At 42.3% G+C, this 41,739-nt stretch carries 37 protein-coding genes, 2 tRNA genes and 2 rRNA genes (1 of these 41 only partly in view); 6 read left to right on the top strand and 35 right to left on the bottom strand.

Annotation, left to right across the window (positions count from 1 at the left end; genetic code table 11):
• The 15 genes from OCV61_RS03865 to OCV61_RS03935 form a co-directional block, all read right to left on the bottom strand.
• Window positions 1–281: the beginning of an energy-coupling factor ABC transporter ATP-binding protein gene (locus OCV61_RS03865; protein WP_158420737.1), read on the bottom strand. It extends 388 nt beyond the left edge of the window; only the first 281 of its 669 coding nucleotides appear in the window; its start codon is at window positions 279–281; its stop codon lies beyond the left edge, outside the window.
• A gap of 106 nt (window positions 282–387) precedes the next feature.
• The gene (locus OCV61_RS03870; RefSeq protein WP_158420738.1) at window positions 388–1,203 is read right to left on the bottom strand and encodes an energy-coupling factor transporter transmembrane component T family protein; all 816 of its coding nucleotides are present in this window, start codon (window positions 1,201–1,203) and stop codon (window positions 388–390) included.
• 2 nt (window positions 1,204–1,205) lie between these two features.
• The gene (cbiM, locus tag OCV61_RS03875; protein WP_158420739.1) at window positions 1,206–2,210 is read right to left on the bottom strand and encodes a cobalt transporter CbiM; all 1,005 of its coding nucleotides are present in this window, start codon (window positions 2,208–2,210) and stop codon (window positions 1,206–1,208) included.
• 313 nt (window positions 2,211–2,523) lie between these two features.
• Window positions 2,524–3,474: an AEC family transporter gene (locus tag OCV61_RS03880; protein ID WP_262582668.1), complete on the bottom strand. Its 951-nt coding sequence runs from the start codon at window positions 3,472–3,474 to the stop codon at window positions 2,524–2,526.
• Window positions 3,475–3,502: 28 nt separating this feature from the next.
• Entirely contained in the window at window positions 3,503–4,072 is a 570-nt protein-coding gene (locus OCV61_RS03885; protein ID WP_158420740.1) for a chromate transporter, read from the bottom strand.
• Window positions 4,069–4,644 carry a chromate transporter gene (locus OCV61_RS03890; protein WP_158420741.1) on the bottom strand — a complete coding sequence of 192 codons (576 nt, stop codon included), beginning with the start codon at window positions 4,642–4,644 and terminating at the stop codon, window positions 4,069–4,071. Before OCV61_RS03890 ends, OCV61_RS03885 begins: the two co-directional genes overlap by 4 nt.
• A gap of 262 nt (window positions 4,645–4,906) precedes the next feature.
• On the bottom strand, window positions 4,907–6,013 hold the full coding sequence (locus tag OCV61_RS03895; RefSeq protein WP_158420742.1) for an anaerobic sulfatase maturase: 1,107 nt from the start codon (window positions 6,011–6,013) through the stop codon (window positions 4,907–4,909).
• Between the two features lie 19 nt (window positions 6,014–6,032).
• Entirely contained in the window at window positions 6,033–7,517 is a 1,485-nt protein-coding gene (locus OCV61_RS03900) for a sulfatase family protein (protein ID WP_158420743.1), read from the bottom strand.
• Between the two features lie 51 nt (window positions 7,518–7,568).
• Window positions 7,569–9,038, bottom strand: a complete 1,470-nt coding sequence (locus OCV61_RS03905) for a sulfatase (protein WP_158420744.1) — start codon at window positions 9,036–9,038, stop codon at window positions 7,569–7,571.
• Between the two features lie 12 nt (window positions 9,039–9,050).
• Window positions 9,051–9,797: an ABC transporter ATP-binding protein gene (locus OCV61_RS03910; RefSeq protein ID WP_158420745.1), complete on the bottom strand. Its 747-nt coding sequence runs from the start codon at window positions 9,795–9,797 to the stop codon at window positions 9,051–9,053.
• Between the two features lie 14 nt (window positions 9,798–9,811).
• Complete coding sequence (locus OCV61_RS03915; protein WP_158420777.1) at window positions 9,812–10,588, bottom strand: ABC transporter ATP-binding protein; 777 nt, start codon at window positions 10,586–10,588, stop codon at window positions 9,812–9,814.
• Window positions 10,567–11,358 (bottom strand): ABC transporter permease, encoded by a 792-nt coding sequence (locus OCV61_RS03920; protein ID WP_158420746.1) that lies wholly within the window; start codon window positions 11,356–11,358, stop codon window positions 10,567–10,569. The genes OCV61_RS03915 and OCV61_RS03920 overlap by 22 nt, the downstream gene beginning before the upstream one ends.
• Window positions 11,355–12,140 carry an ABC transporter permease gene (locus tag OCV61_RS03925; RefSeq protein ID WP_158420747.1) on the bottom strand — a complete coding sequence of 262 codons (786 nt, stop codon included), beginning with the start codon at window positions 12,138–12,140 and terminating at the stop codon, window positions 11,355–11,357. Before OCV61_RS03925 ends, OCV61_RS03920 begins: the two co-directional genes overlap by 4 nt.
• Before the next feature lie 94 nt (window positions 12,141–12,234).
• Window positions 12,235–13,281 carry an ABC transporter substrate-binding protein gene (locus OCV61_RS03930; RefSeq protein WP_158420748.1) on the bottom strand — a complete coding sequence of 349 codons (1,047 nt, stop codon included), beginning with the start codon at window positions 13,279–13,281 and terminating at the stop codon, window positions 12,235–12,237.
• 290 nt (window positions 13,282–13,571) lie between these two features.
• The gene (locus OCV61_RS03935) at window positions 13,572–14,597 is read right to left on the bottom strand and encodes a LacI family DNA-binding transcriptional regulator (protein ID WP_158420749.1); all 1,026 of its coding nucleotides are present in this window, start codon (window positions 14,595–14,597) and stop codon (window positions 13,572–13,574) included.
• A gap of 241 nt (window positions 14,598–14,838) precedes the next feature.
• Between OCV61_RS03935 and OCV61_RS03940 the strand changes: the two genes are divergently transcribed.
• Entirely contained in the window at window positions 14,839–15,780 is a 942-nt protein-coding gene (locus tag OCV61_RS03940; protein ID WP_158420750.1) for a ribokinase, read from the top strand.
• A 253-nt stretch (window positions 15,781–16,033) separates the two neighbouring features.
• Here the strand turns inward: OCV61_RS03940 and OCV61_RS03945 are convergent, their stop codons facing one another.
• The 5 genes from OCV61_RS03945 to OCV61_RS03965 form a co-directional block, all read right to left on the bottom strand.
• Window positions 16,034–16,600, bottom strand: a complete 567-nt coding sequence (locus OCV61_RS03945) for a hypothetical protein (protein WP_158420751.1) — start codon at window positions 16,598–16,600, stop codon at window positions 16,034–16,036.
• A 103-nt stretch (window positions 16,601–16,703) separates the two neighbouring features.
• Entirely contained in the window at window positions 16,704–18,044 is a 1,341-nt protein-coding gene (locus OCV61_RS03950) for a glycoside hydrolase family 32 protein (RefSeq protein ID WP_158420752.1), read from the bottom strand.
• An 18-nt stretch (window positions 18,045–18,062) separates the two neighbouring features.
• A complete protein-coding gene (locus OCV61_RS03955) occupies window positions 18,063–18,917 on the bottom strand; it encodes a carbohydrate ABC transporter permease (protein ID WP_158420753.1) in 855 nt (284 codons plus the stop codon).
• Entirely contained in the window at window positions 18,917–19,789 is an 873-nt protein-coding gene (locus OCV61_RS03960) for a carbohydrate ABC transporter permease (RefSeq protein ID WP_158420754.1), read from the bottom strand. The genes OCV61_RS03955 and OCV61_RS03960 overlap by 1 nt, the downstream gene beginning before the upstream one ends.
• A gap of 13 nt (window positions 19,790–19,802) precedes the next feature.
• Window positions 19,803–21,176: an ABC transporter substrate-binding protein gene (locus OCV61_RS03965; RefSeq protein ID WP_158420778.1), complete on the bottom strand. Its 1,374-nt coding sequence runs from the start codon at window positions 21,174–21,176 to the stop codon at window positions 19,803–19,805.
• 285 nt (window positions 21,177–21,461) lie between these two features.
• Here OCV61_RS03965 and OCV61_RS03970 point away from each other — a divergent pair, with 285 nt between their 5' ends.
• Entirely contained in the window at window positions 21,462–22,502 is a 1,041-nt protein-coding gene (locus OCV61_RS03970) for a LacI family DNA-binding transcriptional regulator (protein WP_158420755.1), read from the top strand.
• A 245-nt stretch (window positions 22,503–22,747) separates the two neighbouring features.
• On the opposite strand, the gene OCV61_RS03980 is transcribed toward OCV61_RS03970, so the two are convergent.
• From OCV61_RS03980 to OCV61_RS03995, 4 genes are all read right to left on the bottom strand, one after another.
• Complete coding sequence (locus OCV61_RS03980) at window positions 22,748–24,457, bottom strand: S8 family peptidase (RefSeq protein ID WP_262582670.1); 1,710 nt, start codon at window positions 24,455–24,457, stop codon at window positions 22,748–22,750.
• Window positions 24,458–24,554: 97 nt separating this feature from the next.
• Complete coding sequence (locus OCV61_RS03985) at window positions 24,555–25,328, bottom strand: prolipoprotein diacylglyceryl transferase (protein ID WP_158420756.1); 774 nt, start codon at window positions 25,326–25,328, stop codon at window positions 24,555–24,557.
• Window positions 25,318–26,142: an arginase family protein gene (locus OCV61_RS03990; protein WP_158420757.1), complete on the bottom strand. Its 825-nt coding sequence runs from the start codon at window positions 26,140–26,142 to the stop codon at window positions 25,318–25,320. Before OCV61_RS03990 ends, OCV61_RS03985 begins: the two co-directional genes overlap by 11 nt.
• Before the next feature lie 3 nt (window positions 26,143–26,145).
• Window positions 26,146–26,940: an HdeD family acid-resistance protein gene (locus OCV61_RS03995; protein ID WP_262582671.1), complete on the bottom strand. Its 795-nt coding sequence runs from the start codon at window positions 26,938–26,940 to the stop codon at window positions 26,146–26,148.
• Window positions 26,941–27,206: 266 nt separating this feature from the next.
• Between OCV61_RS03995 and OCV61_RS04000 the strand changes: the two genes are divergently transcribed.
• From OCV61_RS04000 to OCV61_RS04015, 4 genes are all read left to right on the top strand, one after another.
• Window positions 27,207–28,004, top strand: a complete 798-nt coding sequence (locus OCV61_RS04000) for a GDSL-type esterase/lipase family protein (protein ID WP_158420759.1) — start codon at window positions 27,207–27,209, stop codon at window positions 28,002–28,004.
• Complete coding sequence (locus OCV61_RS04005; RefSeq protein ID WP_158420760.1) at window positions 28,001–28,477, top strand: DUF4358 domain-containing protein; 477 nt, start codon at window positions 28,001–28,003, stop codon at window positions 28,475–28,477. The genes OCV61_RS04000 and OCV61_RS04005 overlap by 4 nt, the downstream gene beginning before the upstream one ends.
• 63 nt (window positions 28,478–28,540) lie before the next feature.
• A complete protein-coding gene (locus OCV61_RS04010) occupies window positions 28,541–29,929 on the top strand; it encodes an MBOAT family O-acyltransferase (protein ID WP_158420761.1) in 1,389 nt (462 codons plus the stop codon).
• Between the two features lie 23 nt (window positions 29,930–29,952).
• Window positions 29,953–31,128 carry a DHHW family protein gene (locus OCV61_RS04015; RefSeq protein ID WP_262582672.1) on the top strand — a complete coding sequence of 392 codons (1,176 nt, stop codon included), beginning with the start codon at window positions 29,953–29,955 and terminating at the stop codon, window positions 31,126–31,128.
• A gap of 14 nt (window positions 31,129–31,142) precedes the next feature.
• Here OCV61_RS04015 and OCV61_RS04020 read toward each other — a convergent pair whose 3' ends face one another.
• From OCV61_RS04020 to rrf, 11 genes are all read right to left on the bottom strand, one after another.
• The gene (locus OCV61_RS04020) at window positions 31,143–31,880 is read right to left on the bottom strand and encodes an HAD family hydrolase (RefSeq protein ID WP_158420762.1); all 738 of its coding nucleotides are present in this window, start codon (window positions 31,878–31,880) and stop codon (window positions 31,143–31,145) included.
• Between the two features lie 19 nt (window positions 31,881–31,899).
• Window positions 31,900–33,204 (bottom strand): O-acetylhomoserine aminocarboxypropyltransferase/cysteine synthase family protein, encoded by a 1,305-nt coding sequence (locus OCV61_RS04025; protein ID WP_158420763.1) that lies wholly within the window; start codon window positions 33,202–33,204, stop codon window positions 31,900–31,902.
• 186 nt (window positions 33,205–33,390) lie between these two features.
• Window positions 33,391–34,212 (bottom strand): ATP-dependent sacrificial sulfur transferase LarE, encoded by an 822-nt coding sequence (larE, locus tag OCV61_RS04030; RefSeq protein WP_158420764.1) that lies wholly within the window; start codon window positions 34,210–34,212, stop codon window positions 33,391–33,393.
• Complete coding sequence (locus tag OCV61_RS04035; RefSeq protein ID WP_158420765.1) at window positions 34,205–35,374, bottom strand: PP-loop family protein; 1,170 nt, start codon at window positions 35,372–35,374, stop codon at window positions 34,205–34,207. Before OCV61_RS04035 ends, larE begins: the two co-directional genes overlap by 8 nt.
• Before the next feature lie 64 nt (window positions 35,375–35,438).
• Entirely contained in the window at window positions 35,439–35,624 is a 186-nt protein-coding gene (locus OCV61_RS04040; RefSeq protein ID WP_158420766.1) for a hypothetical protein, read from the bottom strand.
• Window positions 35,625–35,641: 17 nt separating this feature from the next.
• Window positions 35,642–36,829, bottom strand: coding sequence for a sodium/glutamate symporter (gene gltS / locus OCV61_RS04045; protein WP_158420767.1), 1,188 nt, complete (start codon window positions 36,827–36,829; stop codon window positions 35,642–35,644).
• A gap of 33 nt (window positions 36,830–36,862) precedes the next feature.
• The gene (locus OCV61_RS04050) at window positions 36,863–37,810 is read right to left on the bottom strand and encodes a TAXI family TRAP transporter solute-binding subunit (RefSeq protein WP_262582673.1); all 948 of its coding nucleotides are present in this window, start codon (window positions 37,808–37,810) and stop codon (window positions 36,863–36,865) included.
• Between the two features lie 316 nt (window positions 37,811–38,126).
• Window positions 38,127–38,198 (bottom strand) — tRNA-Cys (locus tag OCV61_RS04055).
• Between the two features lie 7 nt (window positions 38,199–38,205).
• Window positions 38,206–38,278 (bottom strand) — tRNA-Asn (locus OCV61_RS04060).
• Window positions 38,279–38,349: 71 nt separating this feature from the next.
• Window positions 38,350–41,235: ribosomal RNA gene (locus OCV61_RS04065) — 23S ribosomal RNA — on the bottom strand.
• 414 nt (window positions 41,236–41,649) lie between these two features.
• Window positions 41,650–41,739: ribosomal RNA gene (gene rrf, locus OCV61_RS18970) — 5S ribosomal RNA — on the bottom strand; the annotation flags it as partial.

The following is a 41,739-nucleotide window of genomic DNA, read 5'->3' on the forward strand; positions in this document are numbered from 1 at the left end:
AATTGGGTATCCGCATTTTGAAACACATATCCCATCTGCTGATGAAACCATTTTGCAAACTTTCTGTCCTTCAGTGCTTTCTCTGTAATTGCATGTCCCTTATAAAGATACTCTCCCTCCGAAGGAAAAATGATCCCATTCAACAGCTTGATAAGAGTAGATTTTCCACATCCGTTTGGTCCCTGAACAATTACAGAATCTCCTTTTTCAATATGAAGGTCAATATATCTAAGGGCTATTTCATTCTCATATGCAAAACACACTTTTTCCAGATCAATCATGTCTATCTCCTCTCAATTTAACTCCAAAATACTCTCGCAGATATTTTGTACTATTCTATCCGCTCACAGTAAATGCCGATCTGCCAGATTCACTTTAAAGTTCTTCTCAGCTAAGGTATATATACAAAGCTGCACATCCCACCATTACCAAAATATACATCAGATCGATCAGACTGTATTTCTGCTTATGTCTTATTTCATACTCGCCCGTAAATCCCCGACAGCACATAGCTGCATACATTTCTTCTTCCATTTCACTTGCTTTAAGAAATGTAATTCCAAGCACACCCGAAAAAGCTCTTGCCTTATCCGGATTTTTACCTACAGATCTCAAGCAGACTGACCGCAGAACATCCATACATATCTCTCCCAGAACAGAAATATATTTCAATGTTATATCCAGGGTAAAAATGAATATCGTCGGTATTCTAAAGCTTCTCATGCTGCCTGTCAGTTTATTCCACGATGTGCCTGATGACAATATCCCCACCAATGTTACCGATACATATACTCTCGCTGTTATATTTGCCAGAGCTTGTGGATTTCCCATAAATACAGCAGGCAAAAGAAGAAGTATCGAAATCAGAACTGCTCCTGCTGTTCCATTTAAGATCTGTCTGATGGCTGCAGCTGAAAAAAAAGCCAGACGAACAGTCACTGCAGCACACATGATCAATACAAACAGATAATTTCGTGCTGAAGCTGTCAGAATTATAAAGAATATCGTATAAAACAATTTAAGAGAAGGAGCAGCAGAAAATCTGCTGTCCTTCCCTTCATTAAATCTAAATTTTGCAAGTACAGACAATACAGATTTCGTGCTTTTGATCAGAAAGGATTCTCTGTCATTTGCAGGGATGTACTCTTCCTGCCCACACATCCACGCCGGAATCTCTGTTATCTCTGTTCTGTCATTATCCATTCTTATGCCGCTTTCTTTTTGAAATCAACCTTGTCCTTCATAAGAGAAGAAACGATCTTAAAAAAGATCACCAGTATTGCCACGCCTACAACAGCAGAAAGTATATATCCTGTCCATTCCGGCATACCGGCCATCGAATAATCCGGGAACAAGGTCGAAAGCTCAAATCCACTTTTCATTCCTGATGGTGTATACCCAAGCTTTACACCTCCACTGACAAGCGTTGCCATTTCATCAACACCCCATTCGCCCCAGGCTGTACCTGTGGCAAGAAGACCAATCGGTGTCAGTACGATAAGCACTGCGGTCAATGCGTACAACGGTTTAAAAGAAGTCTTATCCGGAACTGCATCCAATGCGGAAGGAGATACTTTTTCTACAAATGCCAACACTACTACTGTCAGCACAATCTCTGCCAGACCAAATAAAGTGATATGTCCGATCATCATCGCCGGTATAGACACACTTAGAGGATATGGACAATAAAGCGCCTGTCCCGCCGCATCTTTAAATAACAAAGGCTGTATTCCAAATTCAACAGCTGCGCAAAAAGCAGCTGCGTTGATCCCCACATAGGAGCCGATTGCAGCACTAAGTTTACGCTTTCCTGTCTTTTTCAGAAGCAATTTATACAGGAAATATCCCAGATAAGGCAGTACAAAAGCCATATTAAAGCAATTCGCTCCAAATGCGAGAATCCCTCCATCACCAAAAAGCAATGCCTGTATCAGCAACGCAATAGATACTGATATACATCCTGCTGACGGACTTCCTGTGAGAATTGCAATAAGCGTTCCTCCTACTGCATGCCCTGTAGTACCTCCCGGAAGTGGTACATTAAACATCATTCCAAGGAATGAAAAAGCAGCGCCAATACCAAGAAGCGGCATTTTTTCCTTTGGTATTTCCTTTCTTACTTTGTTGATTGAATACCCCCATGCAGGAACCATGGCTGCTGCCATAACTGCACAGGTTGATGGGCTTAAATAGTTCTCAGGTATATGCATAATATACTTCCTTTCCCTGTGAAAACTTTATTTTATTTGGTGCGCGCCTCTTAATCGGCTATATTGTAGCACCACATTAAAGTGCCAACAACCCACCCCAGGGGATAAGAAAGCATTCCAATCTGTTATATATGCCTGTTATTTTTTCATAGGTGGCAGCTGCTGTCCCATGAATATCCTATTTCTTTCGCTATTTTTCGGCTATATCAATATCTAATATATCACCCACAAGTCCCGTCCTTGCAAGCATTGCTGACGCATTTTGAACCATCCCACTGCTGTGATCTTTTTCTTCCCTGATACAGCGGTAATCCTAATAAATAATCAACGCCAGCACCATATATACCAGAATTGACACAATACAGTACAAGGAATTTGTAGTAGATACATATGCACTGCTTTCTTTTTTATTCAGGAATGTCTGCATACTGAAAGTAGCTGGTGCAGACATATACAGAATGATGGCCAGATCCATAAGCTGTGAACTTCCTATAAGAAAATGGACAGCAAGAAGAACCCCTGCCATCATCACCGCCTGGACGCAAACGCGAAGTACAATTGTCTTTATACATGGTCTGATCAGTTCTCGGGTCAGCTCCATACTGTACCCTACCACAAGAAGGATCATGGAAGTTACAGAAGTGGTAAGAATATTTTCAACGCTAAGATAAACACCTCCAAAAAAGCTTTCAACAAGCCTTGAAATGATCCCGGTTAATCCGGCTGCAATTCCCAAAACGCTGGCTACAAATGCAGGAGTTTTTACTGCACTGAAAAACAGTGCCTTTGCACTAATCTTTCCTCCATTTTCAGTCTGTCCCAGCATTCCCATATATACACTGAAGCCAAACAGCAGTCCTGCAATATCCAATACAGCAATCTGGGAAAGATGTTCACTGCCGCACAAACTGGTATATAGTGGATAGGCCATCATTCCCCCTTCGTATACACAGACCATGTAGGGCAGATATTTTTTATATGGCTCTTCCAATAATGGTTTCAGTAAAAATCCAACCGAAAAAGAAATCAGCAGCATCACAAACATGATCCCTACCAGCATACCGATTTTTCCTGTATACTCTGCTGTTGCCAGCGCATGGAAAATAGCCACAGGCAGCATAATATTTGTAACCAGACTTTTTATGTTGTCAATACCGCTTTGTGTTAATACATTCTTCTTTCTGCACCAGATGCCAAGCAGGATCATAACCAGCACAGGCATAATAATTTCCAGAACCTTCATCTCATACACTTCCTTCCTCATATCCTTCCTTTTGTTTATGGCAGCTTGTTCACACACCTGCAATCATAGAAAAAACCACATTTGCTACTCCGCACAACACCATGACTAATATAGGATTTACCTTAAACTTCCGTAACAGCACCAATGCGATCCCAAAAAACACCATCATCCGTACACATATATTTTGTCTTATAAGCTGTATCGTTCCGTTGACAAAAAAAGAAGAAATCAGGATGGTCACTCCCGCTTTCGCAATCATAGCTACAACTGCCGGGCGAAGAGAAGCCAAGGTTCCCTGAAACACAGATACATTTTGATATTTTGTATAAAGATGTGCCAATAAAGTCACCATCACACAGGATGGAAGAATACAGCCAAGTGTTGCAACCACAGCTCCTAGTGGTCCGATAATCTGCATACCTACAAAGGTAGCTGCGTTTACTGCAATCGGGCCAGGTGTCATTTCTGCAATTGTTACCAGATCGGTAAAGGCATTCATAGATAACCATCCATGCAAATTCACCACCTGTTCCTGTATCAGCGGCATTGCTGCGTATCCACCGCCGAAGCTTAACGCTCCAACCTGAAGAAAACTAAAAAAAAGCTGAAGATAGATCATTTTTCTTTTCTCTCCTTTATTACCGTGCGGACAATTCCAAATACGATCGTTGCTAATATAATGAAAATAATATTAATGTTAAGGAAGTAACTGCAGCAAAAGCTGACAGCCATGATCAGGATATTTATCCAGTCCTTTGATTTTACAACATTCTTCCCCATGTCATACACAACTGACATGATCACTGCACCAACACCTGCAGTCATTCCTTTTAATAATGCAGCAATATAATAATTAGAGCAAAACGCATTATAAAATACCGAAATTAAGGATAAAATCACCATAGGCGGTATAATGGCCCCCAGAGTTGAGACTAGCACTCCTGGTATGCCTGCAAGCTTGTACCCAACTACGATCGCTCCATTCACCGCAATGGCTCCTGGCGAAGACTGTGCGATGGCTACCAGATCCAGCATTTCTTCTTCATCGATCCAATGGTAATGATCCACAAATTTCTCTTTTAGTAAAGTCACAATCACATAACCGCCGCCAAATGTAAATGTGCTTAAATATAAACAGGCAAAAAACAATTTTCGCAATATATAACCTTTATCTTTTGATTTTTCTTCCATAGTCCACTCCTTTGGCCTGATAAAAAACGTTAATTCATGAATGCTTTCAGCATTTTTCCTGCAAATCATATTGTGCCACATATAAGCATTTTAGTAAATATAGGTTCTGTTTATTTTATAAAAATTGCGCATCCCACTCCTCTCACCCCTCACCAAAGTAATCAGAATGTGATGCGCAGCTGTTTAAACTGTGTAGCAGTTGTTCCTGCAAGCAGGAGATTTATTAAGCACAGAAAAGCTTCTGTTGGTAATCAGGCATCCGTCAAAAATCCTGTGCAATTTCAACCATTTTATCATAACAAGTATCAAAAAATAAACGATATCCTTCACAGAAATAATTTTCCCAGGTACCATCTGGCAGTTTGTTTCTGTTTCTCTGGCAACCGCCCCTGCATAGCTTCAGGTATCTGCAATTTTTACATGTCTGGGAAATTTTCAGAGATTCTTCCTGAAAACGGATTTTTTTCCTGTTTTCATCCATCTCTCCAAAAGTATCCGTATTGGCATTTCCAAGACAGTACTCATCCATCATATAGAAATCACATGGGTATACGCTTCCATCTGCTTCGATCACGTACTGAATCCCACAGCAGCCTCTCTGATCACAGGCCTCCGGTTCATATCCTTTAAGAATACCTATATAATTGTCAAACTGTCTGATATAAATCGATCTGCCTGTATGAATATCTTCACTCCATTTTTCAAATAAACGGATCAAAAACTTTCCATATTCTGCTGGATCCAGCGAATAATGCATTTTTCCTTTTTCCTGCTGCAATGGATCAATGCATGGTATATACTGTTGATAATCAAATCCTTTTTTGCTATAAAAGCTATATATTTCATTCAAATATTGTGCTGTCTGATCATGTACAACTGTAAGAATATTGAAAGGCACATCATACTGTTTCAACATTTTGCATGTTTCAAGGATTCTGTCAAAAGTTTCTTTTCCATTTTTGGCATGGCGGTAACAATTATGGGTCTTCCATATCCCATCCAGTGAAATTCCAACAAGAAATCCGCAGTTTTTAAAGAGTCTACACCATTCTTCGTTAATATTTGTCCCATTTGTTTGAAATGCATAAGTAACAGGAATCTTCTTTTTATTATATTTTTCCACATACTCTGCTACTTTATAATAGAAATCAATTCCTCTTAGTGTTGGCTCTCCGCCCTGAAATGCAATCGCACAGCCTCCTTCTGCATATGCAAGTGCTTTGCGAATAATATTTCGAGCCGTCTTTTCTTCCATCATCCCATAGGATTTCTGCGTTCTGTTTTTTTGTTCATCACAGTAAAAACAGTATTCACATAACATATTGCAGCTTCCAGATGCTGGTTTCATCAAAATGCTGACTGGTGGCATTTGTCTATTCCTTTTCCTTTTAATATTCGTTTATCAAATGCATGGAAAAATCCATATTTTTCATAATTGCACTGTCAAAATTCTTTTTGATCAGCTCATGCTTCAATACCTGATAGGATTCTTTATTCCAGAGATTATCAAATTCACATGGATCATTCTCCAGATCGTACAATTCCCCGAATTCCTTCCCATGGTAATTCACTATCTTGTACCTTCCATCAAAATACATTGTAGCATAAATATCTTCATGTGTTCCCTTCAGACAGTGATAGAATTCAGAATAAACAGAATCCTTATGATGATCTTTGTCCGCAGTTCCAGTTAAAATAGGTACCAGACTCTTTCCTTGCATAAAATACGGCACCTCATAACCTGCAAGTTCCATCAGTGTGGGGGCCAGATCTACCAGTTCCACAAGCGCATTTGATTTTACATTCTGAAGGATCCGTGACGGACAGGATATAATCAGGGGCACATGTGTAAGTGCTTCATAAAAATATGCACCCTTCCAATATAAACCATGATCACCATTCATCTCGCCATGATCACTCATATAGATCACTACTGTATTTTCTCTTTCTCCGATCTTGTCCAGATAATCCATTAATCGGCCAAATTGATCGTCTACAAGCTCTATTTCTGCATAGTAATCGCGGAAATGTTCTCTCTTTTCATAATCTGTCAGCTCCGGAAACGGCTCTGCCTGTCCCTCCTGACCACCAATGTAAAAATCCCTTTGCTGATGGGGCGGCTTATTTTCCAATTCACCCTCTTTCCAAAGTGGCAGCGGCATGTCTTCTACTTTCAATTTATCTTTGTATTCCTGTGGTGGGTCCAGCGGTGGATGTGGATCATATGGATTCAGGCTTATCAGCCAGGGTCTGTCCTTGCCTCTGTTCTCTTCAATAAATTCGATTGCTTTTTCCACACACCAGGTTGTTTGATGATATTCGGCTGGAACTCCTACTGTCTTCCCGGTAAAATTGGGGTTCGGAGTTGGCGGCCATGTTGCCATGCTTGTATATTTACCACCATAGATATCTGCCCATTTCAGGCCTTTCTCCTTCAGCCAGTTCTGGTAACAGTTTTCCCCATGCAGCCAGTCATCATTTGGATGCTCACTCCACTGCACATATGTATATCCATCGTCAGTTCTGTTCTCCATTCTGCCTTGTGCGGATGTGAGATGTAATTTGCCTGACAAACCACAAACATACCCTTCATCTGCAAGAAGCTTTGTAACCAGCTTTTCATCCTTTGAATAATTATCATTTCCATTGTAAAAAGCTTTTGTTGTTCTCGGATAACGTCCTGTCAGAAAGCATGAACGACTTGGTGTACACACCGGTGCCTGTGTATATGCCCTTGTGAATGTAACACCTTCACTGACAAATTTATCAATATTCGGTGTCTTAATATATGGATTACCCAGACACCCAATCGTATCCCATCTTTGCTGATCTGTACAAAACCAGACAATATTCAATGGCTTCTCCTGCGCCATAGTATCATCCTCCCAGTTCATAAAATAGTAAATTATTAAAAAGTCCTTGTTCTAATTCATATTCAGCCCTATACGATCATACAATTCCTGTGGTGCTTCATTTTCTTCCAAAAGCCCTTTCATAGCCTGTATCATTTTATCTTCTACTACTGTATCCATAATAGATGTATCCTGATCTGGATCATCCTTCAGATCAAACAACAGGTCACCGTATTTCATGTGCTCTTCATACTGATAACACGAATTATTGGGAGACGTTGCACCTGATGCCGGAATCTTCATAACCGGTATTCCCTTTGTAAACCCAAAATCTTTCACCATTTCAACATCCGTATTCTGCAGTTCCTCTACAGAAAATGGTTCAAACATATGCAATGGCACAATTGTATAATTATTTAGACTGTTATTCTCTTTGCGTCCTGCACGCATATATACATATCTTCCATCTGTAATATTGACATGCTTTCCAAAATAGCCAAACAAAATGTAATCATGAATTGACTTTTCATCTTTTAAAACGGGGAAAAGTGACTTACCTTTCATATCAGGTGTTGGCTTAATTCCAAAATAATCCAGGATCGTTGGTGCAATATCAATTGTCTGACAAAGCTGTGAACGTCTTTCTCCAGCACAACCAATGGCAGGATTCCAGATAAAGAATGGTGTATGGACAATCTGGTCATAATTAGGCATATAATTTTTTCCAAAAAAGCCATGTTCCCCAAGCATATATCCATGATCCGTATTTACGATCAACATGGTATCTTTCCACATATCATGCTCATCCATAAAATCCAGAATTTTACCAAAATGCTCATCTATCATAGAAAGGACTGCCCGATAGTTGGTTCTTGCTTCGCTTACTTCTTCTGAACCTTCATTTACCTCTCCATAGAAAGGCCAGTCAAAGGGCTGTTCTTTATCTGTATACATCTTTTTGTACTTATCCGGCACGAAATACGGTTCGTGGGGATCAAAATATTCAATATGTAAATACCAGTTATCTTCCTGATAATTGCTTTCGAGAAATTCAAGTCCTGCCTGACACGTTTTCACATGCGGATGGTTTTCTCCTTGCATATATTTTCTGTTTATTTCATCCTGGCGATGAAGATCTATATTTTCTTTAAACCCTTTTACTTCTCCCTTCCAGAAATCACCTTCCTGGCCTCTTATCATCTCACATGATGCAAACTTGGTATGATAAGTGCTTCCGCCTTCCTGCCAATAATGTGCATGATCCGTCACGCAATGAGTATATATTCCGTTTTTTCCCAGTATGGACGCAATAGAATCGTCAAAAGGTTCCAACGGTCCCCAACATCTATGTAAAAAATTGTATCTTCCTGTGTGAAGTTCTCTCCGTGCAGGAATGCAGGGAAGACTTCCAACATAAAAATTATCAAATGTAACTGTTTTTTTCGCCAGTCGGCGAAAATTCGGCATGATCGACAGATTATCTCCATAATTCGGAAGGTATTTTCTGTTCAGAGAATCATACATAACAGTAATTGCCCTCATAGGTTCACCTCTCTACCACCATTTAATTAATTCAGTAACTTCATTTCTAAGTTTAACAAACTCCGGTGCTGCAATATCTCTGGGCCTTGGAAGTTCATTTATCAGTGTTTTCTTTACTGTAGTCGGTTTGTTAGTAAGAACCATGATCTTATTTCCTAAATAAACCGCCTCTTCAATATTATGGGTAATAAACAAAACCGTCGTCCCTGTCATCTGCCACAGTTTTACCAGTTCATCTTCCAGTTTAAACCGAAGCTCAATATCCAGCTGTCCATATGGTTCATCCATCAAAAGAAGTTCCGGTTCTGTTGCAAATGCCCTTGCAATACTTACTCTTTGAAGCATACTTGCAGAAAGCTGTTTCGGATAATATTTTCTGTATTTTGAAAGGCCTACGATTTCCAGATATTTGTCTACCTGTTCCTTTTTTCTTGCTTCAGGGATTTTCTTTATATCAAGACCAAAGCGCACATTTTCTTCTACAGTAAGCCATGGCATAGTGGAATCTCCCTGAAAGATATATGCAATATTCTGCTTTTTTGGATCTACCTGTTCTCCATTTAGAAGAATTTCTCCATCAGTGATATCATAGATCTTTGTAAGACTGTTCAGGAATGTTGTTTTTCCACAGCCGGTAGGACCAACTACACACAAAAGATCTCCGTCCTCAACATCAAACGACATATCATTTAATACAAGCAGGTCTCCAAATTTCTTTGTCAGATGATTTACTTTTACTTTCGTCTTTTTTTCACTCATTGGATACCATCTCCCTATAATGTGCTGTCCAGAATGCTGGTAATCTCTTTGCGGAGAGCCAGGAATTCCGGGGAAACCAGATTTCTCGGTCTTGGCAGATCAATCTTATATTCTCTTTTAACAGTCGCTGGGCAATTTGTAAGCACCAGGATTCTATCTGCCAGGTAAAGAGCTTCCTCAATATTGTTTGTAACAAAAATAACGGTTCGTTTTTCAGCTTCCCAAATTCTCTGCAGTTCCTCCTGCATAAGATATCTTGTCTGCGCATCCAGTGCTCCGAATGGCTCATCCATAAGCATTAGCTTTGGTTCATTACAATAAGCACGGGCAATACCTACTCGCTGCCGCATACCTCCTGACAACTGTACCGGGAAAGACTTTTCAAATCCGCTCAGCCCCACAAGATCAATATATTTCTGTGCACGTTTCTGTCTCTCTGCTTTTGGAACTCCTGCCATTTTCAATCCATATTCTACATTTCCCATTGTGGTCATCCAGGGAAATAATGCAGTTGACTGAAACACAACTCCCCTGGAGGAATCTGGCTTGGTAATTTCTTTTCCCATAAATTTCATACTGCCAGCTGTTGCTTTTTCAAATCCTGCAATCATATTAATGATTGTCGTCTTGCCACACTGTCCAGGTCCAAAAAGAACCAGAAACTCGTTTTCTCTTGCTTCTAAATCTAAATTTTGAACTACCGGATGTTCGCCCTCCGGAGTAATAAAAGTTTTGCTCACATTTTTACATTCTACAATATTATTGTGATTTATTTTCCGCTCTTGTTCCATCGGCATAATACATCCTCCGCCCTTCGCATTATAATCGCCAGAATATAACCAACAACACCGATCATCACGATTCCAGAAAGAATCTGTATCATATCATTGTTATTCATTCCGGCTACGATCATCCATCCAAGTCCTTCTGAAGACCTTACCATCTCGGCAGCTAGTACAGTTGCCCAGCTGCTTGAAATAGCAACTTGTAATCCTGCAAAAATATTTGGCACTGAAGCAGGAAGCACGATGGTAGTAAAGATTTTACGTTCACTTGCGCCAAGCATTCTTGCTGCATTGACAATTTCCGGATCAACACTTCTGGCTCCAGCCATAGAGTTCAACGTTGTATTAGAAAATGATGCCAGAAAAATCAAAAAGATTTTTGCATCTTCGCCAAGTCCAAACCAAATAATAGAAATCGGGATCCATGCAATCGGAGGGATCGGACGGATAATTCTGAATAATGGATTAAAAATCGCTTCTGCAATCCGATACCATCCCATTAAAAGACCAAGCACCACACCAACTAACGAACCAATTATAAATCCAATCATTACTCGTAACAGACTATATCCTGCATGTGCCAGAATACTATGGCGTCCAACTTTTCCCACAATACCTGTGCCTACAGCCTTCAATACATCAAAAGGTCCAGGAATGAGTAATCCAAGCTGTGTAGCCTGTGTCCCCCAGTACCATAAAATGATAAATGCTCCTATGGATACCACTGCACAGACAGCACCTATTGATTTTTCAGATAGTTTTTTTCCATTTGTCATTTTGCATTCATTCCTTTCGCAACATGAATTTCCACCAGATGAAGCAACGCATCAAATATTGCTCCTACTGCGCCAATAGCCAGCATTCCAACAATGATGATATCCGGTCTGGAAATTGCCCTTGCCTGCTGGATCATATAACCAAGTCCTTTTGTGGATGCAAGGAGTTCAGCTGCAACCAACGCTGTCCAGGATGTTCCCAGAGCTACTCGAAGTCCTGTAAAAATCATTGGAAGTGCGGTCGGTATTGCGATTTTAAAAAGCTTCTGACTGTCTGATGCTCCAAAAACATCCCCCACCCACAAGTGTGTTTCTTTTGTCTGACGTATTCCTGTGTAGCTGTTTACAATACAGGCAATCAACGCACCCAGAAAGATAACTAATGCTTTTGATGTAATTCCAATACCAAACAGCAAAATAAACATTGGAATCCATGCAAGTCCGGGAATCGGACGAACCAGGTCAAACAATGGTCTTACAAATCTGTCTACCCATTTATTCCATGCCATTGCTATACCAAGCGGTACCCCTACGAGTGCGCCCAATGCATATCCTAACAAGGCAACTTTAATACTGGACCACAGATGTGCCTGCAAGGTTGCTCCATCAGGAGCTTTCGTATGCAGCTTATCTAAGAACGTATTGAAAACTTTTACCGGTCCCGGAAATACTGTTTCTGATTTCATATGAAATACATTGATACACAGAAACCAGATTAGAATTACTGTACAAACTGAGACAACGGAAATGCAAAAATATTTCATTTTATTCTTTTGTTTCATTTTTACCCTCCATATTTTCTCTTAAATCACTTGTGGGACTGATTTTCAATTCTATTGAATTAAAATCGTCCCACAAGTGATTTTTCATTTCCTATCAGGATTCTGCATTTCTGCTTTTCACTGTTTCAATAAAAGATTTATCAATGCTATTTTCTACATTTTTAATATCGTCATCTGTGAGCATTTCCTGATCTACATAGAATTTTCCGATATTCAGCATAAATGCGCCTAACGGATTCTCATCTGTATCTACAGTTTCACGTGTAAAGTAATCTTTTACTGCAACTTCCGTACTCATATCTGAATCACTATATGTAATTCCTTCGTCAGCATACCACTGCACAGCAACTTCTTTTCTCTCATCTTCATTTGCCATAATATCTTCACAGGCTTTATAGTAGCATTCCAGGAACAGTGCCAGATCATCTTTTCTTTCTTCTGCCACATCATTTTGTGTGAAAATGGTATCAATAATCGGACTGTCAGAAACCATATTCATATCACATACTTTAACATAACCTTCTTCTTCAAGCTGATTGGTATATGGCATTTTATTGGCAACAAGATCTCCCTCGCCTGTAACAAATGCCTGATATGCCTGCGGATAATCCATAGAAACCATGCTGAAATCATCTGCTGTCAATCCAAAATGTTCCATATACTTAATAGCCTGATAGTGGGCTGTTGTTGCCAGAGGCCCTAAAATGGAAGCTCCTTTTAATGTTTCCGCACTTCCAATAATTCCATCCTCATCAGCGCCTGCTTTAGCTATGTCACTATCTTCCCTTACATAAATGGATTCGCCGCCAGTTGTGATAACACCGTCGCCAATATACGTGTACATTCCTGTTCCAAGGGCATAAATAGAAGCCATTCCACTGACAGCCACATCCAGTTCTCCTGCTGCCATTGCTTCGTTGATCGGTGCACCAGTTGCAAAAATCTCAAGATCTACATCTAAGCCCGCATCCTCAAAATATCCCTTTTCCTGAGCCCAATGTACCGGAAGGCCAAGTGCATTTGCCATTGTTCCAACAATCAATTTCTCTCCAGAACCTTTCAGTTCATCTGCGCTTACCGGAACAGCCATTGTTCCTGCAAGCATGCAAGTTGCTACTACTAATGCCACTCTTCGCTTCATGTAAAAACCTCCTGTTATTCTTTTTTACTGTCTTCTTTTGCTTTTGAATACGTATTCATTTGATGTTTTATTTATACCATAAATAATAATTATTGTCAATAAGTTTCCTTTTATGTTCTGTTTTTTTGGTTATATATAACATTTTGATTTTTTATTTTTGTAGAATCTGCATATTTCTTTATTATTTTTGTTTGCATTATATTCTTTTTTATGCATCTTGTACATTTTGATTCAGGCAGCCAAAATCTATAATCCATAAAAAAAGCAGGTTCCAAAGAACCCGCTTCTAATCAAATTGTTGTATCCCGGATTTCCAAATGTGGCTTGATCCATTCATGGGCACTTATAGTTTCTCCACTGATCAGTTTCAACAGAAGTCTGCATGCCTTACTCACCATAGTGTCAACTTCAACATGTACTGTACTCATCTTAGGTATCAACACAGATGACAACGGTACATCATCCATCCCCAATACCTGAACCTGCTCTGGAATTTTTATATTTAGATTCCTCAGAGCCTGTACAACACCAAGCCCTACAATATCACTATAAGTAAAAATAGCTGTTTTTTCTTTTGTAAACTCCTCTATATTCTTAGCGATACACTCATATGCACTGCCGATTCCGATTTTACAATTAAAGATATCCTTTTCTTCCAAAACGTATCCACATTCTTCTAAACCATCACGATATCCGTCCATACGCCTCTTGGCATCCGATTTTTCATCACTTACTGTTATATGGATTTTTCTGTATTCGGGAAATCCACCATAATATTTTCCTGCGATATAGCCTCCATAATAACTGTCTGAAAAAAAATAATTCAGGTTTTCACGTATCTTACTACCTGCATTCATCATAAACACACATGGAACCTTGAACTCCTCAATAAGCTTGATTTCATTATCAGACAGTTCCATTCTCAATACAAGAAATCCATCTACTTTTTTCTTACGGACAATTCTCTCAAAGCTGGAAAAATCATCAGCATCACGATCATAATAAATAACCATAATATCATAATCAAAATGGCTTAATTCCTTCTGGATCTGATCATAAACATAGGCAAGCATACAATTTTCAGTCATACCCACAAAATGCTTTGGAAACATTATTCCTATTGTCCCTGTTTTACTTGTCCGCAAGCTTTGTGCCTGACTGTTAAGCTGAAAATTGTACTCCCTTGCCTTACGCAAAATATATTCCTTTTTCTCTGGAGTCACCAGATCACTATTATTTAATGCCCTTGAAACCGTTGACTGCGACACGCCAATCAACTTGGCAAAATCTCTTGACGTCATTCCTTTTTTATTCATTCCATTCCCCCAAATAACACATTACAATAAAAATCGCCCTTTTATTTGTAATTATAACCAAATTTTCAGCTATTAGCAATATTATTTTTGACAAAATATGCAATCAAACAAAGCATTGCCAGACCGGCTGGTTTTGGTGTAGAGTATATATTAAATGGAGAGCTGACAAATTTCGCCCTCTATTGACGAAATGCAGTCTCCAGATTACTAATACATCTGAAATAATAAAAGGGAGAAACATATGGAACAGCCAAAAATTCTTGTAGTGGGAAGTATCAATATGGATCTTTTTGTAAAAGGTGCCCATCGCATTCCCTCCTATGGTGAAACCATCCGATGCGGCGAATACGGTTTTGCTTCCGGTGGAAAAGGATCCAATCAGGCCTTTGCAGTTGCCCGTCTAGGCGGTTCTGCTACCTTTGTGGGCCGTATTGGAGATGATGATTATGGAAAAAAAGTAACCGCATCCCTAAGAAATGCTGGCGTTAATACTGACTATCTGGTAGTTGATCCAGACACCCAGACCGGACTTGCCTTGATGCCCATTGAGCCTGGTACCGGACGATACGTCTGTTATGTTGCCATGGGTGGAAATGACCGCCTTTGTCCGGAAGACGTAAAAAAAGCCATGGACGCCCAGGCTTTTGATATGGTTCTTATGCAGCTTGAAATGCCTTTGGAAACCATCTATGGCACCATAGAACTGGCAAAAGAACGTCACATTCCGGTATTTCTGGATGCAGGTCCTGCCATAGATATTTCCCTGGAACGGCTGAAAGGTCTTTTTATCATTTCTCCTAACGAAGCCGAAACCTTTGGCCTTACCGGGATCTGTCCGGACACAGATGCAAACGCTTTCAAGGCTGCCCGGCTGCTTTATGAAAAGACTGCTCCCACATATGTGATCCTGAAGTTAGGTGACCGGGGGATTCTCCTTTATAATGGAAAAGAATCCCTCCGAATTCCCTGTTTTAAAGTTGATGCTGTTGACTCCACCGCAGCAGGAGACACATTCGGTGCTGCACTTGCCATCTCCCTTTGTAAAGGGCTTTCTATGATGGATGCAATTCGCTATGCTCAGGCAGCAGCAGGAATTTGCGTATCCAGGACAGGCGCCCAGAGTTCTATCCCCACTCCGGAAGAAATCTGCCGATTTTTGGATTCCCATCCAAATCTGAATTAGTCCCATGCTCGCGGAAAGTTTTTATGTAATAGGAGCATTCCGACGCAATCATAAAAAAGCGTGCATCCTGTGGTTGATAATGCCACACAAATGCACGCTTTTTTATGTAAGTCCTGTCAAGAATGCCTCGGCATTCTTGCTGCGAGGTGCGCGTCATGCAATTGCATGACATACTTCTCCTGCGCACCTCTGCAATCCTGCCGGAGGCTATATCAGCTGGGGGATTGACTCCCAGCTGATATACAGGCTGAAATCATTTAATGGTCAGATCAAGGCAAAGCTTAGTTCTTTCAATATTACCCATTCCAATGTACAGGGTCTCGCCTTTTTTCAGCTTAACAGATGCTGTCCTGGATGGCAGGAATGTGTTTGCTGTGATTTTCTTAGTATAGCTCTTGCTGATGGACCAGCTGTATGCAGAACAGATATACATTACATCTGTTTTCTTTTTGTTCAGCTTAATGGTCACACGGTCAAGACCATAATAGCCGTTTTTGTACAGGCTGCTATGTGCTGCAAGAATATCACTGGCAGAACTTCTTCCTCTTTTACGAAGATTTCCAAGTGTAATCTTGTAAGTCTTTGTTGCCGGTGCTTTAAATTTCACATAGCTGTATGTGGAGCTTTTCTTGGTTGCCTTTGGAAGTGTTACAACTGTCTTTCCCTTTTTCACTGCTTTTGCTTTTGTTTCCTTTGTAACAGCTGTCACCTTTGCTGCAGCGCTTGCTTCCACTGGAAGTGCCAGTACCATGACCATTGCCAGAAGCAGTGCAAATACTTTTGTAAATTTTCTCTTTTTCATTTCTGTTGTCTGAGCCAAAGCTCTCTCCTTATATTATTTGCAGTTTTCCTGCAAATATACATTATCATACTTTGTTCATTTTGTCCATATTTTTCCAAATTTCTGTAATTATCATATTTTGCTACTTTTCACTAATCATGGCGTTTTTCCGAACCTCTGTGATCGTAGCATTTCCGGAAATTTCACTTCCCAGTCCATAAACCACATTGCTTAAGGTGTACTGCCCCTGATTTACAAAAATTTCAATCAAATTTGGCTCCACAAAAATATCCAGCTGTGCTTTCTCTCCAACATAAGGCGTACTGCTTTTTGTTCTGTACCTGGAATCCTCTACAAAAACCTTCTGCCGGTCAGTACAAATGCATCCCTGTTTCATTTCCAGATCAAAACCTCCAATAAAAAGGCTTTCTCCCTCTTTCATGTCTGCTTTTATGTACAGTGCGCTGCCTTCTTTTAGTATCTTTTCTGCTGATTCTGCTTTCTGAAAATACTTCCATACCTCTGGATGTACATAAAAGCAGATCTTTTCATTCTGGATCCTTACCTCTCTTGGAAGGCACATCATCCCGTTCCATGGCTGTCCATCCGGTCCATTCACTGGCTCAGGCATACGCATCCAGGCGATCATCACCCTTCTGCCTTCTTTATCAAGATTAGACTGTGGTGCATACAGATCTCCACCATAATCTACCCGTTCATACTGATCTGCAAGAGTAAGCTTTCCTGTTTCAAGATCAAAATCAGCAAACCCACACACAGAATGATTGGCATACTCCTTGCCATCCTCCTGGATCCCCATAGGCGAACCAATAAACACTCTTTTTCCGTCAACCAGAAACAGATCCGGACATTCCATGGTATGTCCATAACGGGCATTAGTACACTGGGACAGATATTCCCAAGACAGCCCGTCCCTACTTGAAAACAACACCAGCCGTCCAGCCTGATGATTCTCAGTGCTTCCCAGGATCATATAATATCTGCCATTTTCTTCCCATACCTTCGGATCTCTGGTGTCCGCAGAATCTGCAATTTTCGGATCACGGATCACTGGAATGATCTGTTTTTTGTCCTTCCAGTTATCGAAATGAAAACCATCTTCAGATGTGATCATACTCTGACTTGTCTCAATTACACCTTCTGCCTGATGAATATTCCCAGACTGTTCTTTCAGATAGCGAACTGCAGAATAGTATAAAAACAGTTTTCCATCTTTTTCCAAGGCACTTCCGGAAAAAATGCCGTTTCTGTCATAATCCTTAGTGGGAAAAAGTGCCACGCCCAGATGTTTCCAGGTAACAAGGTCATCGCTGACCGCATGTCCCCAGTGCATGGTGCCCCATACAGGTGCATATGGGAAATACTGGTAAAACAGATGATACTGCCCCTTATAATAGATAAATCCGTTTGGATCATTGATCCAGTTTCCCGGAGCTTTTAAATGCAAAATATTCTTTTTCATAGTTCCACTCCTCCTGTTTTATTTCACAGCACCTGCCACAACACCATTAATGATCTGCTTCTGCAATGCGATATAAAGGATCAGCAACGGAACCACACATAACAGAAGTCCTGCCATAATCGTGCCATAATCAGCAGAATATGTGCCATAAAAGCTATAAGTGGATAAAGGTAATGTTAAAAGCTTTTTGTCTGTCAAAACCAGTGACGGAAGCAGGAAATCGTTCCAGAACGCAAGGGCATTCAAAATCAATGTGGTAGACATGATCGGCTTCAGCAATGGGAACACGATCTTGAAAAATGTCTGAGTGTGTGTACATCCGTCAAGATATGCTGCCTCCTCCAATGCAATTGGCACGCTGCCCCTTATAAAACCATGGAACATAAACACTGTCATGGACATGGAAAACCCTACATGCATAAAGATCAGAGTAAGTCTGTGGTTCAGCAGATTCAGTGTTCCTCCGTAAATGCTTACCAGCGGGATCATAATGGCCTGGAACGGAATGATCATGGAGGCAACCATAAGGGCAAAAATAATTCTGGTCAGCAGATTGTTATTCCGTACAATAAAGTATGCCAGCATAGCAGCCAGTATTGTAACGATTGCTGTTGCAGATACGGTAATGATCAGAGAATTCTTGATGGCATTCAGGAAATCCATCTGATTAAATGCTTTCGCAAAATTATCAAAGGAAAGGCCTTTCACTGTAAAAAGCCAGGAAAAAGGACTTTTAATAATATCTCTTTTCTGCTTCAGAGAATTGATCACAACCATCAGAAATGGAAACATATAAGCTATAAAAATAAGGATCATCCCTGCCATTGCAAAGGTTCTTACTGATCTTTTCTGAACTCCTGATGAACTGTTCATTATGCAGCTACCTCCTTTTTCTTAGTGATATAAACCTGGATTCCACTGATGCATGCAACGATCAGGAACAATACAATAGCTTCTGCCTGGCCTGTACCAAATTGTCTGGATGTGAAAGCTTTTTCGTATACATGCATGGCTGCCATTTCAGTGGAACCATACGGTGCGCCGCCAGTAAGAGAAAGGTTCACATCATAAACCATAAATGCTCTTGAAAGCGTCAGGAAAAGACAGATCGTGATGGATGGCATCATCAGTGGAAGAATGATATTCTTCATTTTTTTCCATCCGGAAGCTCCATCAATGCTGGCTGCTTCCATAACTTCTGTATCCAGTCCGGTAAATCCTGCCACATAGATCAGGATCATATATCCGGACAGCTGCCATACAGTTACAAGCACCATGGCCGCAAACGCTGTATTCGGCTTTGACAGCCAGGAGATCTCAAAAAGATTCCAGTCTGTGGCTTCTCCAATGCTTACAAATACTCTTGAAAATACAAACTGCCAGATATATCCAAGAACAATTCCACCGATCAGATTGGGGGTAAAGAAACCAGCCCTGAAAAAATTCTGTCCTTTAAAACCTCTGGTCAACAGATATGCGATCAAAAATGCCAGTACATTTACCAGCACTACTACAGCGATCACATACTTGAAAGTAAGTACAAGAGAACTCCAGAACTGAGCATCCTTTGCCATGGCAGCAAAGTTCTTCAGACCTACAAAATTCTTTACAGACGACACTCCGTTCCAATCAGTCAATGTTAAATAAACACCATATAAAAACGGTACGATCACTACTGCCAGGAAACAAAACAAACCAGGCAGTGCAAATATGCAGAAATCTTTACCTTTCCTTTTCGTATTCATGGTTTTCCTCCTTTTACTGCTCATCCCAATAGTTCTGAATTGCATCCATAAGTTCTTCCCTGTCGCATCTGTCCGCCAGATATTTCTGCATAGCAGCGCCAAGCACAGACCAGTGATCGTTTGGAACAACTGCTGCTGCATTATAAGTCCGGTCAGTCTGTACCTTTTCAAAAATATCACGACTCAAAGGATCCAGCGGCTCATTTGGATTGTTCTTAAATGCCGGGATCAGATTACAGGTTTTGACAAGCATCTGCTGTCCGATCTCAGAAAATACGATCCAGTTCAGAAATTCTTTTGCAGCATCCTGCTGCTCCTTTGACGCCTGCTGACCATCCAGCATTACCTGCTTTGAGGGTGCCGCCTGTATCTTTGTATTTACAAAATCATCAGGGTCATTATTCAGGAAATATGGAAGAAAACCATACTCATCATCACTTTTGGCGCCAGCCTCTTGCATATTTGGCCATGCCCAGTTACCATTAAACCAGAATGCTGTTTTTCCATCAACCAGATCAATGGCCATCTCATCATAATCTGCACCAAGGGGATCTCCCTGTGCCACATTGTATTCTTTCAGTACATCAAACAAATCCAGAAGCTGGGATACGCGTTGGTAATCCTTTACCTTCAGCTGTCCGTTTTCCAGGTCTTCTACTGCCTTGGCAGCCCCCTCCGAAGTTCCATCGTAAGTTTCATACAGGTACTGAAGATGATGGGCTCCTAAAGACCAGTCTTCCTTTGCAAGAGATACTGGTTTTTCCATTCCGGCATCCCGCATTTCATTCAGAAGTGCTTTAAAACCATCTAGTGTATTGATCTCATCTGGGTTCAAGTTTCTTCCCAAAGTTTCTTCAATCACTTTTTTGTTATAAATAATGCCTTTTCCTTCAACGCACAAGGGCATACTGAAAATATGTCCCTGAATCTCTGTTGCATAATTCCCAGCTTCTTTTACCCAGTCTTCCCCGTCCAGTACCAGTGCTTTTTCATCTGCCAGAGCCTTAACATCTGTAGTATCCAGAATCGCCATGGTAGGTGCATTTCCTGAATTATACATGCTTACAACTTTGGTATAAGGAGAATCTCCCTCTGTTACCGGCATAACCTCAATATGCACCCCTGCTTTTTCTTCAAAGATCTTGCTCATTTTCTCCAGGGCGACCTGAATCTCCGCCTTGGAATTCAGAAGTGTGATCTTCGTTCCCTGCAGACTTTCATCGTATGCAAAAGTATCCACAGAGGTATCAATGGGTTCCTCTTTTACTGTATCATTTTCATCATCCGGATCACTGGCAAATCCGAACCTGCATCCCGATAAGGATGTAACTGCAAGCACTGTGCTTAAACCAATTGCTGCAGTTCTTTTCCACTGCCTAAGCTTCATCATACATTCCTCCTGTACTTTCCCGTTCTTTGCTTCCAATTCTTCTTGGATAACCGGTTACGTAACCGGTTACTTTATATTTCATATCCTACCTGTATACACTTAAAAAGTCAATATACATCTTTATTTTCGTGAATACTGCACTATTTTTATTTTTCATTTTTGTGCGTCTTGCATAACCGGTTACTTTCCTTTATGTAACCGGTTACTTATGGTTGTATAATTCGATTTTGTTTGCTATACTACAAACATAATAAAATAGCAGTTACGAAAAAAGGAACAATTATGGGTAAAAAAAAGAAGGTCACCTTCAGTGACATTGCCAAATTTACAAACTTTTCCAAAACAACAATTTCAAGATATTTTAATGATCCAGATTCCATTACCCCAGAGAACCAGCAGATCATATCGGATGCACTGGTAAAACTGAATTACCAGGAAAACAAAGTGGCCCGGATCCTTGCCAATGGAAAGACCGAATTTATCGGTATCATTATCCCTAACTTATATCTGCATTATTATTCAGAGATGCTGAATCAGATCCTCTGTACCTATGAACAGTATGGATACAAATTTCTGGTATTTATCGGAAATGAAAATGAAAATACAGAACGTCAGTATATTCAGGAACTTATGGCTTACCAGATTGAAGGACTGATCGTCCTCAGCCACACCATTCCTTCCAAAGAGCTTGCAGATCTGAAAATCCCTATTGTGGCAATTGAACGAGAAGATCTGTACATTTCCAGTGTAAATACGGATAATTATTCCGGTGCCAGACAGGCAGTCCAGCTTCTTGCCAGCCATCACTGCCAGATCATGCTTCACATTAATAGTCCCACAAAGGAAAATATCCCCGCATACGGACGTATTTCGGGATTTCTTGATTATTGTCGGGAAAACCAGATTCCTCATGAAATGTTTATTGAGGACCTGGGAATTAACGATGAGGATCTCCATCAGAAATTCACCTGTATTCTGGATCAGATCCAAATGAAATATCCAGACAAGAAAAAAGGCATATTCATATCCAACGATACCTATGCCAGTGTTTTTCTTAATCTTCTGATCCGCAGATATGGAAAGCTGCCTGATGATTTTTATCTGGTAGGCTTTGATAATTCCCCTATTTCCCGCCAAGCAGTGATTCCCATCAGTACTGTAGGACAGCAAATCAACAAGATTGCCCAGGAATCCATGAAGCTTCTGGTAGGACTTATGGACTCCCAGAAAAAGCGCAATCCTGCCCCTTTATCTGAGCCTGTCCATAAAACCATCCCCCCTCTTTTGATTCTAAGGGATACTACAGAAAAAAATATTTTTTAATGAAGAAAGACCATGGCAACCGTTCCTGCAGTAAGCAGGAACAGTCCAAGGGCTTCTTTTTTATTCAGCTTTTCTCCAAATACAAAGTAAGAAAATCAGGAAAAGAAGAGTCTTACTGCTGTTGCTACTGTGGAATCCGTTTTCTTGATCCCACATTTTGCAAAAATAGATGTTACACCTGCAAAAAATGCAGATCCTGCTGCATATAAAAGCTACATACAAATCCTTTCTCTCAAGTAAATTTATTACGTCAACAACTCAAATGTATGATACAGATCCATCCTTCCATACCCCCACTCTCTGTTTGGATATGGATAATTTTCCTCACGTCTGGCTCCTCGCTGGAGATAATTTTTCACGCTGGTTCCTGTAAAATAAGGCTGATTTTTGCGGATAATGGCCCACTCAAACATAAGAGCTGCCACGCCTGCTGTCTGGGCCGCTGCCAGGCTGGTACCAGAGGCTTCCCCGTAGGTACCGTTAAGAAGCGGGACACGTATACCAACTCCCGGTGCTGCCAGCTGTGGCACTACCATTCCATTGGGCATAAAGCCCCGGCTTGCATAGAGATAAATACTGTTATCCCGATACTGATATGCTGTTACCGTCATACTTTCCATAGAATCGCCGGGGGAGGTAACAGTTGAATAAGGGGACGGTTCCAGGAAATAGGTTTCATTGGAGATCAGTCCTTCCACAGGCAGCCAGATATGAAAATTAATATTATGATTTTCCCTCTCACGCACAAAAATCTTCCAGATTCCAGAAGCCGGACTTACAAATCTGAAAAATACCAGGGTATTCCCAGTCTGTCGTTCAATCGGTACATAATTTACATAGATCTTTGTTTCCACAAAAACAAAAGACAATTCCTGGGTAACTGTTCCAAGGAAGGAACTTATCTCCAGGTTTTCTCCTGTGGGAGACTGTATGGAAAGATTGTATATTTCCGGTGGTTCTCCCCAGAATTCCATTGTAAATCCTTTTTCCCCAGTTCCTACCCGCAGCTCTGCTACAGACTCACCTCTCCGATCTCCCAAAGCACCGGCAAAGTGATGTCTGGATGCCCCTTCATTTCCTGCGGCTGCAGATACAGATACCTGTGCAAAACCGGCCAAGTAATCCACATACTGGCTTAAAGGACTTTTTCCCAGATGTGCTCCCTGACTGGTACCAAGACCCAGACAGATGGAAAGGGGCATGCCCAGTGCACGGGCACATTTCATTGCAAAAGCCATCCCCATCATAATATCATCTTCCTGAAACACGTCCTCAGCCTGAGACATCTGATAAAAATCTTTAATATATTTCTTGGCATGTTTAAGCTTTATCACGATTAAAGAAGCTTCCGGTGCAGCCCCTGAAAAATCCTCCTCAGGTACAAGATTCCCAGCAGCCACTGCTGCCAGCATGGTTCCATGTCCATTAGTATCTACAGAAGGAACTGCCTCAAGAGGCTTCTCCTGCTCCATGGCATGGTCAATATCCTGTTTCATATAAACCTTTCCATAAGGAGCCATCCCGTCTCCGTCTCCCATAAGGGACTGATCCCAGATACAGGCGATCCTGGTGCCTGAAGGTGACGAAAAAACCGGATTCTGATAATCAATCCCTGAATCGATCACCGCTACTGCAGTCCCCTTTCCTTTAAGCCCCAGATAAGGATGATTATGAAGCCTGGTAATACCGGATGCACCCAGTGCATTCAGATCCATATAAGTATAACACTTAGGAATTGTATTATAGGAATCACTGTTTATTTCCAACGGTGGAAGCTGTGCCAGCGGCACATATAGTACTCCGTACACCTCACTAACCGGATACAGGCTTGCTCCCGGTATCTCTTCAAGAGGACTTGGCATATTCTGTACATACTTTACAATAAAATTTCCATACTCTTCACTTTGTGCAGGTACCACTGACTGTTGTTCCTGCAAAGGAATTTCCTGATTCAATTCCTCCTGCGAAAAGAACATAAGCATAACCTCACCCAACTACGAATCATTGGTTAAGCTTATGCCTATCGCTTCTGTTTTATTCTATTTGAAAGATTCAGATCCGCATATCAACCGTTTTCTTACGTACAGCCCCATATAAAAACAACAGTAGCCCTGCACAAAACGTAAAAATCGAAATAAACTGAGAAGTAGATAAAATACCTACATTTCCCCTTTCCAGATCTCCTCTGTAAAATTCCAGGATAAAACGCCCCACACTGTAAAGGATCAGATACAGACCTGCCACCTGGCCTTTCTCTTTCAGATGCTTTGCCGCCAGAATCAGCACAAAATAATGGGCAAAATCAAGAACACTGGCATAAATCTGAGTTGGAACTAGGGGCACATAGTTAGGGGCAAAATCAGAATTAGTAAAAGTGATTGCAAAATGGGAAGCGGTTTCTTTTCCATAGCAGCAGCCGGCCAGAAGGCATCCCAGCCTTCCAAATCCCTGTGCCAATGCAACCGAAGGGATCAACAGATCAAAGTATCTAAGAAAATCCATCTTTTTTATATGGCAGTAAATATATGCTGTCAGTATTCCTCCCATGATCCCGCCCAGCACCACAAACCCATCTGTCAGGCTGTCAAGCAGAAATCCAGGATCCTTAAGGATCATTCTCCATTCAGTGAGCCAATAAAGTATCTTTGCACCTACGAAACCGCCAGCCACACACCAGAGCACAATATAGAATACCTGGTTATAATCCATTTTTTTCTTTTTAGCACGGTACTCTCCTGTTAAATAGGCAACAAGTATCCCTATAGCAATCATCAGACCATAGCCGTATACAGTAAAAGGTCCAATGGTCAGCAATTCATTCTTCATAATCAAATCCTTTCAAGACTTCAAGCAACTCATGATTCGCATGATCGTGTCCGGCCGGACTCCCTGCTCCTCCGTTTTCAGGCTCCCATTCCCCGCACACATCAGCAGCCTGTAAAGGAAGCTTTCTCGCTTTCAAAAAACTTTGTAATTCCTCCAGACAGCTTTTTAGTTCTGTCAGAGACATATCTCCCTGACTCCAGGTTGTTTTTACCTCCTGCTCATTCAGTACATCCTTATCCACAGACAAATACACAGGCGAAAACTTCCCTGTTTTTTTCTCATACTCTGAAAGCATCTCCAAAAAAGAAGCCGCCACACCGGAACTGCTGTTAGTTTGCCGGGCAGCTTGCAGATCTTCCCTGCTAAAAAATGTGACACGTTCCTTATACACCTGCTGCACCTGGTGGAATGCCGACTGATCCGGTCCCACAAGAAACACATGATCCAATAATTCCACAGATTCCAGTGCATCTGCTATCCATCCGCCGCAGGACAAAAGACCTCCAAAAGCAGGGGGCTGCATATCTGTATGATTATCAAATACAAGCAGAGAAAACGGGTTCTTAGCCTTATCCATCCAGATCCTGGTCATATAATGATAATTGCCGGAATCAATAAAATGTATCCCTGAAAGTGTAAACTCTCCGATCTTTTCCCTGATTGCCCTGATTGCCGGTTCATCACAATAGCAGTTGGTACCGGAAAGATCCTCCAGCCGAACCCATGTGGATCGTTCCTCTCTCCAGAAATCCTGCTCTTCATATGCCCCTGACAAATTCATCAGAAGGATTCCGGATTCTCTTTCTTTTTCCATAAATCAGTTCTGTTCCTGTTCTTCCAGATGATCGCTTTCCGGGTTCTCTTCTTTTGTTTCCGCTTCGGAAATCTCCTGGGTGTCCTCTACTGTTACATCCTCTGGAGGAATCACCTCTGTACTTACAGAAGCTGCCCTGGAATTCCACTCTGGAATGATCTCTTTCTCTTCTGCTGCCTCTTCTGCTGCCTCTTCTGCCTTTGTATCCGGTTCTTTTTCGGCATGTTTCTCAGGGGTTTCATCTGCTGCAGTCTGTACTTCCCCTGACAGCCCCTTTTTCAACATAACAAATGATACTACATCCAGAATACCGTCCACCAGAAAGGCCCATCCGGCAAACATCAGCATTCCATTAATGCTCTGGAAATTATACATCATCAGAAATACACCCAGTCCCACAAATACAAGGCTTTCAATGAGAAGGAATTTCCACGTTTCCTGTGTTCTTTTTTTCAGCTTCATGCTACCCCGAAGAGTCCAGATGCTGTCCACCAATACCAGTGCTCCCAGCATCAGCGGAAGAAGTTTCACTACGATCTGAGGATTTGTAAAAAGAAACAGGCCGATCACAAATACGATCACACCTGAAAACAGATCCAGGATCGTAGCCTTGTCTTTTTCTGCGGCAAAAAGGAAAATATGGTACAGACCTGCTCCGATCAATACCAGTCCAAATACTACTTTACATAGCAGATTCACTGTACCTACAGGCATAAATACAAGACAGATCCCAAACAGGATATAAAAAACAGATGTTACGATCTGTCCTTTTAATAACTTGCTTAATTTTTCGCTCATGGCACATACCTCCTTGATGTATTTTAGTATACCTCTTTTGCCTTTTTTCGTCCATAGGCATTCCTTTCCTGTTTGTGCAATTTGTGCAGGATTATTTATCTTTAAAAACGTAAATTTGGAAGTGCAAAAGCCCCGTTTACACTTGAAGTTTTCCACTGTGGTATTATAATGAAAAAGTCGAATTATCTCGAAGATCAAAATCTGATTATATTCCATTATGTATGATTTGATTGTATTCCATTATGATTTAGGAAGGATTTACCATTTTGAAAAAACAAATAAAACATTCACGAATTGTTTTGACGGTTATCCCCGTCGCCGTTGTTCTGACAGCCGGGATAACTTTTTTATTCTCACGTTCTGATAGTGAATCACAAGTATGCCAGCAAAATGTTGCCCGTTTAAAGGAGCTTGAAAATACAGACATTTCCTCTGTGGAGCAGGCCATTTCGGATATCCAGGGACAGCTGGATGCACAGGCAGATGCCCAGGCCCGAGAGGATATTGTCAATTCTTCCGGTATATTAACCAATGTACAGATCCGTCAGGCTTTTGCAGGAAGTGTGATCGTAGGTGATTCCATTACACAGGCCATTTCAGAATACGGATATCTGGACACAGACGTAGTTGTCAGTAAAAGGGGCCTGTCTGTTGTAAATGCCCAGGAGCAGTTCAGTACCGCCATCAGTCTGAATCCCAGCCATGTTTTTCTTGCTTTTGGTACCAATGACCTGGAAATCTACAATGGAGATCCTACAGGCTTTATCGATGCCTATAGGGAGAAAGTTCAGATGGTTAAGGATGCTCTCCCAGATGTGCCAATTTATATCAACAGCATCCTGCCTATCCAGGATTTTGCCATTGCCAGCAATCCGGCCCTTGGCTACTATTCACAGTTCAACCAGGCTTTGTCGGATTTCTGTGATGAAATGGACTGTACCTTTATTGATAACACCTTCCTTGTGGAGGATTCCAGCATGTACGAACCGGATGGTGAACATGTGATCATGGATTATTATCCTAAATGGCTTACTTATATGGCAGAAACGGCAGGTCTTATATGAAAAATAAAAAATCACTTATCATAAAATCAACAATGGTCATACTTCTGGCAGTTTATCTGATCCTGCTTTACCGGGCCGATTATGCCAAGGATGTTTCCATGGATACCATTGCCAAGTCCATGGAAAAATATGACGCCATTACCCAGCTAGGGCAGGAAGACCGGGTGCAGCTTAAGCGCTGTTACCAGATCAATGATACAGATACAGACGGTTATTTCTTTTACAAAGCAGCCTCACCTATGGCTGTAGAAGAAGCTTTCATTGTAAAAGCAAAAGACAAATCACAGGCAGAAAGCTTTCTTACTGCTGCCCAGGATCACCTTTCCAGCCAGAAAAACATTTTCGGAGGATACGGAACTGATCAAATGGCTCTTCTGAACAAGGCTGAGGTAGGTTCCAAGGGGAATTATGTTTACTATTTCTGCGGTGAGGATGCATCCTCCTGGCGTCAGGCTTTTCTTTCCCTGATTTAATATTTGTTCCTGGCCATCTGGGTCTGCAGATTGCCTAATTACATTTTATGGAGATTAATCATTATGGTATTCAGCAGCATTTTCTTTATTTTTTGTTTTTTACCCCCGTTCCTGCTTCTCTATTACCTTGTACCTGAGAAGTTCCGGAATATTCTGCTTTTTATTGGCAGCTTGATCTTTTATGCCTGGGGCGATCCGATATATGTGGTTCTTATGCTGTTTTCCAGCTTTTTTAATTATTACATGGCACTGGAGATCGATCATCTTGACAAGGATCCCAAAGGCCGTAAAAAGAATCTTATTTTTGCAGTCACCATAAACCTTCTGATCCTTGGCTTTTTCAAATACTGGGGATTTCTTCTGGATACCTTCAGCACAATCACAGGGATTTCCATTGCCCATCCCCAGCTGGCACTGCCTATAGGAATCTCTTTTTATACCTTTAAGAACCTTTCCTATATCCTGGATGTATCTAAGAAAAAAGTGTCACCACAGCGCAAATTCCTTACATATGCAGTTTACAGTACCATGTTTCCGCACATGTCTGCAGGACCGATCGTAAGATATGCAGATATTGAAGGACAGCTTACCCGGCGTTCCATCAGCCTGACCCGGCTGGGACTTGGTGCTGAATATTTTACCAAGGGTCTTGCCAAAAAAGTACTGCTTGCAGATAACCTTTCTGCCATTTATACTTCCATTCTCAGTTCTGGAAGCAATTCCGTACTGACTGCATGGATCGGTATCCTTGCATACACCCTGCAGCTTTATTTTGACTTTTCCGGATATTCGGATATGGCCATCGGACTTGGCAAAATGATGGGCTTTGATTTCCTTAAGAACTTTGATTATCCTTACATTTCCACCAGCGTTTCAGAATTCTGGCGAAGATGGCACATCTCTCTTGGAAGCTGGTTCCGGGATTATATCTATATCCCTCTTGGGGGCAACCGTGTTTCAGTTCCAAAGCATATCCGCAACATTTTTGTTGTATGGGCACTGACCGGTTTATGGCACGGTGCAAGCTGGAATTTTATTTTCTGGGGATTATATTATGGACTGCTCCTTCTACTTGAAAAATTTGTCCTTAAGGATTTCCTGCCAAAGCTTCCTAAATGGGCCGCTAATCTTTACACCATGATCGCAGTTATGATCGGATGGGTATTTTTCAGTCAGACAGATTTTTCTTCCATGGGGCATTACCTGTCAGTTATGTTTGGCTTCGGTGCATCTGCTTTTCTGGACAGGACAGCTGTTTACTATCTTAAAACAGGTCTGATCCTTTTTGTGATCAGCATCCTGGCCTGCCGTCCAGGTCTGTACCAGTCCTTTAAAAGACTGATACAGCGAAATGAAAAGGCAGCAGCAGCCGTTAATCTGCTTCTGTTTTTACTGTGTATTGCTTATATGGTATATAATTCCTATACACCATTCTTATACCAGAAGTTCTAAACCAGAATTTATGAGGTCATAAAATGAAAATGAAAAGAAAAAGATTCAGTTACCAGTATTTCTTCCACATCATGGGGATTCTTTTTGCAATCCTGCTTCTGATCTTTATGATATTCAGCCTGGTAAAGCCAGACCGTAGTTTTTCTGAAAAAGAAAACCGGGTGCTTTCTTCCAGACCCGGCTTTGACTTGTCCCAGATTGCCTCCGGCAATTATGAGACCCAATATGAAACCTATGTAAATGACCAGTTTCCTCTCCGTGATCTGTGGGTCACTATAAAGGCAGCCACAGACCGTGTACTTGGTAAAACAGATGGAAACGGTGTTTATCTTGGCAAAAGCGGCTACCTGATGGAGGATTTTACACCACCTTCCAAGGAACAGCTTGACCGTACTCTTAATGCTATGACAGCCTTTGCTTCTAACCATCCGGATCTGAAGCAATATGTGCTGATTGCTCCAAATGCTGTAAATATACTGAAAGACAAGCTTCCTGCTTCTGCCCCGGTAAAGGATCAGAATCAATATCTGGATGCAGTAAGGGATGCAGTAACTGCTCAGGGCGTTACCTTTATTGATGTACGTGATACACTGACCAGCCATAAAGACGATGGGATCTATTATCATACTGATCATCACTGGACCACCCAGGGTGCCTATTTTGCATTCCTACAGGCAGCCGGTGCCATGGATCTTGATTCCTCTTCCATTCCATATGATAAGCTTCCGGTAACTACCCATTTCCAAGGTACCTTATCTGCCAAAAGCGGTTTTCGCTCCAATGAAACGGATGAAATTGATGTGTTCCTTCCAAGAAATGAAGATACACCTGCTTCTGTAGTAAATTATGTATCTCAGCAAAAAAAATCAGCCAGTTTTTATTCCACAGAGCAGCTGGATACCAGGGATAAATATGCCATGTTCTTTGGAGGCAATTTCCCGCAGATCAAGATTTCCACTGCCACAGAAAGTGAGCGTACACTTCTTGTATTAAAAGATTCCTACGCAAACTGCTTTGTTCCGTTCTTAGCACCTTATTACCGGACCATCATCATGATAGATCCAAGATACTATTACGGTGATCTTGAAGAATTAATGGAAGTAGAAAATATCCAGGAAGTTTTATATCTTTATAATGCAAATACTTTTTTCAGTGATACTTCATTGGAACTTGCCTTAACACCACAACAGGGAGCTTAACGCTCCCTGTTTTTTCAGCTGATCGTCTGGAACAGCTTTTCCATATCTGTTTTCATCAATGTATATGTGGCCTTTCCTTTTCCTGTATATTCCGGTGAAATATTAGAATGAATATAACAGGTATCCATGCCAACCTTCTGTGCACCTTTTATGTCGCAAATCTCGTCATTTCCGATCATAATACTTTCTTCCGGCTTTAAATCATATTTCTGCAGGAGAAGCCTGAAAAACTCCGGATCTGGTTTCATAACGGAATAATCGGAAGAGATCAGAATCCCTTTAAAATATTTTTCCAGTTCCAGAAAAGCCAGTTCATAAGCGGTGAATATCCTCTGTGCATTGGAAAGAAGGTACAGATTTCCTCCCTGCCGGGTTAATCTGTCCAAAAGCTTTGGAACCCCCGGATACAGGCGGATATATTCAGTAGAAAGTACACGGAACATCTGTCCTGCATGAACAGCCAGTTCCTCTGATGGCTGTGCCCCTTTTTCTTTAAACAAATCTGCAAATACCAGCTGGATCTGTATTTCCGGGCAGGCCTCATGGCCGTCATTTCTCATCGCTTCCCCCTGTTCTCTGTATTTTTCCACCAATGCACCGTAAGTTTTCCACATTTCTTCCCAAGACCTGTACACAGCGCCATAATAGCCGTAAAACAGACGCATCTTTTCCCAAAGTTCCTGGTTATCCTCTTCTGTATGGATATCTACCAAAGTGCCATATAAATCAAAAATATAATTCTTATATCTCATGCTTTATATCTCAGCTTCTTTATTTAACTGCCTCAAATGCTGCATCCAAAGCTGCAATCAGATCCTCTACACGCTCAATACCGATGGAAAGGCGGATAGTATTAGGCTTAATGCCCTGATCAAGAAGCTCTTCCTCTGTGCACTGGCTGTGAGTAGTAGTGGCAGGATGAATCACAAGAGATTTTACATCTGCTACATTTGCCAGCAATGAGAAGATTGCCAGGTTGTCAATAAATTTCTGGGCAGTCTTAGCATCTCCCTTGATCTCAAAGGTAAAGATGGATCCGCCGCCATTAGGAAGATATTTCTTGTATAACTGGTGGCTTGGCTCTGTAGGCAGTGAAGGATGATGCACAGCCTCTACCTGGGGATGTTTAGACAAATAATCAACGATCTTTAAAGCATTGCTTACATGTCTTTCCACACGAAGGGATAGGGTTTCCAGTCCCTGAAGGAACATAAACGCATGGAACGGTGAAATCGTAGCACCTGTATCACGAAGGATAACCGCACGAATATAGGTAACAAAAGCTGCCGGACCTGCTGCATCAGTAAAGGATACACCATGATAGCTTGGATTGGGCTCAGAGATCCATGGATACTTGCCAGCTGCTTTCCAGTCGAAGGAGCCTCCGTCAATGATCACGCCACCAATGGCTGTACCATGGCCGCCGATAAATTTGGTTGCTGAATGGACCACAATATCTGCGCCGTATTCCAGCGGACGTACCAGATAAGGCGTTGCAAAAGTGGAATCCACTACCAGCGGAAGATTGTGCTTATGTGCTATCTTTGCCAGTGTCTCAAGATCCACCAGGTTAGAATTCGGATTACCCAGTGTCTCAACAAAGATGGCCTTTGTATTTTCCTGGATTGCAGCCTCAAATGAGCCGTCTTCCTCAGGATCTACAAATGTAGCTGTAATGCCGTTTGTCTGCGGTAATGTATGTGCAAGAAGATTATAGGTTCCACCGTAAATAGTCTTGGAAGCTACAATATGCTCACCAGTCTTAGCAAGCGCCTGGAAGGTATAATTAATGGCTGCTGCGCCGGAAGCGACTGCCAATGCTGCCACACCGCCTTCCAGGGAAGCGATTCTCTGCTCAAATACATCTTCTGTTGGATTGGTAAGTCTTCCATAAATATTTCCCGCATCTTTAAGGCTGAACCTGTCTGCTGCATGCTGGGAATTGTGGAACACATAAGAAGTGGAAGCATAGATCGGTACTGCTCTTGCATCTGTTACAGGGTCTGCCTGCTCCTGTCCAATATGTAACTGTCTGGTTTCAAATCCCCAATTCTTTGAATCTTTGATGTCTGCCATTTTGTATTTCCTCCGATTTATCTTTCTTATTCTTTTCGCAGAAAGCTTTCAGCCTTGTTCTCTGCTTCATTGATAACATACTAACACTGTAGGAAACATCTGTCTAATACACAAAAAAAATATCCTGTTATAGTTTGTTTCTATATCAAATGCAATTTCATAATGTTCTTTAAATTATCAGAAAAATCAGAGTGTTTCGTTCATACTTCCCATCCGGTATCCTTGCAGATCCATAGTCACATAAGTAAAACCATATTCTTTCAGCTTTGCAACGATCTGTTCCCTGTTTTCCAGAAGCTTTTGGAATTCCTCAGGCATGACCTCAATACGGGCCATCTTACCATGGATACGTACCCGCAACTGATGAAATCCAAGATCCAGAAGAAGCTGCTCTGCCTGATCTACCATTCCCAATTTTTCCTTAGAAATAGTCTCTCCATATACAAATCTGGAAGAAAGGCAGGCAAAGGACTGTTTTTCCCAGGTAGGTAATCCCATTTCCCTGGATAGGGCACGAATATCTGCTTTATAAAGATTGCAATGTCTTAGCGGACTTTTTACTCCCAACTCTGCCACTGCCTGAAGTCCAGGACGATAATCCCCATTATCATCCATATTTGACCCTTCCGCCACTGCAGCAAATCCTTCTTCTTTTGCAATCTTTCCTATTTTCTGGAAAAGTTCCTTTTTGCAAAGATAGCATCTGTTCTTTGGATTTTGACAGAAGCCCTCAATCTCCAGCTCTTCAGATTCAACGATCCTGTGGCAGATTCCTTCCTTTTCGCAAAAGGCTTTTGCCTCATCCAGTTCTCTTTTGGGAAATGAACAGGACATTGCAGTTACAGCCATGCACTGGTCTCCTAATACATCATGCACTATTTTAAGTAAAAAGGTAGAATCTACCCCACTGGAAAAAGCTACTACAACACTTCCCAGTTCTTTGATATAGTCCTTTAATTGGTGAAGTTTATCTCTTAGCTCCTTGGTTACGATCATTTCTTCACTCATTTTTCATCCCTCTTTTGTCATAGTCATCAAGGAAATTATAGGTCATGTCATCTTTATGATATCCGATCACTGTACGCAGATTAATATTCCGCACACTGTTAAAAATATTGGTATCGATCACATCACTGGTCTTCCTGAATTGTGCGATCAGTTCTTTCATCTCATCTCTCTTTGAACCTCTGCCGCCTCCACAGCTTACACAGTTCTCTGTAAATCTGCAGGCGCACTGGATAAAATGCAGGCCATTGTAATCTCTCCAGGATTTGATCGCGTCCTCATGTACCAGATACAAAGGACGGATCAGTTCCATCCCTTCAAAGTGCTGGCTATGCAGCTTTGGCATCATTGTTTCTACCTTACCGCTATACAGCATTCCCATCAGGATCGTCTCAATCACATCATCAAAATGATGTCCCAGTGCAATTTTATTGCATCCAAGTTCTTTCGCCTTTGCATACAGATATCCTCTTCGCATACGTGCACAAAGATAACATGGATTCCTGTCGATCCCTGCTACTGTATCAAAAATATTTGTTTCAAATACAGTCAAAGGAATCCCCAGAAGCTTTGCATTATCCTGGATAATATTCCAGTTGTCCTCATTGTATCCCGGATTCATGATGAGAAATACCGGCTCAAAATGGATTTTGCCATGCTTTTGTACTTCCTGGATCAGCTTGGCAAGAAGCATGGAATCCTTTCCTCCTGAAATGCAGACAGCTACCTTGTCCCCTTCCTGGATCAGCTGATATTCATTTAAAGCTTTGGTAAAAGGACGCCATATGGTCTTTCTGTATTTCTTTATAATGCTTCTCTCAATATCTGCTGTTTTCTGCTTCTTTTCTTCCTCTGAATCTTTTTGCATAAACCTTGATAAAGTCAGCTTCAGGTAGGCTCTGTATCCACCAGTTACATTTACTGCCTGATATCCCTGCTCTTCCAGAAGATGTACATATTCCTGGCTGTGCTCCCCTGTATGGCAGATCAGATAGTATATCTTTTCTTTATCAAGTTCCCCAAGTCTGTCTTCAAATTCTTCCATTGGAATATTCACAGCACCAGGGAATGTACCTCGGCTGTACTGATCCTGTGGACGGATGTCAATAATCTCTCCTGACTGGATTTCCTTTTGCTCCAGTTCTTCAATTCCGATTGTTTTCACCTTTGCTTCCATCTCTTTCTTATAGATTCTTTGTAACCGTTCAATGCCCAAACAGCTGCACCAATTATTTTCTTTTTACAATGTGTATCTCCGGTATTGCCACATTCTCATAGGTAATAGATTCTTCATGCTTTTCTTTGTCCGTATCGTCATTATGATCCACTTCCCCTGTGTGTATTTCTGGAACAGCCAGATTTTCACTTGTCACCTTATATTCAGCCCTTTTCCCTTTTTTCTTCCTTCCCAGCATCTCTCTTCTCCTTGCCATTATAATATATTAATAAACAAAGTTAATACCAAACTATTAATAAAATCTGCAAACAAACTGCCTACCAGCGGAACAAGCAGATATGCTTTTACTGATGGAGCATATTTTTCGCAGAGTACCTGCATATTTGCCATTGCATTGGGCGTTGCTCCCATACCAAATCCGCACACGCCAGAGGACAGAACCGCCGCATCATAATCCCTTCCCATAACATTAAATACCACAAAATAAGTAAACAGAAAGATCAGGATTGTCTGACCTGCCAGTAATACCAGCAGTGGAAGAGCCAAATCTGCCAGCTGCCATAGCTTCAAAGTGATCATGGCCATTCCAAGAAACATGGAAAGACTGATACCGCCAATATCATTGATCTCCCCCATGTAAATAGTAAATTTGCCGGAGTATTCTCCAATGTTACGGATAAATGCTGCCACGATCATTGCACCGATATAAATAGGGAAGGTCATTCCTGTTAAAGAAAGAAGTCTTGATACTACCGTTCCGATCCCCATGGCAATGATCAGCTGGAAAACAGCTGCCGGGTACATGCTTGTATGCCGCGCATGTTTCTTTTCTTCCTCAACCAACAGGCTGTCATCCTCTGTCACTACTGTATCCAACAGATTTTTCTTCTCAATCAGACGTTTTCCAACTGGTCCTCCCAGCATACTTCCGGCAATCAGCCCAAAGGTCGCACCAGCTGTACAAAGAGTAGTTGCACCACTTATCCCAAAATCCTCAAGAACTGTTCCAAAGGCGCCGGCTGTACCATGTCCTCCCACCATTGGAATTGATCCTGTACACAAGCCCACAAGTGGATTGATCCTCAGAATTTTAGAAAGACCTACGGCCAGCAAATTCTGTGAAAAGATCAACACAATCACAAGTCCAAGAAAAACGATCAATGCCTTTCCACCACTTTTCAATACTTTCAAATTTGCCTGAAATCCAACTGATGTAAAGAAAAATACCATACACACTTCTTTCAAGATGTCATCAAACTGAAATTCCGCTACCCCTGTCACATAACAGACACAGGTAAATATGGCAAACAGCACACCACCAATCACTGGTGCAGGTATACAAAATCTTTCCAGCATATTGATCCTGCGTTTCAGGACCTTACCAAGCATTAAAACCAGCACAGCAGCTGCCATTGTCTGATACATATCTAATTCAATTTTCATCGTTACTCCTCTTGTTATTTTTCTTTTCCGATTTTACACATTGATGCCACAAGATTTATAATAGCTGGCAGCCCCTTCATGGAAAGGGATTCCAATTCCCTGAACTGCTGCATTTTCATTCAAAGTAATATCTGCAGAAAGCGCATATTGGATTTCCTGTTTTTTCTCAAATAAAATTCTGGTGATCCATTCTACAGTTTCTGCATCCAGATCATCACTGACCAAAAGCAGTGCACGCACCCCTACCGTCTGTACCTCGTCTTCCTGTCCGTTATATGTTCCGGCAGGTATAGTATATCTGGAATAAGCAGGATTTACAGTTATCATTTTGTCAATATTTTTTTCGTCCAGGCTTAGCAACCGGATATCACACTGTTTTGACAACTCACTGATTACAGTTGTCTCGGCTCCGGCTGTACAGAAAAATCCATCAATCTTTCCATCCCGAAGCTGCTGTGCTGCATCTGTATAATCAAGATGTACCTTTTCTCCTAAATTGTCCCAAATACCGTATATTGAAAGAATCTGTTTTGCACTCTCTTCTGTTCCGGATTCTTCTTCACCTACACTGACTTTTTTCCCAAGAAGATCATCAATTGTCTGAATCTCTGACTCATCACGTACAATAATCTGGCATGCTTCCATATAAAGTCCTGCCACAGCACTATACCCTTGATATTTCTTACCGTCTGTCCATGAGCCAGTTCCCTGGTATGCAGCCCTGGTCATATCTTCCTGGGCAATTGCCATCTGGATATACCCTTCAGATAACAAACGCAGGTTAGCAGCAGAACCGGCAGTTGTCTTTACTTCAATTTGCTTCTCCTCCTGATCTGCTGTGAGAAGATCCCCAAAGGTATCTGCAAACGCATGGTACATACCGCCGATGCCAGCTGCACCAAATCGAATATGACCTATCGAACCTATACATCCGGTTAAAAGCAGAACCATTGCTAAAAATAGTATTCCCTTTTTTTTCATCCTTCTTCCTCCTGCATATTCTTGGTAATTTCATATTATATCAGCTGGGAGATGACTCCCACCTCTATAGGTGGTGAGAAACAAGCTAGTATCAGTGGTGGGAGTCAATCCCCCAGCTGATATAGCCTCCGGCAGGATTGCAGAGGTGCGCAGTAGAAGTATGTCATGCAATTGCATGACGCGCACCTCGCAGCAAGAATGCCGAGGCATTCTTGAATAACAAAGCGAGCAAGTCTACTTCAAGTTCCATGAGTTTCTCAATCCATCCCGCTATTACATAAAAAAAAGTCCCTGATAATCAAGGACTTAATCAAAAAGGCGCAGACCGGATTTGAACCGGTGAATCGAGGTGTTGCAGACCTATGCCTTACCACTTGGCTACTGCGCCATATCAACTCCCCCTGTTGGACTCGAACCAACGACACTGCGGTTAACAGCCGCATGCTCTACCGACTGAGCTAAGGAGGAATAACCTGAAAGTATTTTGTACCTTCAAAACCACATACATGCTGACATCCTTTGGAATCTTTAACCTGCTTTTTGGTCAAGCCCTCGACCGATTAGTACTGGTCAACTCCGTACATTACTGCACTTCCATCTCCAGCCTATCTACCTCGTCGTCTTCAAGGGGTCTTACTTCTTTCGAATGGGATATCTCATCTCAGGGGGGGCTTCACGCTTAGATGCCTTCAGCGTTTATCCCTTCCGGACTTGGCTACCCGGCCATGAGCCTGGCTGCTCAACCGGTACACCAGCGGTCCGTCCATCCCGGTCCTCTCGTACTAAGGACAGCTCCCTTCAGATATCCTACGCCCACGCCGGATAGGGACCGAACTGTCTCACGACGTTCTGAACCCAGCTCGCGTACCGCTTTAATGGGCGAACAGCCCAACCCTTGGGACCTACTACAGCCCCAGGATGCGATGAGCCGACATCGAGGTGCCAAACCACTCCGTCGATGTGAACTCTTGGGAGTGATAAGCCTGTTATCCCCAGGGTAGCTTTTATCCGTTGAGCGATGGCATTCCCACTTAATACCACCGGATCACTAAGCCCTACTTTCGTACCTGTTCCACCCGTCGGTGTCACAGTCAAGCTCCCTTCTGCCTTTGCACTCTTTGGATGGTTTCCGTCCATCCTGAGGGAACCTTTGGGCGCCTCCGATACCCTTTCGGAGGCGACCGCCCCAGTCAAACTCCCCGTCTGGCATTGTCCCACCGCCGGTTCACGGCGGCTGGTTAGAAACCCAATACTGCAAGGGTGGTATCCCAACAGCGGCTCCTGTGCAGCTGGCGCTGCACATTCTCAGCCTCCCACCTATCCTGTACATGCAATACCGGATCCCAGTACCAAACTGGAGTAAAGCTCCATGGGGTCTTTCCGTCCTGGCGCGGGTAACCAGCATCTTCACTGGTACTTCAATTTCACCGGATGCATTGTCGAGACAGCGCTCAAATCATTACGCCTTTCGTGCGGGTCGGAACTTACCCGACAAGGAATTTCGCTACCTTAGGACCGTTATAGTTACGGCCGCCGTTTACTGGGGCTTAAATTCAAGGCTTCGATTGCTCTGACCTCTCCTCTTAACCTTCCAGCACCGGGCAGGCGTCAGCCCATATACCTCACCTTTCGGTTTCGCATAGACCTGTGTTTTTGCTAAACAGTTGCTTGAGCCTATTCTCTGCGGCCTGTTTCCACAGGCACCCCTTATCCCTAAGTTACGGGGCCATTTTGCCGAGTTCCTTGACAATGCTTCTTCCGCCGGCCTTAGGATTCTCTCCTCATCCACCTGTGTCGGTTTACGGTACGGGTACGGTACAAACAATAGCGGCTTTTCTTGACGCATGGCTCACGGACTTCGCTACTTTATTTCGCTCCGCTTCACAGCTTCCCATTGTGCGGCGGATTTGCCTTCCGCACTGGTACCCTGCTTGCACCGGGCTTTCCATTCCCGGCTTCCGCTTTCCTTACGTGTCCCCACAGTTCTGTCATACCGCAGTACAGGAATCTCCACCTGTTGTCCATCGGCTACGACTCTCGTCCTCGCCTTAGGCCCCGACTCACCCAGGGCAGATCAGCTTTACCCTGGAAACCTTGGATATTCGGCCACAAGGATTCCCACCTTGTTCTCGCTACTCATTCCGGCATTCTCTCTTCCATACAGTCCACAGCTCCTTTCGGTACTGCTTCGTCCCGTATGCAATGCTCCTCTACCAACCTTTCGGTTCCTTAGTTTCGGTGGTGCGTTTCAGCCCCGGACATTTTCGGCGCAGGACCTCTCGACCAGTGAGCTATTACGCACTCTTTGAATGTATGGCTGCTTCTGAGCCAACGTCCTGGTTGTCTTGGAGATCCCACATCCTTTTCCACTTAACGCACACTTTGGGACCTTAACTGAAGGTCTGGGCTCTTTCCCTTTTGACTGCCCAACTTATCTCGTGCAGTCTGACTCCCGGTCATATCTTAGCGGCATTCGGAGTTTGATATTCTTCGGTAGGCTTTGACGCCCCCTAGGAAATTCAGTGCTCTACCTCCGCAAGACTCGATACCGAGGCTAGCCCTAAAGCTATTTCGAGGAGAACCAGCTATCTCCGGGTTCGATTGGAATTTCTCCCCTACCCACACCTCATCCCCACCCTTTTCAACGGATGTGGGTTCGGCCCTCCACTGCCTCTTACGGCAGCTTCAGCCTGGACATGGGTAGATCACCCGGTTTCGGGTATACTCCTACTGACTTTGGCCCTGTTAAGACTTGGTTTCCCTACGGCTCCGTCCCTTAAGGACTTAACCTTGCCAGTAAGCGTAACTCGCCGGACCGTTCTACAAAAAGTACGCGGTCGTGCTCATATGGCACTCCCACAGCTTGTAGACACAGGGTTTCAGGTTCTCTTTCACTCCCCTCCCGGGGTCCTTTTCACCTTTCCTTCACAGTACTCTGCGCTATCGGTCACTAAGTGGTATTTAGCCTTGGGGGGTGGTCCCCCCGACTTCCCACAAGGTTTCTCGTGTCTCGTGGTACTCTGGATCCTGCCATGCTGCCTTTCCTTTCACTTACGGGGCTTTCACCCTCTTCGGCCGGCTTTCCCAAAACCGTTCTGTTAGGATCGGCAGATCATTTTTGCAGTCCTTAACCCCGGAATGCACGCATTCCGGTTTAGGCTCTTCCGCGTTCGCTCGCCGCTACTTGCGGAATCGAGTTTTCTTTCTTTTCCTCCGGGTACTTAGATGTTTCAGTTCCCCGGGTTCCCCTCCATGCGTTATGGATTGGCGCATGGATACATGAGGTTTGCTCATGTGGGTTTCCCCATTCAGAGATCTCCGGATCATTGGATATTTGCTCCTCCCCGAAGCTTATCGCAGCTTGTCACGTCTTTCTTCGGCCCTTAGTGCCAAGGCATCCGCCCTGTGCCCTTATTGCTTGACCATTTGCTTCATCGCCCTAGCGTAGGCGATGCGGTCTCTCGATTCTCTTTTGATAACATTGTTATCGATGTCTTCCTATCTTGCGTTATACCAAGTAAATGCACAGGCTGTACAAAAGGCTGCCGGAAGCTTGCTTCCGTAAAGGCTTTTGGCAGGCTGTATATGCGGCGCAGCTGCGACTGAGTAAATCGGAGATTTACGAAGTGCATTTACGCTCCCCACTCACATGGTATATTAACGTTTTATATCAAGGATGCTTGTGTATCTTATACACAAACTTACATGTATGCAGTTTTCAAGGTACATTTATGACTGATATTTTATCAGTCATTAGAAATCTTAAATCCTTTTAAAACCTCTAATCACTGGTAAAACCAGTTATCATAACAGGGATATCCCCGGTTCTTCTTTTTTTGATCTGGCGCCCGCCTGCTCTCCCACACCGTCTCCAGTGCAGTACCATCGGCCGCTTAGGTCTTAACCGTCGTGTTCGGGATGGGAACGGG

It is taken from the genome of Blautia ammoniilytica (assembly GCF_025566965.1).
GTDB lineage: Bacteria > Bacillota > Clostridia > Lachnospirales > Lachnospiraceae > Blautia_A > Blautia_A ammoniilytica.

Coding starts and splice junctions, on each gene's coding strand:
- OCV61_RS03985 (WP_158420756.1), bottom strand. CDS start 25,328: ATGAAGAATGAATTGCTGACCATTGGACCTTTTACTGTATACGGCTAT.
- OCV61_RS03870 (WP_158420738.1), bottom strand. CDS start 1,203: ATGGATAATGACAGAACAGAGATAACAGAGATTCCGGCGTGGATGTGT.
- OCV61_RS03905 (WP_158420744.1), bottom strand. CDS start 9,038: ATGAGGGCAATTACTGTTATGTATGATTCTCTGAACAGAAAATACCTT.
- OCV61_RS03920 (WP_158420746.1), bottom strand. CDS start 11,358: ATGACAAATGGAAAAAAACTATCTGAAAAATCAATAGGTGCTGTCTGT.
- OCV61_RS03915 (WP_158420777.1), bottom strand. CDS start 10,588: ATGGAACAAGAGCGGAAAATAAATCACAATAATATTGTAGAATGTAAA.
- OCV61_RS04050 (WP_262582673.1), bottom strand. CDS start 37,810: ATGAAAAAAAAGGGAATACTATTTTTAGCAATGGTTCTGCTTTTAACC.
- OCV61_RS03910 (WP_158420745.1), bottom strand. CDS start 9,797: ATGAGTGAAAAAAAGACGAAAGTAAAAGTAAATCATCTGACAAAGAAA.
- OCV61_RS03890 (WP_158420741.1), bottom strand. CDS start 4,644: ATGGAAGAAAAATCAAAAGATAAAGGTTATATATTGCGAAAATTGTTT.
- OCV61_RS03880 (WP_262582668.1), bottom strand. CDS start 3,474: ATGAGGAAGGAAGTGTATGAGATGAAGGTTCTGGAAATTATTATGCCT.
- OCV61_RS03900 (WP_158420743.1), bottom strand. CDS start 7,517: ATGGCGCAGGAGAAGCCATTGAATATTGTCTGGTTTTGTACAGATCAG.
- OCV61_RS03970 (WP_158420755.1), top strand. CDS start 21,462: ATGGGTAAAAAAAAGAAGGTCACCTTCAGTGACATTGCCAAATTTACA.
- OCV61_RS03950 (WP_158420752.1), bottom strand. CDS start 18,044: ATGAAAAAGAATATTTTGCATTTAAAAGCTCCGGGAAACTGGATCAAT.
- OCV61_RS03930 (WP_158420748.1), bottom strand. CDS start 13,281: ATGAAGCGAAGAGTGGCATTAGTAGTAGCAACTTGCATGCTTGCAGGA.
- cbiM (WP_158420739.1), bottom strand. CDS start 2,210: ATGCATATACCTGAGAACTATTTAAGCCCATCAACCTGTGCAGTTATG.
- OCV61_RS03955 (WP_158420753.1), bottom strand. CDS start 18,917: ATGAACAGTTCATCAGGAGTTCAGAAAAGATCAGTAAGAACCTTTGCA.
- OCV61_RS04005 (WP_158420760.1), top strand. CDS start 28,001: ATGAAAAATAAAAAATCACTTATCATAAAATCAACAATGGTCATACTT.
- OCV61_RS03965 (WP_158420778.1), bottom strand. CDS start 21,176: ATGAAGCTTAGGCAGTGGAAAAGAACTGCAGCAATTGGTTTAAGCACA.
- larE (WP_158420764.1), bottom strand. CDS start 34,212: ATGAGTGAAGAAATGATCGTAACCAAGGAGCTAAGAGATAAACTTCAC.
- OCV61_RS04040 (WP_158420766.1), bottom strand. CDS start 35,624: ATGCTGGGAAGGAAGAAAAAAGGGAAAAGGGCTGAATATAAGGTGACA.
- OCV61_RS03940 (WP_158420750.1), top strand. CDS start 14,839: ATGGAACAGCCAAAAATTCTTGTAGTGGGAAGTATCAATATGGATCTT.
- OCV61_RS03925 (WP_158420747.1), bottom strand. CDS start 12,140: ATGAAACAAAAGAATAAAATGAAATATTTTTGCATTTCCGTTGTCTCA.
- OCV61_RS03995 (WP_262582671.1), bottom strand. CDS start 26,940: ATGAGCGAAAAATTAAGCAAGTTATTAAAAGGACAGATCGTAACATCT.
- OCV61_RS03895 (WP_158420742.1), bottom strand. CDS start 6,013: ATGCCACCAGTCAGCATTTTGATGAAACCAGCATCTGGAAGCTGCAAT.
- OCV61_RS03960 (WP_158420754.1), bottom strand. CDS start 19,789: ATGAATACGAAAAGGAAAGGTAAAGATTTCTGCATATTTGCACTGCCT.
- OCV61_RS03885 (WP_158420740.1), bottom strand. CDS start 4,072: ATGATCTATCTTCAGCTTTTTTTTAGTTTTCTTCAGGTTGGAGCGTTA.
- OCV61_RS04010 (WP_158420761.1), top strand. CDS start 28,541: ATGGTATTCAGCAGCATTTTCTTTATTTTTTGTTTTTTACCCCCGTTC.
- OCV61_RS03935 (WP_158420749.1), bottom strand. CDS start 14,597: ATGAATAAAAAAGGAATGACGTCAAGAGATTTTGCCAAGTTGATTGGC.
- OCV61_RS03990 (WP_158420757.1), bottom strand. CDS start 26,142: ATGGAAAAAGAAAGAGAATCCGGAATCCTTCTGATGAATTTGTCAGGG.
- OCV61_RS04015 (WP_262582672.1), top strand. CDS start 29,953: ATGAAAATGAAAAGAAAAAGATTCAGTTACCAGTATTTCTTCCACATC.
- OCV61_RS04020 (WP_158420762.1), bottom strand. CDS start 31,880: ATGAGATATAAGAATTATATTTTTGATTTATATGGCACTTTGGTAGAT.
- gltS (WP_158420767.1), bottom strand. CDS start 36,829: ATGAAAATTGAATTAGATATGTATCAGACAATGGCAGCTGCTGTGCTG.
- OCV61_RS04025 (WP_158420763.1), bottom strand. CDS start 33,204: ATGGCAGACATCAAAGATTCAAAGAATTGGGGATTTGAAACCAGACAG.